Consider the following 55,292-nt stretch of genomic DNA (forward strand, 5'->3'; position numbering starts at 1 on the left):
CCGTAAGCGTGCTTATCAACGACAATTACAAGGAGGAAAAGCTGGGTCGTCGGACTGACGACAACTACCCCACCCAACCGGCCATTTTAATTGTCGCCAAGCGGCCAAAGTAGTTGACGTCGCATAGCCTACAGCGTGACCTGCCGGCGCCGGACCCGACACGGCTGCGTCGCCTGATGATGGACGAGTTCGCCCTCCACAAGGGGCACCGCTACGCCACGGTGATTGCGTGTGCCGACTCCCAGCAGGTGGTGTGGATCGGCGAAGGTCGCTCCCGGGAGGCGATCCGCCCGTTCTTCGAATGGTTGGGTGATGCGCGACAGCAGATCGAGGCCGTCGCCATGGACATGAACGCGTCTTTCGATCTCGAAGTGAAGGACCAGTGCCCCAACGCCGAGGTGGTCTACGACCGCTTCCATGTCGTGGCCAAGTACGGGCGTGAAGTGATGGACCGGGTGCGTGTCGATCAGGCCAACCAGCTGCGCGATGATAAGGCGGCCCGCAAAGTGATCAAAGGCAGCCGCTGGCTGTTGCTGCGCAATCAGGACAATCTCAAGCCTGAGCAGGCGGTGAAGCTGGAGGAGCTGCTGGCTGCCAATGCCTCACTGACCAAGGTCTACCTGCTCAAGGACCAGCTCAAGACGCTGTGGTTTGCCGATGACGAGGCAACTGCCCGCCATGGCTGGCGAGAGTGGGCCGGCATGGCGTTGAGCAGCGGCATCGACGCCTTGGTGCGTTTCACCAAGAAGCTGGAGCCTTACCTGGATGGCATCGTGTCCAGTGCTCGCCACCGGCTAAACACCAGCGTGCTGGAGGGCATGAACAACCGGATCAAGGTCATCAAGCGGATGGCCTATGGGTACCGCGACACGGAATACTTCTTCCTGAAGATCCGTGCCGCGTTTCCCGGCAAAATGCGATGAACCTGAAGTTGTCGAGGTCCAGGAACATCAGCGCGCCGAAGCGACCGTTGCGGTAGCTGTCACGCAGCACCCCCTCCAGGCGGTCCATGAGCAGGCGACGGTTGGGTAGCCCGGTCAGGGAGTCGAAGAAGGCCAGCTGGTGGATCTCCTGCTCGGCCGCCTTGCGCTCGGTGAGATCGCTGAAGGTGGCCACGTAGTGGGTCAGCTCGCCCTCGGCATTGCGCACCGCGCTGATGGTCAGCCACTCGGGGAACACCTCGCCGTTGCGCCGACGGTTCCAGATCTCGCCCTGCCAGCTGCCGTGGCGCGACACGCTGTCCCACAGCCCCGCATAGAAGGCATCGTCGTGCAGTCCGGAGCTGAGCAGTCGCGGGTTCCTGCCCAGCACCTCCTCCTCGGCATAGCCGGTGATGCGGGTAAAGGTGTCGTTGACACGCAGGATGATGCCCTCGGCATCGGTGATCAGCATCCCCAGGTGGGTCTCGAAGGCGGTGGCGGCGATGCGCAGCTGGGCCTCGGTGGCCCGCTCCTCGGAGACGTCGCGTACCACCGCCAGGGCTCCGCCGGCGTCCGGGCCGCGGGTGCCCAGGGCACTCAGCACCGAGCGAAAGTGGCGCCACTCGCCGCCGATCTCCAGCCGGTAGTCGTACTCCACAGGCCCACCGCCGTCACGCAACTCCGCGAAGGCCGCGGCAAGCTGCTCGGCGAGGTCTACCGGCAGCGCCTCGCGATAGTGGCGCCCGATGAGGTCACGCGAGTCGAGCAGCAGCTCGCTGGGGTCGGGCGCATGCACGAAGACGAAGCGCCCCGTGCCGTCGAACACGAAGATCATGTCCTGGATCGAGCCCACCAACGCCTGGAGTCGCGCCTCGCGAGACTGGCTCTCGCGGCGCGCCTGCTCCCGCTCGGCGACGCGCTGGCGCACCTCGCCCTCCAGCAGCAGCCGGTTGAGGTAGTGGCGCAGCACCAGGCCGCCGAGGCCGATCACCGTCCCGGCGATCGCCAGGCGCAGCCAGAGCCGGTGCATCCAGCCCGTCAGCACCGTCGAGACCTCCTCGCCGATCACCGCCACGAAGGGCAGCTCGCCGACACGACGCATGGTGTAGTAGCGATCCTCGCCATCCAGGGGCGAGTCGGTACGAAAGCTGTCACGCTGCTGGCCGCTGTCGATGAAGGCGCGGGTCAGGGGTTCCGAAATCTGCTCGCCCAGTACCTCGAGGGGGTCTTCCCCACCGAAGACGGGACGCCGGGCGATCAGCTGCATCTGGGTATCGATGATGGCGGTGCTCTGCCCCGCCGCCAGGCTCAGGCGATCCAGGGCATGGGAGAAGGCCGAGAGCTCGAGCTCGGCGCTGACGATGCCGCCACCGGCCAGGCGCTGGGCATGCACCACCCGGAACTCCTCGACGAAGTGCGACCAGAACAGCGGCGTGATGAGCCGTTCACCCGCCGGCGCCTGCAGCAGGTCACGGTGATAAGGTAGCCCGCCCAGCGCATAGCCCGGTGGATAGGCGTCGCGGGAGGAGACCAGGACCCGTCCCTGGCTATCCAGCACGCTGATCCTGTCGAGAAAGGGCAGTTCATCACTCAGCGCGGCCAGCCAGCCCCCCAGCTCGGCCGGGAGTTCGTTGCCCTCGATCCGCGCCGACACGCTGGCCAGCAGCGCCTCGCTGGCGGAGAAGGTGCTGGTCACCCACTCCGCCACCAGGTCGGCCCGGGCCGCGGTGCGCTCCTCGGCGGCCCGGGTATCGCGACGAAACTGTTCGAGCATCAGGGAGCCGAGCACCACCAGCATCAACAGCACACCGCCTACGTAGACGGCGACGGCACGGCGCCTGTCGCGGTGGATATCGTGCGCAGCATCGGGTAGCGCCAGGTCCGGAGAGTGCGGCATGCTGATGGCAATCCCTGCTGAGTGGGTGAATCCTGCCGTTCGTGTAGGTAGTGTAACCACTTATACAAGGCTGTGCCGGTAGAAGCATCACTACCCGCCGCCACTCGGAGCATCCTGCCCCCATGGAAGAGGTCACCCGCCATTTCATCGACGCCAACCAGCCGCTGATCCGCCTGGCGGTGGCCCTGCTGCTGGGGTCGCTGATCGGCATCGAGCGCGGCTGGGTAGCCCGCGAACAGAAGTCCGGCGAGCGCATCGCCGGCATCCGCACCCACGCCCTGGTGGGGCTGCTCGGCGGGCTGGCCGCCCTGCTCTCCACCACGGTGAGCGCCTGGGCGTTCCCGCTGGTGTTCCTGGCGGTGGCGGGCATCGCCCTGGTGGCGTGGCGGGCGCGGCTGGCCGAAGCCGAGGACTATAGCATCACCGGTCTGGTGGGACTGCTGCTGACCTTCTGCTTCGGCGCCGTGGCGGTGGAGGTGGACCCGGCCCTGGCCACCGCCTGTGCCGTGGCCACGGCGGTGATCCTCGACAACAAGCGCGAGATCCACGGCCTGCTCTACAAGCTGCAGGCCCACGAGCTCGACGCCGGCCTCAAGCTGCTGGTGATCAGTGCGGTGATGCTGCCGCTGCTGCCGGACCGTGCCATGGGCCCCGGCGGCGCGCTCAATCCCTACGAGATCTGGTGGATGGTGGTGCTGATCGCCGCGGTCTCCTTCGTCGGCTACTTCGCCATTCGCGTAGGCGGCGCCGAGAAGGGCATCCTCTTCACCGGCCTGTTCGCCGGGCTCAGCTCCTCCACCGCCCTGACCCTGCACTTCGCGCGCCAGTCGCGGCTGGCTCCGGGGCTCTCACCGATGCTGGCCGCCGGCATCCTGATCGCCTGCGGCACCATGTTCCCCCGCATCCTGCTCTACGCCGCGGTGATCAGCCCCGGCCTGATCCCGGCCCTGCTGCTGCCGATCACGCTGATGGGCCTCTCCCTCTACCTGCCGGCGCTGTACCTGTGGCGCCACCACCGCGGCGACGGTGCGATCCACCAGCCGGTGGCAGGGCAGAATCCGCTGGAGCTGCGCACGGCGCTGTTCTTCGGTGCCCTGCTGGCGGTGATCATGCTGCTGGGTGAGTGGCTGCGCGGGTGGCTAGGCGACGCCGGCATCTACCTGTTGGCCACCACTTCGGGGATCGCCGACGTCGACGCCATCACCCTGTCGCTGACCCGCATGTCGCTGGATGCCATCGCCCCGGACACCGCGGTGCTGGGGATCATCCTCGCCGCGGCCACCAACAATCTGGTCAAGGCGGGGCTGGCCGGCGCCTTCGGCACACGCCGCACCGCCTGGCGGGTAGGCGTGCCGATGCTCGCCTCCCTGGGCATCGGCCTGGCGGTCGCCTGGCTGGTCTGAGCCACCCGCTTCCCCGCCGGGAGTGGCCTTAGCCCCCCTCCACGCCGGCCAGCGCCTGGGCTGGCCGGGCACCCAGGCGGCCGACTTCGTCGCGGCCACGTAGCGTCAGGTCCGTGACGAAGCGAAACTGCTGGCGCGGGTCCACGGGGTAGGCGCGGATCTTGTAATGGGTGCCCCACGGATGCTCCTTGGCCACCACGGCGATGGGCCGGTCGAACTTGAGATAGGGGCTGGTCAGCGCCACGTCGCGCAGCGCCTCCTCCACCCGCGCGGCATCGTGATCGGGATGCAGGTAGAAGTCGGCCACGCACTGCAGGCTGTCGCCACCGTTGTTGGCATTGCTGATCGGCGCATTCCAGATCTTGAGGTGGGGGATACTGACCAGGTTGTCGTCGGGGGTGACCACTTCGATGGTGCGCATGCCCACATGGGTGACCTCGCCGTAGACCCCCTCGATCTCCACCCAGTCCCCCGGGCGATAGGGCATCTCTACCGCCGCCACCACCCCGGCGATCAGGCTACTGACGTAGTCCTTGAGGGCGAAGCCGATGGCCAGCCCCACGGCGCCGAGCAGGGCGATCATGTTCTGCAGCGAGGGATCGATGACGATGGGCACCGCCATGGAGATGGCGACGATCAGGATCGCCAGGCGCACCAGCGGCACCAGGGCAAAGACCCGGAAGCGATGCTGGCCATGCAGCCGGTTGGCGGCCCAGTTGAGCCCCTTCTGGCTCACCACGATCAGCAGGATCGCCCCCGCCGCCAGCAGCGCAAGCTCCACCAGGGCCGCCGTATCCAGCTTGTTGAACAGTTGCGAGTAGTCGTCGGCGTTATCCATCACCAGGCTCCTTACAGGGCATCCACCAGATAGGTACGCTCCTCGAGCAGGCGCCGCACGCTCATGTAGCCCAGCGGGGCCACCCGCCAGCGGCCGTCAGCGCAGCTCACCACACCGCGCCGCTGCAGCTGGCGCAGGCCGGAGAGCGCCCGGGCATGGGAGAACGGCAGCACCTCGGGCAGCAACGCCTCGTCGAGGCCACCGTGCAGCAGCAGGGCGTGGAGCAGCAGCACCGACTCCTCGCCGACCTCGCCGGGCAGGGTGGCCTCGTCGAGGGTCTCGGCCAGCCACAGGGTATCCGGGGCCTCCCCCTCCGGCGCCTCGTCGCACAGCCTGGCCCGCCAGTAGTGCCAGGCCAAGCCCAGCTGACCGCGGCAGTGGGCGGCCAGCTCGCGAAGCTCACGGCTGGTCGAGGCCTCATCACCATCAGCCAGCACCGGCTCGCCGCTGCCCACGGCGAGAATCGCCGGCGGTTCGCCTTCCGTGCGCGCCGCCGCGGCCCGGGTGGTGGCAGCCAGGTAGCGGGTGAGGCGCTCGCCGTCGAAGGCCTGCAGGGTCACCGCCGCGGACTCGGGCAGCGCCAGGGCATGCTGCAGGTAGGCCCAGGTCCAGCTGTCGCAGCCGATCACCCCGCGCCCCAGGCGCCCGGTGAGAGCAGCCTCGAGGAAGTTGCGCAGCCCGGCGAGAGATGTCGCCTGGCGCAGGAAGCCCCGCTCCAGCCGCGGTATCACCCAGGCGTGCGCCGACGGTGCCGGTGACCAGGGCATCTCGCCGGCCAGCAGTGCTCCTGCCGCCGGCTCGGGCAGCAGGCGCGCCCCATTCAATCGCGCCCAGGCCTCCACCAGCTCGGCATGGCCGTCCGCGGGGGCACCCACCAGCAGGGTGACCGGCCCCGCCGACTCGCCGGCCTCGGCAAAGTAACGGGCCAGAGCCAGGGCACCCGGCTGCCAGTCGATGGGCGGCGCCAGGTTGGCCAGGCGCACCCGGGGCAGCCGCTGGAGCTGCGCCTCATCCCGCGCCGGCTCCTCGCCCGCCTCGCTGCCCAGCGTCAGCCAGCGCCCCAGGGCCTGCCAGCGGCGCCGCGCCTGGCTGGCCTGGGACGCCCTGGGCAGCTCCCGCTGCTCGAGGGGCACCACTTCCCACAGCGGGCGCTCCCGCTCCTCGTCCTGCGCCATCGCGCGCCTTCCCCGATTCACCGTCGATGAGCTGACCATAGCACGCCCCGGGCGGGGCGCCGAGACGACGACGCCCGCCGCGGCAGGGCCGGGCGGGCGTCGTGGGCAACGATGCGGATGTCGGCTACCAGGTCAGGCAGATCTTGCCGAAGTGGCGGCCGGACTCCTGGTGGCGGAAGGCATCGGCGATCGACTCCAGCGGGAACTCGCGGTCGATCACCGGGCGCAGTTCGCTGGCGTCAAGGGCGCGGATCATCTCCCGCTGGTGGCGGCGGCTGCCGACGATCAGCCCCTGCAGCCTGGCCTGCTTGGCCATCAGCTTGGCGGTAGGGATCTCCCCCTCGCGACCGGTCAGGATGCCGATCAGGGCGATATGCCCACCGATGCGCACCGCCTCGATGGACTGCGGCAGGGTGCCGGGGCCGCCCACCTCGACCACATGGTCGACGCCCGCGCCGCCGGTCAGCGCCTTGACGGTCTTGCCCCAGGCGGGATCCTCGCGGTAGTTGATGGTGTGCTCGGCGCCCATCTCGCGCAGCCGCGCCAGTTTCTCGTCGGACGACGAGGTGGCGATCACCCGCGCGCCCATCAGGCGAGCAAACTGCAGGGCGAAGATCGACACCCCGCCGGTGCCCAGCACCAGCACCGTATCGCCGGCCTTGAGGCCGCCGTCCACCACCAGGGCGCGCCAGGCGGTGAGCCCGGCGGTGGTCAGGGTGGCCGACTCGGCGTGGGACCAGCCCGCCGGCTGGTGGGTGAAGGCACTGGCCGGCGCCACCACCCGCTCCCGGGCGTAGCCCTGCACGCCATCGCCGGGGGTGGTGGCGAAGTTGCCCAGCCGCGCCGGGCCCTCCTGCCAGGGCGGGAAGAAGGTGGAGAGCACGGCGTCGCCCGCCGCGAACTCATCGACGCCCTCGCCCACCGCCTCGACCACGCCGGCGCCGTCGGACATGGGGATGCGGCCGTCATCCACGGGGATCATCCCGGCCACCACGGCGTAGTCATGGAAGTTCAGCGAGCTGGCGTGCAGGCGCACGCGGATCTCGCCGGGGCCAGGCTCGCCCGGCGCCTCATGGTCACCAAGCTGCAGGTTATCGAGCCCACCCGGGCTCTTCAGGGTCACGACTTTCATGTTCGCTCCTCGTTGCTGGAATCGATGGCAAGCCTCGGCAGCCTGACACAGGGATGCGGGCGATGCCCGCCAAGATCAACCCGCGAGCTCGTGCAGCCGCCAGTCGTTATCGGTGAGCGCCTCGCCGCCCCGCGGGGTGACGCGCACGGTGTCGCTCAGGCCGATGCCCCACTGCCCCGGCAACCGCAGGCAGAGCGGCAGGTGGAAGACCATGTCCTCGGCGAACTCGCGGGTCTGGCCGCGGGCGATGTAGCCGGTACCCTCCACCCAGCTGGGCGGGAACTGGGCGCCCACCGCATAGCCGAACACCCCGGAGAAGAACACGCTCTCGGCATGGGGCGCCAGCACCGCCTCGGCGGCCCGGGCGGCATCATCGAAGCGGTTGCCGGGGCGCATCGCGGCGCTCAGCGCCTCGAATATCTCGCGGCACACATCGCGCAGCGCCTGCATCTCCGGCGTGGCCCGGCCGGCCACGGCGGTGCGCATCATCGGCGCGGTGTAGCGCTGGAAGGCCGCGCCGAACTCCAGGAACACCGGGTCGCCCGCTTCGATCACGCGGCGCTTGTGATTGACGTGGATGATGCTGATACGCCGCCCGCTGGTGACGATGGGTTGCAGGCTCATGAACTCGCTGCCCGCCGCCAGCAGCGCCCGGCTGCCTTCCGCGGCGACGTCGTTGTCGGTGACGCCCGGCGCGATCACCGCCTCTGCGGCGGCGAGGCCGGCCGCGGTGATCCGTGCACTCTCGCGCAGACAGTCGAGCTCCGACGGCGTCTTGACGATACGGATGGCATCGAGCAGCGCCCCGCCGTCATCGCGGAAGCACTCGGCCCCCAGCCGCGCCTGCAGTTCGCGGATGACACCGAAACGCAGCCCGGCCCCGAAGAGGTCCATGCCGATGGCGCGGTATGGCGAGAGGATCTCGGCCAGCGGCGCGATCACCTCCTCGATGCCCTCCCAGCGGTAGCCCAGGATCTCGTCCACCGCGGCGGTGACCACCGCGGGGCCGGTCTCGATGGAAGGCACCTGCAGCACCCGCCGCTCGGCGCTGACCACCAGGGCGGTGTGCACCGACACCTCGAAGGTGTGATAGCCGGTGAGGTAGAAGATATCCGCCGGGTCGGTGAGCAGCAGGGCATCGAGGCCGGCGGCCTGCATGGCGGCGTGCACCCGGGCCAGGCGGGCGGTGAACTCCGCGCGGGGGAACGGCAGCTCTCTGCCGCCCAGGGCGCCGGCCAGGGCGTGACGATAGGCGTGATGGTCCATGGGGCCTCCGGAGCCGGATGGTGACTCCCGGAGTGTAGCCATGACGGGGGTCATGCAGGACGGAAAATAGCCCTGTTCCCGCCCCCTTGGGTTTCGTAGAATCCAGCCACATCACATGTTGAACGCAACGGGACAACGATATGGGTAGGGCCTTCCAGAACCGCAAGGAATCCATGGCCAAGACGGCCGACGCCAAGACCAAGGTGTACAGCAAGTATGGCCGGGAAATCTACGTGGTCGCCAAGCAGGGCGGCACCGACCCCGCCGGCAACCTGAGCCTGCGGGGGCTGATCGAGCGCGCCAAGAAGGACCAGGTGCCCTCTCACGTCATCGACAAGGCGCTGGACAAGGCCAGCGGCGTGGGCGGTGAGGACTTCTCCCCGGCCCGCTATGAGGGCTTCGGCCCGGGCAACGTGATGGTCATCGTCGACTGCCTGACCGACAACCCCAACCGTACCTTCGGCGACGTGCGTGGCTGCTTCACCAAGACCAAGAGCAAGATCGGCACCCCAGGCAGCGTCAGCCACATGTTCGACCACTGCGCCATCCTGGCCTTCCAGTGCGGCGATGAGGAAGCGGCGCTCGAGGCGCTGATGGAGGCCGATGTCGACGTCACCGACATCGAGAACGAGGCGGGACAGATCACCGTCTTCGCCCCGCATACCGAGTACGCCAAGGCCAAGCAGGCGCTGCTCGACGCCTTCGGCGAGCTCGACTTCGAGATCGACGAGATCCAGTTCGTGCCCCAGGCCACGACCCCGCTTGAGGGCGACGACGTGGCCATGTTCGAGAAGCTGGTCGACGCCCTCAACGACTGCGACGACGTGCAGAACGTCTTCCACAGCGCCGAACTCCCCGAGGATTGAGGGGCCTGCGGGAGTCCCCTACTCCACGGTGATGGTGATGACCTCGGAGGTCACCGGCGGGTCGAAGCTCACATGCCGGTGGTCCATGAACAGCAGTTGCAGCTCATGCTCGCCCGGCTCCAGCTCCAGCATGGTCTCGGTCTGGCCGCCGCCGAAATGGCGCATGCCGTCGTTGGCCGGCAGCGGCTGGTCGAGATCCACTTCATCCAGCGGCGTGTCCACCAGCAGATGGTGGTGGCCGGTGCCCTCGGCCTGGGTGCCGGCGGGGGCCACGCCCATGCCCCTGAGCCCCATGCGCACGGTCACCGGGCCGGAGAGGGTCGCACCCTCCTCGGGCGACAGGAAGTAGACCTCGGCCCCCTCCGGGGCTGCGACGCGCTCCATCTGGGCCAGGGCCGGACCGCCCAGCAGCATGCCGCCCGCCAGGGCCAGGCCCGCTATCCACTTGCTCATTGCCGTCTCCTCGTCGTTGTCCGGGGGGGCGCCCGCGGCGGGCGACACTCGCCTACAGCGTAGTCGAGCCGGGCTCGCCGAGCGAAGCGAGTTCCAGCCTCAGCTCAGCGTCCCTTCTGGGACTCGTGCCACTCAGCGGCGGCCTCCTCAACACCGGGCTCGTCGCTACGGTTGAGGGCCGCCTGACGCTGGGCCTCCTCGTCGCGCACGTCGTCGATCACCGTCATCAGCTCGTCGACATCGACGGGGGTGGTGTCGTGCACGAAGCGGCCGGTGAGACGGCTCTCCGGATGCAGCTCACCGGCTTCATAGAGCGCCCAGATCTCCTTGCCGTAGTCCGTGGCCAGCAGCTCCGGGGCGAAGCGCCCGAAGTAGCGGCGCATGTTGTCCACGTCGCGCTCGAACATCCACTCGGCGCTGTTGTTGCCGGCGGCGTCCACCGCCTGGGGCAGGTCGATGATCACCGGGCCGTCGGCGGCCAGCAGCACGTTAAACTCGGAGAGGTCGCCGTGGATCAGGCCGGCACACAGCATCTTGACCACATCGGCCAGGATCTTGGCATAGTGCTCGCGGGCCTCCTCGGCGCTCAGGGTCACGTCGTCCAGGCGCGGGGCGGTGAGGCCCTCGGCATCGCTGATCATCTCCATCAGCAGCACGCCATCGATGAAGCCGTAGGGCCTGGGCACCCGCACATCCGCCGCGGCCAGCCGGTAGAGGGCATCCACCTCGGCGTTGAGCCAGGCCTGCTCCTGCTCCTTCTGACCGTAACGGGTCTTCTTGGCCATGGCCCGCGAGCGGCGGCTGTTGCGCCCGCGACGCCCCTCCTGATACTGCACGGCCTGCTTGAAACTGCGCTGCTTGGCCTCCTTGAAGACCTTGGCGCAGCGTCGCTCCCCATGGGAGCGCACCACGTAGACCTGGGCCTCCTTGCCGCTCATCAGCTGGCTCTCGACCGCCTCGATCAGGCCGTCGTCCACCAGCGGCTGCAAGCGCTTGGGTATCTTCATCTATCCTCCCGGTAGTGCCGAACCGTATTGCCGATTCGGTTCAGCGGCTGATGCGCCGGGCGCGAAAGCTGCGCCCCTTGATTCGGCCGTTCACCAGACGCTCCAGGGCCTGGTCGGCCACCTCGCGCCGCACGGCCACGTAGGCACTGTTGGCCAGCACCTTGATCCTGCCCACCTGGTCACCGGCCAGCCCCGCCTCGCCGGTCAGCGCACCGAGGATGTCACCGGGGCGCACCTTCTGCTTCTTGCCGCCACCGATCTGCATGGTCGTCATGGGGGCCACCACGGGCTCCCGGGAGAGCACCGAGCGCGGCGGCAGGCTGGCCTCCTCGAGGGGCTCGCCGAGGAAGTCGGTGAGGCGCGCCAGCCGGTACTCCTCGCCCTGGCCGACCAGGGTGCAGGCGATCCCCGCGCTGCCGGCCCGGCCGGTGCGCCCGACGCGGTGCACGTGCACATCCAGGTCCCGGGCGATGTGGTAGTTGAACACCGCATCCAGCTCGGCGATATCGAGCCCACGGGCGGCCACGTCGGTGGCCACCAGGATCGAGGCGCTGCGGTTGGCGAACAGCACCAGCAGCCGGTCGCGGTCGGGCTGCTCCAGGTCGCCGTGCAGCGCCAGGGCGCTGAAGCCTGCCGCATTCAGCGCCTGGGCCACCTCGTCGGTCTCGCGCTTGGTATTGCAGAACACCACGCTTGCGGCCGGGCGCAGGTGCAGCAGCAGCCGGCACAGCCCCTCCAGGCGCGCTTCGTCGCCGTCGGCGACCCGGTAGACCCGCTCGTGGATGCTGCTGGCGTCATGAGTCTCGGCCACCTCCACCGTCACCGGGTCGCGCATCAGCGCCGCGGCCACGGGGCGTACGGTGTCGGAGAAGGTAGCGCTGAACAGCAGCGTCTGACGGCGGGCAGGGGTCTCGGCGACGATCGCCTCCAGGCTCGCCTGGAAGCCCATGTCGAGCATGCGGTCGGCCTCGTCCAGCACCAGGGTCGCGAGTCCGCCAAGCGCAAGCGAGCCCTTGCGCAGATGCTCCTCCACCCGGCCCGGGGTGCCCACCACGATATGCGCACCGTGCTCCAGCGAGGCCAACTGCGGGCCGAAGGGAGCGCCGCCGCACAGGGTCAGCACCTTGACGTTGGGCAGGCTGCGCGCCAGCCGGCGCAGCTCGCCGGCCACCTGGTCGGCCAGCTCCCGCGTCGGGCAGAGCACCAGCCCCTGCACACGGAAGCTCGAGAGCTCAAGCCGCGAGAGCAGCCCCAGGCCGAAGGCGGCGGTCTTGCCGGAGCCGGTCTTCGCCTGGGCGATCACGTCGTGGCCGGCCAGGATCGGTGGCAGGCTCTCGGCCTGGATCGGCGTCATGGCGGTGAAGCCCAGCGAGGCGAGGTTGTCGAGCAGCTCCGGCGCCAGCGGCAGCGCGGCGAAGGAGGCGTCGGAAGGGGTATCGGACAAGGGAACATCCTGCAGAAAGGGGCAGCCAGGCATAGCAGGCGAGCCAGGGTCGTAAGCGAGCGACGGCGAGGGCCGAGCGGCATGCGCCGGGAAAGCGGGAGAATGGAAGGCCTGCAGGATAACAGAAAGCCGGCGGCCACGCTGCGCCGTTGTGGGAGCACGCTGTGGCGGCGTGGGAGCCTGGCGGCGTGGGAGCCCGATTTATCGGCGATAGCGGTGGCACAAGGGCGCCTACCGGCGCCATCGCGCAGTATCTGCGCTCCCACGAAGGGCGCTACGGTAACTGCGATAGCCCTTGCCAGAATCTGGGTTCCCACAAGGAGGAGTAGCAGCTCTGCTATGATGGAGCACTCCAGTGCCTAGTGCTTAATGCCCAATGCCCCGAGCGCTTCGGGGCCCAGACAAGTTGCCGTGCCATGCCAAAGCCAGTCGATGAGACCTCATCTCCCACGCCACAGCGTCGCAAGGCCACACCCAACCCGCCCTTCACGACCCCCCGTGCCAGCGGAGAGCTACGCGCCAATCTCACCTCGATCCGCGATACCTTCAGCAACCGCCACCATTCGCTGGACTTCGCCTACTCCCACGCCCACTACCTGCGCAACCGGGTGCTGGCCGTGGGCGTTATCTTCCTGCTGCTCTCCCCGCTGTGGGCCCTGGTGGATGCGGTGATGCTGCCGCGCGAACTGCTCGACACCACCCTGATGGGCCGCGGCCTGCTGCTGGTGGGGCTGGCCGGCGTGCTGCTGCTGGCCAAGCTCAGCCGCGAGCGTATCGGGCGCATTCGCCTGAGTGCCGGCCTGTTGCTGGCGCTGCCGGCGGCCTTCTATGCGCTGGTCCTGATCCTGCTGCCCGACGACGAGGTCGTACGCCTGGCAGGCTACGCCTTTATCCCCTTCCTGCTGGTGGCCGCGCTTAGCATCTTTCCCTTCACCATCGTCGAGTCGCTTGCCACCGGTATCGCCATGCTCTGGCTGCTCGCCTTCGCCCAGATGGTCGACGGCAGTTGGCTGACTGCGAAGGGACTCGAGGGCATGTGGCTGCTCGCCAGCCTGCTGGTGGTCTCCATGGCGGCCAACCATTTCCAGCTGAGCCTGCTGATGCGGGTCTACCGCCAGGCCACCCATGACCCGCTGACCGGACTGCTCAACCGCGGCGCCCTGTCGCTGCATCTGGAGAAGCTCCAGGCCTGGCGCCACGGAGAATACTCAGGGCACAACACGCTGGAGTGCGCGGTGCTGATGATGGATATCGACCACTTCAAGAAGATCAACGACACCCACGGCCACTCCGTGGGCGACATGGTGCTGGCCGAATTCGCCAGAGTGCTGACTCACGAGACCCGCCCCGAGGACTGCGTGGCCCGCTACGGTGGCGAAGAGTTCGTGGTGCTGCTGCTCAATGCCGACCGCGCCCGGGCCCACGACGTGGCAGAGCGCATTCGCCAGGCCGTCGAGCAGCACCACTTCCCGGACCATAACCATCAGCGCGTGCCGGTCACCACCAGCATCGGTGTGGCCGGCCTGCAGGATGATGAAGCGCCACAGCAGGCCCTGGAGCGCGCCGATGCCGCCCTCTATCGCGCCAAGGAGGCGGGTCGCAACCGGGTCATGGCGGCAGGTTGAGCCGACACGACTGCGGGCCTGCGTCAAGACACCGCCGTTGTGGCCACCTCGCCCTTCCCTACCCTGTGTCATAGTGAAGGAACAGAGTGAAGCAACAGATCCCTGAGCAAGGAGAGCCCGATGCAGCAACGTGAGTTCGATATCGCGATCATCGGCGCCGGCAGTGCCGGCCTAAGTGCCTGGCACGCTGCCAGCAAGCACAGCGACAGCGTGGTCCTGATCGAGGGTGGTGAGTACGGCACCACCTGCGCCCGGGTAGGCTGCATGCCCTCCAAGCTGCTGATCGCCGCCGCCGAGGCAGCCCACCAGGCCCGTGACGCCGGCGGCTTCGGCATCAAGGTGAGCGGCGTCGAGGTGGACGGCCGCGCGGTGATGGCGCGGCTCAAGCAGGAGCGCGACGGCTTCGTGGGGCGGGTGTTCAAGTCGATGCAGCGCATCCCCGAGGCCAACCGCCTGCAGGGCCACGCCCGCTTCGAGGACCCGCACACCCTGCGGGTGGGCGAGCACACCCGGGTCAAGGCCCGCAATATCGTCATCGCCACCGGCTCGCGCCCCACCTGGCCGAAGATGTTCGACGCGGCAGGCGACCGGCTGGTCATCAACGACGACGTCTTCGAGTGGGACGACCTGCCCGAGTCCATCGCGGTATTCGGCCCCGGCGTGATCGGCCTGGAACTGGGCCAGGCACTGCACCGCCTGGGAGTGCGCCTGCGGGTCTTCGGCGTGGGTGGCGCCCTGGGCCCGTTCCGCGATGCCAAGGTGCGCGAGGCAGCCGACGCCACCTTCAACGAGGAGTTCTACGTCGACCCCGACGCCCGGGTGGAGAAGATCGAGCGCGACGGCGACTCCGTGGTGATCACCTTCATCGAGCGCAACAGCGGCGAGGCCTTGACCGAGCGCTTCGACTACCTGCTGGCCGCCACAGGCCGGCGCCCCAACGTCGACCGCCTGGACCTGGAGAACGCCGGCCTCGCCCTCGACGACAAGGGCGTGCCGCACTTCAACCGCTTCACCCTGCAGTGCCGCAACGCCGACGACGGCCCCAGCCATGTGTTTATTGCCGGCGACGCCAACCAGGAGCTGCCGCTGCTCCACGAGGCCAACAGCGAGGGGCGCATCGCCGGCGACAATGCCGGGCGCTTCCCCGAGTTGCGCGCCGGCCGGCGCAACGTGCCCCTGGCCATCGTCTTCAGCGAGCCACAGATGGCCACCGTGGGCGAGGGCTATGCCGAGCTCGAGAAGCGCCTGGGGGGCTGCGACTGCCTGGCCGTGGGCGAGGCCTCCTTCGCCGACCAGGGCCGCGCCGTGGTGATGCGCCAGAACCGCGGCCTGATGCGCCTCTACGCCGAGCACGGCTCCGGCCAGTTCCTCGGCGCCGAGCTGTTCGGCCCGCGGGTGGAGCATATGGCGCATCTGCTGGCCTGGGCGCTGGAGCAGAAGCTCAGCATCAGCGAGATGCTGGCCATGCCCTGGTACCACCCGGTACTGGAGGAGGGACTGCGCGGCGCCCTGCACGACCTCAATGCGAACCTGCAGCTCGGCCCGGCGATCACCGAGCGCTGCATGGAGTGCGGCCCCGGCGACTGACCGCCTCCTCGAATGCGAAAGGCCCGGGGTAGCGCTCCGGGCCTTTCAGGTTAAAGCGGACCTGCCGGGACTCAGCCCAGCGCCGCGCGCAGCTTCTCGGCCGCCGCCGCCAGGTCGGCCGACTCAGCCATCGGCAGGTTCTCCACCTGGATATCGCTCATCGCATCCAGCGGGGTCAGGTGGACATGCACATGGGGCACCTCCAGGCCGACGATCAGCATCCCTACGCGCTGGCAGGGGAAGGCCTGCTTGATCGCCTTGGCCATGCGCCGCGACACCGTCATCAGGTGCTGATAGAGCGGCTCGGGCAGGTCATCCCAGTGGTCGACCTCCTCGCGGGGAATCACCAGCACGTGGCCGGGCTTCATCGGCTGGATGGTCATGATGACCACGCACTGGTCATCCTCATGCACGAAGTGTCCCGGAATCTCGCCCTGCATGATACGGGTAAAGATGCTGGCCATGGTGCCCTCCTGGCGATAGCGGGTAAGTGGAGACTAACGTCGACTGCAGCGACGGCGGTGATCCGGTATGCTGGTTGAGGCAGTACCGCACGACCAAGGAGCAGAATACACGATCGATCATTCAATCCAAGCCAGCACGGAGGTTCACATGAAGGTCTATAAACCTGAATGGCGGTGCACGTTTAGCGTAAACGAAGGCGCGGATGACACGGCCGGCTGGAAGCAGCGGATCGCCTGGCAGCTACGCGATTTCGCCGACCGGCTGGAAGGTGGCGGCAGGACCCTGAAGATCGACTGCGATGTGGTCCCGGCGGTGAGCCGGGAGGATGTGGATACCTGTCTGGGCAAGGGCTTCGCCGTGACCCAGGGGCTGCTCACCCAGCTCGCTCACCAGGCGGCCTGCGAGGACGTGATGCGTGATGCCAAGGCAGAGCTGTTCGAGGAGGAGGACGTCTCGCGCCATTGAGATCGCCTACCTCCTGCCACACCCCGGGCTGCCGTTCAGCTCGGGGTGTTTTCGTTCCAGGCCTCAACTCCGCCGTTGACAGCGCACGCCGGTGCGGCCTATGCATATAACAAAGGCATTCGCCTTTTCCCGGCGCTACCGGGTTCCACGTTCGCCAAGGATGCTGTCATGGACACCATGCCCAGCCACCCGCTAACGCCATCCGAACTCATCGACCAGCCGCTGCCCAGCCCGCATGTGCCCGCCGCCTGCCTTGGCTTCAATGCGGAACTCGCCCGCCGCCTGGCCCTGGCCAAGGCCCGCCTCGACCGCCTGGAGCACGACCCCGACTCCCGCGACCTGAGCGCCCTGGGGGCGGCACGCATCGAGTTCGCCCAGGCCTCCCGCGCCGTTGCCGACGAGCTGCTGGCCCGCGGCCTGGGCTGATCGCACCGGCCGAACGTTGGAGGCCGAGACCCCGGGTGCCGGGATGCGCGGCGGCTGCAGGCATGGCATCCTCGGGACCTCCATCGCCGCCGGACAGCCTCCATGTCGCTCGCCATCAGCCTGATCGCCCCCTCATCCATCACCGACGATGCCGCCGTGGCGCGCGGCATCCGGGGGCTGGAATCGCTGGGCGTCAGTGTCCACTGCCCCGAACCGCTGCAGCACCCCCGTCGCTACCTGGCCGGCTCCCGCGAGTGGCGCCTGGCCCAGCTGCATGCCGCCTACGACGACCCCGAGACCCAAGCGGTGTGGGCGATCCGCGGCGGCTACGGCGCCGCCCAGCTGCTCGACGGCATCGACTGGGCGCGGCTTGCCGCCAATCCCAAGCCGCTGGTCGGCTACTCCGACGTCACCGTGCTCCTCGACCACTGGCACCGTCACGGCCTGCCGGCCATCCACGGCCCGGTGGTCAAGGCTGCCGGCGGGCTGCTCGACGCCCATGACGAGAGCGAGGAGTACGGCGTACTTCGGCGCCAGCTCCGCGAGACCCTGGCACTGATCGACGGCCCCGCCACCCTCGACTATCCCACCATCTATCCCACCACCTATCCCATTGCCGCCTGGGGCGAGACGCCGGACACGCTCACAGGCCCCCTGGTCGGCGGCAACCTCACCACCCTGGCCAGCCTGGTGGGGACTCCCGCCGCCTTCAGCGCCCCGCAGGGGGCCCTGGTGATCCTCGAGGATGTCGGCGAGCCCTGGTATCGCCTGGAGCGCGCGCTGTGGCAGCTGGTGCAGGGCGGCGCCCTGAACCGGGCCGCCGCGGTGTGCCTGGGCACCTTCGAGGGCTGCCCTCCCTGGGGCAACGAACGGCTCGAGGCGATCCTCGCCGAGACCCTGGCACCGCTGGGCCTGCCGCTCTACCACGGCCTGCCCGTCGGCCATGGGCTGCACAACCGCCCCTGGCGCTACGGCGCCATCGGGCATATCGGCCAGGGCCGACTCGCCGTCGAGGCGTGACGCCAGGGCCACCGGAAACCGGCCCGGCACCCTGCGGAGGAGTCCTTGCATAAGTTTGTCGCGATCTAGCACCCATCGTCGCCCATCTTCGAGATCGCTTGCGTGGCCGCCGGTGAGTGGTTACTATTTGTGCAACGCAGCGGGGGAGCGCCCCGTCCTCATTGCATCGTGCAAGCACACATCGCCATAGCGAGAACCATGAGGTAACACCGATGGGAACCCGATCGCCCCTGTTCCTGACCTGCTGTCTGGCAGGCCTCCTGACCCTCGGCACTGTGACCACCGCCAGCGCCGAGACTCAGAAGGGATACGCCTCCTACTACGCCGACAAGTTCCAGGGCCGCACCACCGCCAGTGGCGCGCCCTTCGACCAGAATCAGCTCACCGCCGCCCACCGCCACCTGCCCTTCGGCACCGAGGTCGTGGTGACGCGTCCGGACACCGGCCAGGCGGTGAAGGTGGTGATCAATGATCGCGGCCCCTTCGTGAAGGGCCGCATCATCGACCTCTCCAAGCGTGCCGCCAAGAAGCTGGGCCTGCTCCACCGCGGCGTGGCCCCGGTGATGATCACCCAGATCAACTGATCCCCGCCATGGCGGGCGGCATTCCCGCACCGCTCGCCAACTGCAGCGCGATGGCGGCCATCATCACCCCGATGGCGCCATCGATGGCCCGCCACGCCGCCGGCTTCTTCAGCCACGGCGCCAGAGCCGACCCACCCCAGGCCAGCAGGCTGAACCACAGGATCGATGCCGACCCCGCCCCGGCCAGAAAGGCCGCGCTGCTGCTTTGCTGTGCCCCCACCGCCGGAATCAGCAGCAGGGTATCCAGGTAGACCTGGGGATTGAGCAGGGTCACCGCCAGGGTGGCCAAGATCACCCGACGCCGCCCCGGTGCCGCCACCGACTCGCCATCCAGCCCCTGACGCCCGGTAGCCGCCCGCCACAGTGCCTGGGCGGCCAGCCAGGTGAGGAACACCACCCCGGCCCAGCGCATCGCCTCCATGGCCTGGGGCACGGTCAGCAGCAGTGCCGAGACGCCAAGCATGCCCGCGCTGAACAGCAGCAGGTCGCTGGCCATGCATAGCCCGGCCGACCACCACTGATGCTGACGACGGATCGCCACCCCCAGCACATAGGCGTTCTGGGCGCCGATCGCCATGATGATCCCGCCGCACACCACCAGCCCGGTCAGATAGCTCTCCAGCATTGGTCCTGCTCCGTCGCGTTATCGATGGCGGCCAGCGTAGCCGATGCCGATCATACGCAAAAATCATCCTGTTAATGCAGCATCAGTTTTTCTTATGATCATGTTATAAGATCAGGGCCCAAAAGGAGACTTGGCGATGCTGGACTACAAGCTGCTGGAGGCACTGACGGCGGTGGTGGAGTGCGGCGGCTTCGAGCGCGCCGGTGAGGCACTGGGGCTGTCGCAGTCGGCGGTCTCCCAGCGTATCCGCTCGCTAGAGGTGCGCCTGGGCCAGCCAGTGCTGGTACGCACCCCGGCCCTGGCGCCCACGCCGGTAGGCCGGCGACTGCTCAACCACGCCCGGCGAGTGCAGCTGCTGGAGCGCGACCTGCGCCAGGCGCTGCCAACACTTACGAGCGAGGCCCCGCGACTGCGCATCGCGGTGAACGCCGACAGCCTGGCCACCTGGTGGGCCCAGGCCATCGGCTCGCTGTGTCGGGAGGAAGGCGTGGTGCTCGACCTGGTAGTGGAGGACCAGGACGTCGGCCTGCGCCGACTGCGCGACGGTGACGTGGCCGCCTGCCTGTGTGCCAGCCCTCAGCCCGTTGCCGGCGCCCGCGCCCTGCCGCTGGGTCGCATGAGCTACCTGCCGCTGGCCACGCCCGCCTATCGCGAACGCCACTTTCCGGAGGGCCTCATGGAGGAAGCCTTCCGGCGTGCCCCAGCTATCGTCTTCGGGCCCCACGACCAGCTCCAGCACCGTTTCCTGGCCAGCTGCGGTTACCACGGCCCCTTCCCCTACCACCTCTGCCCCGCCTCCGAGGGCTTCGTCAGGCTGGCCCTGGCCGGCATGGGCTACGGCATGATCCCGCGGATGCAGGTAGAAAGGCAGCTGGAACAGGGCGAGCTGGTCAGTATCGCCCCGGGGCAGGCACTGGAGGTCCCGCTCTACTGGCACAGCTGGCGCCACAGCGGGAAGCTGATCGAGCGGCTGACCGACGCCCTGGGCGCGGTCAGCCTCAGCTGAAGGATGCGTGGCTACTGCTCGGTACCGACCTTGTCCTGGGTCTGCGTCTCGAAATCGCTGGCGGCGTGGCGCTCGTGGAGCTGCATCTCCGGCTCGCCGAAGGTGCGGTTGACCATGCGGCCGCGCTGCACCGCCGGGCGAGCATCGATCTCCCTGGCCCAGCGCTGCACATGGGTGTACTCCTGCACCTGCAGGAACTCGCCGGCGTCGTAGAGCCGCCCCAGCACCAGTTGGCCGTACCAGGGCCAGTTGGCGATATCGGCGATGGTGTAGGTGTCACCGGCCAGGTAGCGGTTGTCGGCCAGGTGGCGATCCAGCACGTCGAGCTGGCGCTTGGTTTCCATGGCGTAGCGGTCGATGGGGTACTCGAGCTTCTCCGGCGCATAGGCGTAGAAGTGGCCGAAGCCGCCACCCACGAAGGGCGCACTGCCCATCTGCCAGAACAGCCAGTTGAGGGTCTCGGTGCGGGTGGCGTGATCGGCCGGCAGGAACTCGCCGAACTTCTCCGCCAGGTAGAGCAGGATGGCGCCGGACTCGAACACCCGGGTCGGCGGCTGGGTGGAGTGGTCCATCAGTGCAGGGATCTTGGAGTTGGGGTTCACCTCGGCGAAGCCGCTGCCGAACTGGTCGCCCTCGCCGATGCGGATCAGCCAGGCATCGTACTCGGCATCCCTGTGGCCCAGCGCCAGCAGCTCCTCGAACATCGCCGTGACCTTGACCCCGTTGGGCGTACCCATCGAGTAGAGCTGGAAGGGGTGCTCACCCACCGGGAGCGGCTTCTCGTGGGTGGCCCCGGCCACCGGGCGGTTGATGCTGGCGAAGGCGCCACCGCTCGGCTGCTCCCATTTCCACACCTTCGGCGGCACATACTGGTTCTGGTCGCTCATGCTGACTCCTGGTTGCGAAGCCGCCCCGGCTATCGGCGGCGGCGTGTGAGGCTCCGACAAACGATAGCGGGTTAAGGTTTCGGATTCGAGCCAGCGACAGTGTTCGAGGAGTCATCAACCTACGTTGTTCACGCATATGCGTGGCGGTGACTGCCTACGCGAGGTGTAGGAAAAAGCGGACAAACGGCCCCGGCGGCTTGGCTACGGTGAAAGAACCACTTCACCAACTTCGCACCAAAACAAGGAGACATCTCCGGGAGGGCCCCATGCGCCTCGCACCCCCACCCCGCCGCGGCACCCGCCGCACTCACGCCGGCCTGACGCTGATCGAGCTGATCGTGGCCATCACCGTCGCCGCCATACTCTTCACCTGGGCGATACCCAGCTTCCAGAGGTTCAGTGCCCGCAACGAGGTGGCGGCGGAGGTGATGCGGATCCGGACGGCGCTGGCGCTGGCAAGGAATACGGCGGTGACGAGGCGAACGACGATCTCGGTCTGCCCACGCCCGACGGCCAGCAGCACTAATTGTGACTTTATGAACTGGAACCATCCTCTAGTGGTGGTGGATGGCCAGGTCTCCAGCGGCGACCTGGCAGATGGCGAATTGCTCAAGGTGTTAGAGGGAAGCGGCGGCCCCAACGTTACTTTCAATCGTAGCTATCCAGTCCGTTATCAGGCCACCGGCTGGTCAAGAGGGCATAACGGTACCTTTGAGATCTGCGGACGCGACGGTGATGGGGCGAAAGTCATAGTCAATAACATGGGGCGCGTCCGGATCGGCGAAAATGCCGATGGTAAGCCGATTTGCTGATCAAACATTAGGTGTCGGGTCCCGTGTGATTGACCACCCGTTTGGTAAATAACTCAGGTCGCTTGGCCTGCCACTCCTTCATCGCCGTGATCGGTGATTGATGATGCAGCGCCTTCTGAGGGATGTGCTGATTGTACAGCCAGCGTAGCGTTTGAGCGTCTGCTCCAGGTCCTCGCCTGAGGTATAGCGCCGGGTCGCCAGCACTTCGCTGATCCGGCCGTTGAAACGCTCCACCATACCGTTCGTCTGCGGCCTTCCCGGCTTGATCAGGCGATGTTCGATACCATGGGTCTGGCACTCCTGGTCGAAGGGGTGGCGGCCGCGGGGCTTGCGCTCACCTGACCGCGTGAAGCGATCGGTGAACGACTTGCCGTTGTCAGTGAGCACCGTCAGGATCGTGAAGGAATCCTTCTCCTCCGCACGCTTCATGAAGGTCTTGGAGGACTGGCTGCACCTGCAGGTGGATGGCGAGGTGGCCGAGGGGCAGAGCCATATCGAAAAATCCATGCTCACCATCGAGCCGGTGCTGGTGCTTGTGCTGGTGCTGGTGGCCAAAGCTGCCGGCGACGAGGTCAGCGCCGGCAACGTGAACGGCAAAGGCACGCTGGTTTTCCGGGCGACCCGCGTCGGCGCCAACACCCGGTTTGGCCACATCACCGAGCAGGTGGCCGACAGGGTCTCCAGCATTTTCGTGCCCACGGTGATGATTATCGTCGTGCTCATGGCACTTGCCTGTTTCAACTTCGGCGCCGAGCCGCGGGTAATCCACATGCTGGTGACCGCCACCATGGCGCTGATCACCGCCTATCCCTACGCCCTGGAACTGGCTACGCCGATCTCCACGTAGGCAAGGCTCGCACCGTGGTTTACCTGGCCGTGGATGGGAAGCTCACCGCGCCACGACACCGTCTCGGCCATCAGGTGCTTGCAGGTCAACGAGCTCAAGGTGGTGATGCTGACCGGCGACAACGAGCACAACGCCGCCGCTATCGCCCGTGAGGTGGGCATCGAGGAGTTTCGCTCCGGGCTCTTACCCGAAGACAAGCACGCCGAGATCGAGCGGCTGCAGGCGGCCGGCGAGAAGGTGGGCATGGTGGGCGACGGCTCAACGACGCCCTGGCCCTGGCCGACGAGGGCTTCGCCATCGGCCAGGGCACCGAAGTGACGAAGAACCATCGAGAGCGCCGGCATCACCCTGATGTGCGGCTCGCTGCACGGCGTGGCCTCGGCCATCGAGATCAGCCGGGCGACGCTCTCCAACATCAAGCAGAACTTGGAGGGGGGCACTTCATCGGCTACAACACCCTGTGCATTCCCATCGCCGCGGGGGTGCTCTACCCCTTCACCGGGATGCTGCTCTCCCCAATGATCGCGGGTGCTGCCATGTCGCTCTCCTCCATCACGGTGGTGAGCAACGCCAACCGCCTGCGGCTGTTCAAGCCCCATAACGAAAAAGGCCCCGCGTAAGCGGGGCCGGAAGGAGGTAAGTCATGAGCGTTATCGTCAACTTGGCCGGGCTGGGACTGATCGGACTGATCGTGTGGTGGTTCTGGGTAGCGAAAGCCTGAGCGTCCACCTTAACGCCAGTGGCCGGCATTTCTGCCGGCCACTGAATGCTGCTTCATACTAGGTGGGTAATGAGAGCCTGTTACCGACAAGTAGTAACTAACTTATCACCTCTCAAATATCAGCAATACTCAACAAGGCGAACATCACCTATAATACTCTGACCAACTCAGTATCTTAGAAGATGTAGACTCCCCTCCGTTACCATCAACAAAAGCCTGCCCTGCCTCAGTACCTTCAATCAATGCAAATGCTGCAATCATAGAAATCGGATCAAGCTGATACCTTGCACCACCCCCACCTGAGATGGAAACACTAGCGCTGTCATGCTCCCAACCTAAGGATTCTCCAGTTTCTTCATCAAAAATCTCCACCATTGGGGAAACAACGAGAGCGCCGTTCACGCCACCACCACCACCACCGGAAAGATGATAATCGCCTAAAACAATCACCAGCCCTTCAAAATATGGCGTACCCCGCCAGTCCAGCTCACCATCGACAATCAATATACCCCTACCGCTCAAGCCTGACGGGCTAAATACTTGACCTTCCGGAACATCTATATATGTGATTTCAGAAACTGGATTTTCTTCTGAAGCCGTAGTAGTAGTGACCCCATAGTAGTCACCAACATCTGAGCCATTGGCACCATATCGCCCCGAGGCCTCAGCAAGCACCTTCATTTCGCCTATAAACTTCATGAACTTGTCCGGGTCATTTAATATAGGCGTAACAACCTCATCAGTAATGTCTCCAATATAGTTATCTGCTCGCGATGCGCTGTTACCTTGACCGCTGTTACCTTGACCGCTGTTACCTTGACCGCTGTTACCTTGACCGCTGTTACCTTGACCGCTGTTACCTTGACCGCCACCCCCAGCCTTACAAGAAGGACCGCCCCTGTTTTCGATACCATCAATTACGTAGCCCTGGGAATCTTGACTGCGAGTAGCAATTGCCACTGCATTATCACCACCCTCGATTGTTTCAGCAATACTCCCATCAACTACGCTATTAGAGTCTGCTGCCGAGAAGCAGTCGAGCTCAGCGTTTAATGAAACTGGCGGAAAGTCACCAAATGGATTTGAAAGTTCATAAAGCACCCTTACCTCTCTGGAAACTGAAGATTCAGGAACACCCCCTTCCACAGCCAAACTGAGAATTCTAGATGAGACCAAGCATGCATCATATCTAAAACTCAAGCCTGCTTGCGCATCAGGTACGTTTTGGTATTGTTCGACCCCACTTGGGTCTAACGTAACGCTAGAGCAATCAGGCAGAGAAAATACTCCAGCCATATTATTATCAAGATAGTGAGATGCCCCGTACTCTGCACTCATAAATGCAGCAACACTTTCTCTCTGATTACTAGATGCCAACTGATCGAACCTAGAAACATTCATACTGGAAAGCGCAACCACTGTTGCAGCGATAATTAGAACCAGAGTAACAAACAAAGCGAGCCCTCGCTCACCCTTTGGGATATTCATAGCTCACCTCCAGAAAACCTCAATTACTACAATCCTCAGAAACAATGCAGTTTTTGGCAGCCTCACGGTTTGCTACCATCATTTCTAGGGGTGCAGCATCCCCAGGAAAATCAATTGTCATGGAAACATCAACACTCTTCGACAAATCAGCTTGATAAAACCTTACCTCAACCCCCTTAGCAACCTCTAAACCCACTCTTTCTCCGCCGCAAACAGAAGGCTCACTCCCTTGGCTTTCCCATTCTGACTCACAAAGATATGAGACCTTGAGAGCAGGAGCAGAGCCATTTAAATCATTGAAGTACTCAATAGCAACTAGCGGATTATCGGAGCCACAATAAAGATCACTATATGACGAACTGTCACCAGCAAGAATAAAAAGGTTATCAGCCTCATCCACCCCTACGGAAACTTCATCTTCACACTTTACCGGATATGCGAGACGCGCACCTTGTATCTCCTGATAAATGACCTCGGTATAGAAATTTATAAACGACTGCCTAGTTGAGATCAACTCAACTTGCCTAGACGTCGACCCAGACAAAATATATAGCTGAAAGGCTGAAAAAATAATCAGCAATCCAATAACGATCGACACCATCAACTCCACTAGGGAGAAGCCATTTTGGCTGGGTCTTCCAAAGCTATAGTTGGAAATACACATATTTAAGGCAGCCTTGCAACATAGATCAACTCAGAAACATTCTCATCAAAAAACCTGTCCTCTTCCCAACTGATTTTTATTACAAAACCACAACCATCCGATCCAGGCGCCAAAGGTTCTGCATCAAGATTTCTAAAATATCCGGACCAGCCATCATGCCAATCTGAACCTTCACCATTAATGACTGTAAGAGCCGGGCATGTAGGGGATGAGTATGCATAGGCTACCCATAACCTTTCAGCAGCATCTTGAGCAGCCAAGCTCGCAAGCGTATGCTGGTATGACAAATGAGCACTTTGCAGCGACTTAACTTGAAGGGCGGCAACTCCGAGCAGGCCAATAGACAGAACAACTAATGCCACTAGCGCCTCTATCAGCGTAAAACCATGATGCTGTCGATTTGGACTGAGCAGTACTATTTTCACAATACTTATCTCCCACTAACAACAATTGACTCAAAGGGGGTTACAGCATTATCTCCGGCAACTAGACTACACTGGGCAACCGCAACCTGCACGCCATCAACTGCGCAAGAAGAGAGTCTTCCTGCAGAGTTGTACTCAAAAGAAATCAACTCTGCATTTCCTTCGCTGCCAACTGAAATTAGCAACTTGTTCTCCACCTCACGCTCATACCTAACCAACTCCACACCCTCTTGGAGAACAAAAACCTTAACAATCCACCCCTCCCCTTCACTACTTATTTCAACACGAGATGCGGAACGGGTCGACACAGCAGCGCTCCTAGCCGTTGCAAGCGCTGAAACCACATCATTGTAAGCGGATATACGCGAACTATTCTCAAAAAAACCTCGAAGACTGGGCACACCAAGAGTTGCAAAAACTGCAATTATGGCTATGGAAACCAAGAGTTCCACAAGGGTAAAGCCCCTTGTGCAAGAACCATGCTCACCAACAATCATTTCCGTCAGCCTCTCTCACCCCAGTGTGAGTTAAAGTAAAAACCCCACACTCTTTATCCCTGCTAGCCTGAACACCTTGAGGCTCGGCAAAAATCTTATATGAAGAAGCGCCCACATCACCATTAGGAGCGGATATTTTATAAAACTTGTTCTCAGACTCTCGACCCGAAATAGAGAGATCATTGAAGCACGCTAGATAACTGTTGACTCTAGTATAACAACGCTCTAAATCACCAGCGACCGTCAGCAGAAGGGCTTTGGCATCCGTCCGCCTTGACTCAGTGACATACCGCTGATAGCTCGGATAGGCAATCGACGCCAGAATGCCGACAATGGCTACCGCAATCATCAGTTCGATGAGCGTGAAGCCGGCGGACCGCCGGGTGCTGCCTGTGGGGCCCTGGGGCCTGCGTCGGGTGCTCGGTTGGGTCACGCCGCGCCTCTCCTGCTTTCGTTACGTTTGGTTTCAGTATGTATCAGGAACAGGGTTTTCGATAGGGCGCCGGAGCAAAAATGCCCGAATGGTAAGCGATGGCTTACAGTGTAGCCCTGTAGCTGCGGTGTGCAGGGGAAGGTAGGGCGAAAATATCAGGCGCCTGCGGCGCCTCACCGCTGCGCGGTGTTCGCCCGGGGAACCCGGGCTCCCACCAGTAGTCCTCCTGCTGGCGGTACGAGCCAGGCGCTACCTCAGTGTGATGCCTGCACCCGCCGGAACGCTTCGCCTCCCTCATCAACAACAACGCCGCCGTCACTTCCATGACGGCGGCGTTGCCGTTGGTGCACGCCTCGGGCGCGCTATTCGCTGACGATCACCCGCTCGCGCAGCTCGCGGGGCATGGAGAAGGTGATGGTCTCGGCGCGGCCGTCGAGCTCCTCCGGGGCGGCGGCGCCCAGCGCCTGCAGGCGGGCGATCACGCCCTGCACCAGCACCTCGGGGGCGCTGGCGCCGGCGGTGACGCCCACCACGCTCACCCCTTCCAGCCAGGCGGGGGCGATCTGCTCGGCGTTGTCGATCAGGTGGGCGGGGGTGCCGATCCGCTCGGAGAGCTCGCGCAGGCGATTGGAGTTGGAGCTGTTGGGGCTGCCCACCACCAGCACCAGGTCCGCACCGGCGGCCAGCTCGCGCACGGCGTCCTGGCGGTTCTGGGTGGCATAGCAGATGTCATCCTTGCGCGGCCCCTCGATCTCCGGGAACTTGGCGCGCAGGGCGTCGATCACCTTGGCGGTGTCGTCCATGGAAAGCGTCGTCTGGGTGACGAAGGCGAGCCGGCTCGGGTCCTTCACCTCGAGCCTGGCCACGTCCGTGTCGTCCTCCACCAGGTAGATGGCGCCGCCATGGGAGGTGTCGTAGCGCCCCATGGTGCCCTCCACCTCGGGGTGGCCCTCGTGGCCGATCAGCACGCACTCCTGGCCGCGGCGGGCGTAGCGCAGCACCTCCAGGTGGACCTTGGTGACCAGCGGGCAGGTGGCGTCGAACACCTTGAGGCCGCGGCGTTCGGCCTCCTCCTGGACGGCGCGGGAGACGCCATGGGCGGAGAAGATCACGATGACGTCGTCGGGCACCTCGTGGAGCTCCTCGACGAAGATGGCCCCGCGCTCGCGCAGGCTGTCCACCACGAAGCGATTGTGGACCACCTCGTGGCGCACGTAGATCGGCGGACCGAACACGTCCAGGGCGCCGTTGACGATCTCGATGGCGCGGTCGACGCCGGCGCAGAAGCCGCGGGGGTTGGCCAGCCTGATCTGCACGGAGTTAGCTTGCATGGTTGCCTTGCCTTGATGCTCGCGCATCTGCCTGTTGGTTTCGGTGGCGCCTCAATGCGTGGTGGCGGGCTTCACGTCGATCACTTCCACCTCGAAGGTCAGGGTACGCCCCGCCAGCGGGTGGTTGAAGTCCACGTCCACCTGATTGCCCTCGATGGCGCTGATCACGCCGGGCAGCTCGCCGCCGCCGGGGTCGGCGAAGGACATCACGGTGCCGATCTCCAGCGCCTCCTCGCCGAAGTCATCACGCTTGAGGCGCTGGATGTTCTGCGGGTTGTGCTGGCCGAAGGCGTGCTCCGGGGTGATCTCGAAGGTGGCGCTCTCGCCGGCGCTCATGCCCTTCATGGGGTGCTCGAAGCCGGGCGGCAGGTTGCCATCGCCCACCTGGAAGGTGGCCGGGGCCTTGTCGCGGGTGGAGTCCACCACGGTGCCGTCTTCCAGCTTGAGGGTGAAGTGCAGGGTCACTTCCATGCCCTCGTCGATGCGGTGTTGGGGGCTATTCTGGTCGGTCATGGGTCTTGGGACTCGGTAAACAGGATTTCGGTTCGGTGGTCTCGCAGGCGCCAATCGCCGATAAATCGGGCTCCTACAAGGCCGGGTGGCGCCGCAGGGGCGCCAATCGCCGATAAATCGGGCTCCTACGATGTCGATCACGGGTTATATCAGCCCCGGCGGCGGGCGCGGCGCTTCTCGCCGAACAGCGACTCCCAGATCAGCCCGATGGCGCCCAGGGTGATGCCAATGTCCGCCACGTTGAAGGCCGGGTAGTACCAGCCGGCCACGTGGAAGGAGAGGAAATCCACCACGTAGCCATGCACCAGGCGGTCGTAGAGGTTACCCAGCGCCCCGCCGATGATCATGGCGAGCGACGCAGCCAGCAGCGTCTCGTCGCGCTTGAGGCGACGCATCCAGAGCGTCAGGCCGATGCTCGCGCCCACCGCGATGGCGGCGAAGAACCAGCGCTGCCAGCCGGGGTGACCGGCCAGGAAGCTGAAGGCCGCACCGGTGTTGTGCAGCAGTGTCAGGTTGAAGAACGGCAGCACCTCCACCGGCCGGGCATAGGTGAGCCAGGCGCTGGCGGCGTACTTGGTGGCAAGATCCAGCACGATCACCGCCAGCGCCAGCCACAGCCAGCGCAGCGGCTGCTGCATGGGCGTCACCTCCACGCCCCTTGCAGCACCCTGTCCTGTGCTCTCCCTGGGCTCTTCGCCCTTGTCTTCACTGCTGGCCATGCCGGGCACCTTACGCATAGCGGCGGGTTTCGCCGGGGCCTTCCGGCAGGTTGCTGATGCAGCGGTTACAGAGGTCCGGATGCTCGGGGTGGGTGCCAACCTCCTCGCGGTGGTGCCAGCAGCGCTCGCACTTGTTGTTGGGGCTCTCGACAACCGCCACCTTGAGGCCGGCAAGCTCGGTGGCCTCGGCCTCGGCCGGTGCCTCGGCGAGCGGCTTGAGGGTCACCTCGCTGGTGAGCATCACGAAGCGCAGCTCGTCGCCCAGCTTGGCCAGGGTGGCGTGCAGCTCGTCATCCACGTGAAGGGTGACCTCGGCGGCCAGGCTGCCCTTGATCACCTTGGCGTTACGGGCGTCCTCCAGGCACTTGTTGACGGCCTGCTTGACCTCGAGCACCCGCTCCCAGAAGTCGCGGCCCATCTCGGCGTCGTCGGCCAGCGTGGCAAGCCCTGTGTAGTACTCCTCGAGCAGCACGCTCTCGCCGCGCTCGCCCGGAATGTGCTCATGGATCTCCTCGGCGGTGAAGCTGAGGATCGGCGCCACCCAGCGCGAGAGCGCCTCCACCACGTGGTAGAGCGCGGTCTGGGCGCTGCGCCGCGCCACCGAGTCGGTCTGGGTGGTGTACTGGCGATCCTTGATCACGTCCAGGTAGAAGCCGCCCAGCTCCCGGGCGCAGAAGCCGTGCACCTGCTGGTAGACGTCGAGGAAGCGGTACTCCTCATAAGCCTTCTCGATGCGCGCCTGCAGCTGGGCGGCGCGATCCACCACCCACTGGTCCAGGGCCAGCATCTCGCCGAACGGCAGCGCATCACGCTCCGGCGCGAAGCCGTTGAGGTTGGCAAGCAGGAAGCGCGAGGTGTTGCGGATGCGCCGGTAGACATCGGCGGTGCGCTTGAGGATCTCATCGGAGACCGCCATCTCGCCGGAGTAGTCGGTGGAGGCCGCCCACAGGCGCAGGATGTCGGCGCCGAGCTTGTCCATCACCTCCTGGGGTGCCACCACGTTGCCCACCGACTTGGACATCTTGCGACCCTGGGCATCTACGGTGAAGCCGTGGGTGAGCAGGCCGCGGTACGGCGGATGGCCGTCGATGGCGCAACCGGTGAGCAGCGAGGAGTGGAACCAGCCGCGGTGCTGGTCGGAGCCCTCCAGGTAGAGGTCGGCGCGCGGGCCGCTCTCGTGGCCGTGGGGGTGCGAGCCGCGCAGCACGTGCCGGTGGGTGGTGCCGGAGTCGAACCACACATCCAGGGTATCGGTGACCTTCTCGTAGTCTGCGGCCTCCTCGCCCAGCAGCTCCGCCGGGTCGAGGCGGAACCAGGCGTCTATGCCCTCGGCCTCGACGCGCTTGGCGGCCTCCTCCATCAGCGCCACGGTGCGCGGGTGCAGCTCGCCGCTGGACTTGTGCAGGAAGAAGGGGATCGGCACGCCCCAGTTGCGCTGGCGCGAGATGCACCAGTCCGGGCGGTTGGCGATCATGCTGTGCAGACGCGCCTTGCCCCAGGCCGGGGTGAAGGCGGTGGCCTCGATGCCCTCCAGGGCCTGCTCGCGCAGGGTCTTGCCGTCGCGGCCCTGCACATCCATGCCCACGAACCACTGGGCGGTGGCACGGTAGATCACCGGGGTCTTGTGGCGCCAGCAATGCATGTAGCTGTGGATGATCGGCTGGTGGGCCATCAGCGCGCCCACCTCCTCGAGCTTGGCGACGATCTGCGGGTTGGCCTTCCAGATCAGCTGGCCGCCGAAGAACGGCAGGTCATCGGCGTAGACGCCGTCGCCCTGCACCGGGTTGAGCATCTCGTCGAAGCTCATGCCGTGCTCGCGGCAGGTGACGAAGTCATCCACGCCATAGGAGGGTGCGGAGTGGACGATGCCGGTGCTGCCCACCTCACTCTCGACGTAGTCGGCGAGATACACCGGCGAGAGGCGCTCGTAGAAGGGATGGCGGAAGCGGATACCGTCGAAGGCCGTGCCCTTGGCGGTGGCGATCACCTCGCCCTCGAGGCCATAGCGCTCCAGGCAGGACTCCACCAGCTCCTCGGCCAGCACCAGCAGGCGGCTGCCGGTGTCCACCAAGGCGTAGGTGAACTCCGGGTGCATGTTGAGCGCCTGGTTGGCGGGGATGGTCCAGGGAGTGGTGGTCCAGATCACGATCACCGCCGGCTTGGGCAACTCGCTCAGGCCGAAGGCGGCGGCCAGGCGGTCGGCGTCCTCCACCGCGAAGGCCACGTCGATGGCGTCGGACTTCTTGTCCTGGTACTCCACCTCCGCCTCGGCCAGCGCCGAGCCACAGTCGAAGCACCAGTTGACGGGCTTCAGGCCCTTGAATACGTAGCCGGCCTCGACCATGTCGGCCAGGGCGCGGATCTCGCCGGCCTCGTTGGCGAAGTCCATGGAGCGGTAGGGGTTGTCCCAGTCGCCCACCACGCCCAGGCGCACGAAGTCGGTGAGCTGGCCCTGGATCTGCTCGGCGGCGTACTCGCGGCATAGCTCGCGGGCACGCTCGGGCGCCAGGTGCTTGCCGTGGGTGGTCTCCACCTTGTGCTCGATGGGCAGGCCGTGGCAGTCCCAGCCCGGCACGTAGGGGGCATCGAAGCCGGCCAGGTTCTTCGACTTGACGATGATGTCCTTGAGGATCTTGTTGACGGCGTGACCGATATGGATGCTGCCGTTGGCATAGGGAGGGCCGTCGTGCAGCACGAACAGCTCCCGGCCCCGGCGCGCCTCGCGCAGGCGGTGGTAGAGGTCCAGCTGCTGCCACTGGGCCAGCCGCTCGGGCTCGCGCTTGGGCAGCATGCCGCGCATGGGGAAGTCGGTTTCTGGCAGGTTCAGAGTGGGCTTGTAGTCGCTCATATTCTGGGGATCAGCCGTCGTCATGGTCGGCAGGCGTACCCACCGAGGAATCGAGTGTCACGGCCTCGCGCGCCAGCGGCGCCGATGCCAGAGGAAGAGAATCATCGTTATTGAGGCCGGGGCGCGGACCTGCGCCGGCTTCGGGGCGCTGCAAAGCATGCTGGGCAAAGTAGCCACGAGCCCGCTCGAGGTCGAGACCGATCTGGTGTTTCAGGGCCGCGAAGTCGTCGAACTTCACCTCGCCACGCAGCTTGGCGCAGGGAAACACCGCCAGGCGCTCGCCGTAGAGCTCGCCATCGAAGTCGAACAGGTGTACCTCGAGCACCGGGCGCGTGCTGCCCACGGTGGGGCGCCAGCCGATATTGGCCACGCCGGGCAGGCGGCGCCCGTCGGGCAGTTCCGTGATCACCGCGTAGACCCCCTGCAGCGCCAGGGAACGCACCGGCTGGGGCAGGTTGGCGGTGGGCACGCCGATGGTGCGGCCCAGCTGCTGGTCGGGCACCACTCGCCCGCCCAGGCGATAGGGGCGACCCAGCAGGGCGGCGGCAGCGGCGAAGTTGCCGCTGGCCAGCAGGGTGCGGATACGGCTGCTGGAGACCCGCTCGTCGTCGACGGTGAAGGTGCGGGTGTGCTCCACGCCGAAGCCGTTGGCCTCGCCCACCGCGGTGAGCAGGTGGAAGTCGCCGCGGCGGTCGCAGCCGAAGCGGAAGTCGTCGCCCACCACCAGGTGGCGCACGCCCAGGCCGTCGATCAGCACCCGCTCGATGAAGGCCTCGGCGGTCAGGCTGCGCAGGGCGTCGTTGAAGGGCAGGCAGAGCACGCGCTCGACCCCCGCCTCGCCCAGCAGGCGCACCTTGTCACGCAGGCGGGTGAGCCGCGGCGGGGCCTGCTCGCCGGCGAAGAACTCCCGGGGCTGGGGCTCGAACACCACCACCACCACCGGCAGATCGAGGCGCCGGGCCTGTTCGCGACACTGCTCGAGGATCGCCTGATGGCCGCGGTGCACGCCATCGAAGTTGCCGATGGTGGCCACGCAGCCGCGGTGCTCATCGCGCAGGTTGTGCAGTCCTCGAATCACTTGCATGGCGTGGTGGAGCCCCGCTCGGCGTCGAAAGGTGGTCAAAGCGTCGATTATACCGGACAGCCGGCCCCTTGACAGCCGGGGCGGCCTTGGTGCCTACCGGTACGCACTGCTATCGCCGATAAATCGGGCTCCCACAATGTAGGAGCGCAGATTCTGCGCGATGGCGCCGGCAGGCGCACTGGCAACACCGCTATCGCCGATAAATCGGGCTCCCACCAGGCGGCACCCATACCCGCTATCGCCGATACAACGGTCTCCTACAAATTCAGGTCAGCTCTTCATCCGGAAATGCCGCAGGCGCACCCCGGTGGCGGCCAGCCAGGCGAAGTAGAGCGCGGCGCCGCCGACCACCAGGGCGGCCAGCCAGGCGACGCGCTGCCAGATGCCCCAGCCGAGCCACGCCTGCCAATCGGGCGCGGCCCAGGCCAGACCCAACCCCATCACCGCGCAGCCGCCCAGCAGCTGCACCGCGTAGCGCCCCCAGCCGGGCTGGAATACCAGCACAACCTGCTTGCGCAGCAGCCAGCCCAGCAGGCCGGCGTTGAGGAACGCCGAGAGGGCAGTGGCCAGGGCCAGGCCGGCGTGGGCCAGGGGCCAGATCAGGATCAGGTTGAAGACCATGTTGGCAACCATGGCGATGATGCCGACCTTCACCGGCGTCTTGGTGTCCTGACGGGCGAAGAAGCCCGGCGCCAGCACCTTGATCAGCATGAAGGCCACCAATCCTAGCGAGTACGCACGCAGACTCATCGCCGCCATGGCGATATCGCGCTCGGTCATGGCGCCATAGTGGAACAAAGAGATCAGCAGCGGCTCGGCGAGCACCGCCAGGGCCAGGGCCGCGGGCAGGCCGAGCAGCAGCACGGCGCGGATTGCCCAGTCGAGCATGGCGCTGAAGTGCTCGCCGGACTGCGCGGCGTGGCGCTTGGAGAGCGCCGGCAGGATCACGGTGCCGATGGCGATGCCGAAGACCCCAAGCGGCAACTCCACCAGGCGGTCGGAGTAGTAGAGCCAGGAGACGCTGCCGGCGGTCAGCAGCGAGGCGAGCACGGTATCCAGCAGCAGGTTGATCTGGGACACCGAGACGCCGAACAGCGCCGGCACCATCAGGGTCATGATGCGCTTGACGCCGGGGTGGGCGAAGCTCGGCCAGGGCCGCGGCGCCAGCCCCAGACGCACCAGGAACGGCACCTGGAAGGCGAGCTGGGCACCGCCGGCGATCAGCACGCCCCAGGCCAGGGCCATGGCCGGCTGCTCGAACAACGGTGTCAGCAGCAGCGCCGCGCCGATCAACGAGAGGTTGAGCAGCACGGGGGTGAAGGCCGGCACCGCGAAACGGTTCCAGGTATTGAGCACGCTGCCGGCAAACGCCGTCAGCGAGATAAGCAGCAGGTAGGGGAAGGTCAGCCGCAGCATGTCGGCGGTGAGCGCGAGCTTGGCCGGGTCGCGGCCAAAGCCGGGGGCGAACACCCACACCAGCCAGGGAGCGGCGAACATGGCCACCGCGGTGAGCAGAAAGAGCACCGCGGCGAGGCTGCCCGAGACGGCGTCCAGCAACTCGCGCACCTCGCGCCGGCTGCCGCGGGTGGCGTACTCCGAAAGCACCGGCACGAAGGCCTGGTTGAAGGCGCCCTCGGCGAACAGCCGACGCATGAAGTTGGGAATCTTGAAGGCGACGAAGAAGGCATCCGCGCCCTGCCCCGCGCCGAACAGCGCGGCGATCACGACATCACGCGCCAGCCCCATCACCCGGGAAAGCATGGTCATCACGCTGACCACCAGTCCCGAGCGCATCAGCCCTCCACCCTTGGGGGCCACCACCTTGTCACTTTCGTCCACCGGTGCCGGTGGCGACTGCTCGCGATCCGTCACGTCCGCTCCTCGGCTTTTCATCCGCCCCATGAATGGCAGCCACAAAAAAACCGGCCGCAGCCGGTTTTTTCACGAGACGCCGGCCACGCAGGCCGCGCCTCGATGGCATCGGACCGGCTTAGGCAGCCAGGGCCTTGATGCGCTTGTTCAGGCGGCTCTTCATGCGTGCGGCACGCTTCTTGGAGAGCACATCCTTGTCGGCGATGCGGTCGATGACCGGCTGCGCCTTGTTGAAAGCCGCCATGGCCTCGGCGTGATCGCCGCTGTTGATGGCCTTGATGACGTGCTTGATATAGGTGCGGACCATGCTGCGCTGGCTGGCCTTCAGGACACGACGACCTTCGGCCTGACGGGCGCGCTTGCGAGCTTGCTTGCTGTTTGCCACTTGCTGTCTCCTTGGAGATTCATTGCCGCCCGTGTGGTGACGGCTTCATAACGTATTGATCCGGCAGGAAAGTAAAAGCCTTCCCGCCGGCTTGGCCATCTGGCCGATCGCCGAAGATCGGCGACCGTTCACGGGCCGTGTCTGAGAGGATGGCGTATCCTAGCACAGCCCGTGATCCGCTTGCCATAGCGTCTCGCCTAGAGCACCACCAGGTTGTCGCGGTGGATCAGCTCCGGAGCCTCCATGTAGCCGAGGAGCGCCTCGATCTGATGACTGGGCTGGCCGAGGATGCGCAGCGCATCGTCGATGCCGTAGTTGACCAGCCCCTTGGCCACCCGCTCGCCGGCCTCGTCGACGCAGAGCACCATGTCGCCGCGGCGGAACGCGCCGGAGGCAGCCTTCACCCCCACCGGCAGCAGGCTCGAGCCGCTGCCACGCAGCACCTTTACCGCCCCGGCATCCAGGGTCAGGGTGCCACGCACCTGCAGCTGGCCGGCGAGCCAGCGCTTGCGCGCCGCGATGGGCGCCTGGTCGGGGTAGAGCAGGGTGCCCAGTCGCTCGCCGGCCATCAGGCGCGCGAGCACCTCGGCCTGGCGACCACCGGCGATGGCGGTGACGGCCCCCGAGCGCGCCGCCAGCCGCGCGGCACGAATTTTGGTGGCCATGCCACCGCGCCCCAGGGCACCACTACCGCCGGCCACCGCCGCCAGCGCCGGGTCATCGGCGCGCCCCTCGCCGATCAACCGCGCCTCGGGGTTGCCGCGCGGATCGGCGTCGAACAACCCCTCCTGGTCGGTGAGGATTACCAGGGCATCGGCCTCCAGCAGGTTAGCCACCAGGGCGCCCAGGGTATCGTTGTCGCCGAAGCGGATCTCGTCGGTGACCACGGTGTCGTTCTCGTTGATCACCGGCACCACCCGCAGGCCCACCAGGGTGCGCAGCGCCGAGCGCGCATTGAGGTAGCGCTTGCGGTTGGAGAGGTCGTCGTGGGTCAGCAGCACTTGGGCAGTCAGCAGGCCGTGGCGGGCGAAGTGGCCCTCGTAGCACTCGGTGAGGCCGTTCTGGCCCACCGCCGCGGCGGCCTGCAGCTCGTGCACCGCCGAGGGGCGCACCTGCCAGCCGAGGCGCACCATGCCCGCGGCCACCGCCCCGGAGGAGACCAGCACCACCTCGATGCCGCTCTTGTGCAGCGCGGCGATCTGGTCCACCCAGCCGCCGATCGCCGCCTCGTCGAGGCCGCGACCGTCGTTGGTCAGCAGCGCGCTGCCGATCTTCACCACTACCCGGCGGGCACCAACCAGCGCCTCGCGGCCGGGATTCATAACCCCTTCCGTCATGTGAATTCCTGAAGTTACGTAGGAGTGACTATTGCCGATCACTCAGCTCCACCAGACACTCTCCCTTGTCCAGCAGCTTCAGAGCTGTGGGCAGCAAGCGCTGCAGCACGTCGCGCATCCGGGCATTGGTCGTGTTCCCCATGGTGACCCAGATGACACGCGGCGGCGGCCCGTGGCGCTCGAGCAGCTCGGGAAAATCCCGATCCTTGGTGAGTACCACGGCGTCCGCCTGCCTGGCCGCCGCGAAGATCTCCTCATCCGACGCATCGCGGTATCCCAGCCACCGGGCCGAATAGGCCTCTAAGCCAAGCTGCTCCGTGATCCAGGGCGCCAGATGGGGAGAGAGCTGTGCATCGACCCAGAGGATCATGCCGCCAGGACGGGGTGATCGAGACGCCGCGCGGCGAACTGAAGGCACGCAAGGATATCTTCCTGCTCCAGATCCGGCAGCTCGTCGAGCACCTCCTGAGAGGTCAATCCCTGCGCCAGCAGGTCGAGCACATCCACCACCCGGATACGCATGCCACGAACGCAGGGTCTGCCGCCACACTGCGTGGGGTCGATCGTGATACGGCGCAACATGTCACTCATCCGACACCTCCTCTCGAACCGCCACCTGTCCCTCAGTCTACTTCATCACGGCGCGTATTCGACCTCGACGTCGTAGTCGTCGTCATCGAAGTCGTCATCATCCTCGTCGGCCGTCTTGCGCTTGCGACCCAGCCGCGCCTCGGTGCGGGCCACCGCCTCGTCTTCCATGCGTGCGCGCATCTCGCGGGCACGCTCGGCGGCCTCCTCGTCCTCGTTCTCGAGCTGGCGCTGCTCGGTCAGCCAGCGGTAGGCGGCCTGCACCAGGGCATCGGTGCCGTCGGCGGAGATCGCCGAGATGCGGAACACCGGCCCATCCCAGGCCAGGCGACGCACGATCTCGTCGGCGCGCGCCTCGCGCTCCTCCTCGGGCAGCAGGTCGAGCTTGTTGAGCACCAGCCAGCGCGGCAGCTCGGCCAGGGCCGGCGAGAACTCGCCCAACTCGTGGATGATCGCCTCGGCGGCCTCCACCGGGTCGGACTCGTCGAAGGGTGCCACATCCACCACGTGGAACAGCAGCCGGGTCCGGGTCAGGTGCTTGAGGAAGCGCAGCCCCAGGCCGGCGCCGTCCGAGGCGCCCTCGATCAGCCCCGGCACGTCGGCCATCACGAAGTGCTCGTGCATGCCGAGCTTCACCACCCCCAGGTTGGGCACCAGGGTAGTGAAGGGGTAGTTGGCCACCTTGGGCTTGGCCGCGGAGACGGCGCGGATCAGCGTCGACTTGCCGGCATTGGGCATGCCCAGCAAGCCCACGTCGGCCATCACCTTCATCTCCAGGCGCAGGTTGCGACGCTCGCCCTCGGTGCCCGGCGTGGTCCGCCGCGGCGCGCGGTTGGTGGAGGACTTGAAGTGGATGTTGCCGAGTCCACGGCGGCCGCCCTGGGCCACCAGCACCACCTGGCCGATCTCGGTGACGTCGGCGATCACCTCGAGGGTGTCCTCGTCGATCACCGTGGTGCCCACCGGCACCTTGACGTGCAGGTCCTCACCGGCCCGACCGCTCATCTGCCGACCCATGCCGGGCTGGCCGTTCTGGGCCTTGTAGAAGCGCTGGTACTTGAAGTCGATGAGGGTGTTGAGGGAGTCGTCACCGATCAGGTAGACGCTGCCGCCATGGCCGCCATCGCCACCATCGGGGCCACCCTTGGGCACGTACTTCTCGCGGCGGAAGCTGAGGCAGCCATTGCCCCCCTTGCCGGCCTCCACGATGATCGAGGATTCGTCGACGAACTGCATCTGTCACTCTCCAGACGGCAATATGCCGTCATGATACAAGAAGGCCCCGCCGTGGCGGGGCCTTCTCGCGGCAAGCATCAGGCGTCTCAGGCAGAGACGACGCTGACGAACTTGCGGTTCTTCGGACCCTTGGTCTCGAACTTGACCACGCCCTCGTCCAGTGCGAACAGGGTGTGGTCACGGCCGATACCGACGCCGGTGCCGGCGTGGAACTTGGTGCCGCGCTGGCGAACGATGATGTTGCCGGCGTTCACGGCCTGGCCACCGAAGAGCTTGACGCCAAGGCGCTTGGATTCGGAATCGCGACCGTTACGGGTAGAGCCCGCTGCCTTCTTATGTGCCATGGAATAAACCTCCGTTCAGGGGGATGGACCGCTTAGGCGGAGATCCCGGTGATCTTGACTTCAGTGAACCACTGGCGGTGGCCCTGACGCTTCATGTGGTGCTTGCGGCGACGGAACTTGATGATGGTCACCTTGTCGCCACGGCCGTGGGAGACGACCTCGGCAGAGACCTTGGCACCGTCAACCAGCGGCGCGCCGACCTTGACCTCGTCCTCGCTGCCGACCAGCAGCACTTCGTCGAAGTCGATGGACTCGCCGGTGGGGACTTCGATCTTCTCGAGCTTCAGGGTCTGGCCTTCCTGAACGCGGTACTGCTTGCCACCGCTCTTGATAACTGCGTACATGCTTCTCTCTCCAGGACTCATCGGGTTGGGCTCTTCGTCGGCCTGCTTCGAGTGGCGCCCCTTTTGGCAGCCATCTGACAGGGAGCGAGATGAGTGGGTCGCGAATTATAACGACAGGCGACGCCCCAGACAACCCGCGAAACACGCCGTTCGTCCCGCCGCCCGGCAGCGCGCCTTGACGCCCCCGAGGGGGCCCCATAGCATGGCCGGCAATCCATGGCCAGAGGGGGCCACCTCGCCCCGGCCCCCAACCGACCGTCGATATCGCCTCCATGCCCACCCACGCTCCAGTTTCCGACACCGCCGCACCCTCCCCGATCCACGCCGCCGTGGCCGAGGACTTTGCCGCCGTCAATCGCACCATCATGGCCCAGCTCGGCTCGCGCATCCCGCTGGTCGAGACCATCGGTCAGTACATCATCGCCAGCGGTGGCAAGCGGCTGCGCCCGCTGCTGGTGCTGCTGGCCGCCCGGGCGCTGGGCTACCAGGGCGACCGCCACGTGACGCTGGCCACCCTGATCGAGTTCATGCACACCTCCACCCTGCTGCATGACGATGTGGTGGACGAGTCTCACCTGCGGCGCGGCAAGGCCACCGCCAACGACGCCTGGGGCAATGCCCCCTCGGTGCTGGTCGGCGACTTCCTCTACTCGCGCTCCTTCCAGATGATGGTCGAGGTGGGCTCCATGCGGATCATGGACGTGCTCTCCTCCGCCACCTGCGTGATCGCCGAGGGCGAGGTGCAGCAGCTCACCAACGTCGGCAACCCGGACATCGACGAGGCCGCCTACTTCGAGACCATCCAGGGCAAGACCGCCATGCTGTTCGAGGCGGCCAGCCATAGCGGCGCCATCCTTGCCGAGGCCACCCCGGAACAGGAGGCCGCGCTGCAGCACTACGGCCGCTACCTGGGCCTGGCCTTCCAGCTGATCGACGACCTGCTCGACTACCAGGGCGATGCCGAGGCGATGGGCAAGAATGTCGGCGACGACCTGGCCGAGGGCAAGCCCACCCTGCCGCTGATCCAGGCCATGGCCAAGGGCACCCCGGCGCAGGCCAAGGTGATCCGCCAGGCGATCCGCCAGGGTGGCCTCGACCACCTGCAGGAGGTGCTGGAGATCATCGACGCCACCGGTGCCCTGGAGTACACCCGCAGCCGCGCCGTGGAGATGGCCGACCTGGCCCTGGCCCAGCTCGAGAAGCTGCCGGCCAGCCCCTACCGCGACAGCATGGCCGAACTGGCCCACCTGGCGGTGGATCGCCAGGCGTGAAAACGCTCCGGCGGGGTTGCATTTGGCCGGCATTTGCGTAAACTACGCTGCGTCGATGAGGCGGAGCCCTCGAGAATCGACATCGGAGTATAGCTCAGCTTGGTAGAGCGCTGCCTTCGGGAGGCAGAGGTCGTAGGTTCGAATCCTGCTACTCCGACCAACGAATTCAAGGCCTTGCGATCACTCGCAAGGCCTTTTTCGTTGCTCGGCTTGCCAGCCACCGCGCGACCTCTGCCTCCCGAAGGCAGAGGTCGCGCGTTCGAGGGAGAAGCGCTCAGGTCACCGTGATCACGCTGCAACTGGCGGTGTGGCTGACCTTGTGGGAGACGCTGCCGAACATCATCCCACGCACGTCGCTGAGACCGCGGCTGCCCATCACGATGACATCGGCGGTGACCTTCTCGGCCTCCTCGTTGATCAACTCGGCAGGGCGCCCCTGGCGCACGCTCTCCTCCACCTCAAGACCGCTCAGGTCGACCGCGTCACGCGCCTGCTCGATCACCTTGTGGGCTTCCTCCTTCATGCCCGCGGCCAGCTTCTCGCGCTCCGCCTCGGAGAACGGCTCGGCGGTGCCACCGGTGAACAGCCCGATATTGTCCGGCGGAAACTCCGCCACGGTCATCAGGTGCAGCTTCGCCGTCCCGCCACGCGCCAGGGAGGCAGCAACATTCAGCGCCTTGATGGCGTGCTCGGAACCGTCGAGGGGCACCAGAATGGTCTTGAACATGAGAAGTCTCCTGCAGTGGCGGAAAGAACTGAGGGCGGTGACTCCCCCTCTCACTTCAGCATAGTGCCCGAGCGCCGCTTCGCCTTGTCCTGCGTCAAACCTCCCCCGGGCCAGGGGCCTGGGTCACGCCGCCCAGCCGAAGCCGAGCAGCGGCATCGCCAGGGCGAAGACCACCGCCACGATCACCACCAGCGCTGCCAGGCTGACCAGTGCCCCGGCGCGCACCATCTCCGCCACGCTGAGCTGGCCACTGGCGAAGACCACGGCGTTGGGCGGGGTGGCCACCGGCAGCATGAAGGCGCAGCTCGCCGCCATGGCCACCGGCACCGAGAGCAGCAGCGGGCTGTGGCCGAGGCTGACCGTCAGCGAGGCGGTGAGCGGCAGGATGGCGGCGGCCGTCGCGGTGTTGCTGGTCATATGGCTCATCGCCATCACCACCAGCGCCACCATGGCCACCAGCCCCCAGGTCGGCCAGCTTCCGAACACGGCCAGGCCCTCGGCGACTGCCGCGGCCAGACCGCTGGACTCGATGGCGGTCCCCAGGCTCAGCCCGCCACCCACCATGATCAGCACACCCCACGGCAGGTTGGCCGCGGCATCCCAGTCCATCAGGAACTGACGCTGGCGCCAGCGTGCCGGTACCACGAACAGCAGCACGGCGGCGGTAACCGCGATGCCGGCATCACTGAGCGGCACCTCCAGCCAGGCCTCGAGCAGTGGGCGAAACACCCAGGCCAGGGCGACCAGGGCGAAGATGGTCGCCACCCGCCGCTCCGGGCGCGTCATCCGCCCCAGGTCGCGGGCCTGCTCCTCGAGCATGGCGGCGACCCCGGGCAGCTCGCTGCGCCCCACCGGGTAGATCCAGCGGGTGAGCAGCCACCAGGCCAGCGCCAGCAGCAGCAGCGCGGGAGGCAGCGCCACCGCCATCCACTGGGCGAAGCCGATCTCGATGCCGTAGCTGTCGGCCATGAAGCCGGCCAGCAGGGCATTGGGTGGCGTGCCGATCAGGGTCCCCATGCCGCCGATATTGGCGCCCAGGGCGACCCCCAGCAGCAGGGTCAGCGCCATATGATGGCTGCCCCCCTCGCCACCGCGCTGCTTGAGCATCTCCAGCACCGAGAGGCCGATGGGCACCATCAGCGCCGCGGTGGCGGTGTTGCTCACCCACATGCTCAACGCGGCGGTGGCGGCCATGAAGCCGGCCACCAGGTGATCGGGGCGGCGCCCCGCCACGCGCAGCACCAGCATGGCGATACGCCGATGCAGCCCCCAGCGCTGGATCGCCTCAGCCAGCAGGAAACCACCCAGGAAGAGAAATATCAGCGGGTTGGCGTAGGGGGCGGCGACGTCCTCGATGGGCGCCACCTCGAGCAGCGGCAGCAGCACCAGCGGCAGCAGCGCCGTCACCGCGATGGGTACCGGCTCGAGCACCCACCACACGGCCATCCAGGCGGTCAGCGCCACCACCCGCCAGGCCGGTTCGGACAGCCCCTCCGGGGCACCCAGCATCAGCAGCAGCCCCGCCAGCAGAGGCCCCAGCAGCAGGCCGAGCGGCACCTTGAGCCGCGCCAGCCGGGACTCCTGCTGCGACTCAGTCGTCATCGCCGAGGCCCCGGAGCCGCGCCTTGCGTTCCCGGTTGCGCCGATACAGCCGCACCAGGGCGATCCACAACGCCGCCGCCACCATGGCGGCCAGGGTCCAGCCCTGCCAGGGGCGCGCGGCGTCCCCCATCACGGTCTCCAGGGTGATGATCAGGATGAAGCCTAGCGCCTGGCTGGCAATGGCCAGGGCACGCAGGGTGTCGAAGGCGGACTTGGCCATGGCGGCTCCCGGTAACGGATGCGTCGGATGACAGTCCCGTCCACCGGCAGTAGGCTTGGCGGGGTCCGGGATCGGCTGCGCCACAGTGTAACCGCTCGTCACTCGCTCGCCGACCCTGCCCTCAAGGAGTCACGCCCCATGGATGCCATCGCACTCGGCCCCGTCCTGCTCTCGCTGCCGCGCCTCTACGCCTTCGTCGCCGCCCTGCTGCTGCTCGCCACCAGCGCCTGGCTGCTGGGGCTGCCGCGGCGCATCCATGCCCGCTGGTTCAATGGCCTGCTGCTGGCCTGGCTGATCGGCGCCAGGGTCGGCCATGTGGCCCTGCATCTGGACGCCTATGCCGCCGCCCCGCTGGACGCCCTCAAGCTGTGGCAGCCGGGCTATCACGGGCTGTGGGGGCTGATGGCCGGGCTGATCTGGACCGGCTGGGCGCTGCGCGAGCACCTCGGCCGGCTGGTGGGGGCCATGGCCATGCTGGTAGTCGTCTCGGCTCTGTGGCTGGCCGCCGTCACCCTGGCACCCTTCGGTGGCGGCATGGTGCTCAAGCAACTGCCCGACATCGCCCTGGAGGATCTCGACGGCAATACGATCAACCTGCGCGAGCTCGAGGGCGAGCGGGTGGTGCTCAACCTGTGGGCCACCTGGTGCCCGCCCTGCCTGCGCGAGATGCCACTGTTAGCCGAGGCCGATGCCCGGGAGGACGTCACCGTGGTGGTGGCCAACCAGGGCGAGTCGTTGCTGCAGGTGGTGCGCTACCTGGACGACCAGGAACTCGACTTCCGCTATGCCCTGCTCGACCCCCACCAGGAGGTGATGGTGCTCAGCGAATCACCGGGGCTCCCCACCACGGTGCTGTTCGATGCTGAAGGCCGCGCCGTGGAGCGCCATGTCGGCGAACTCACCCGCGCCCAGCTGGATAGCTGGCTGGGCCGGGAGAAGTAGCAGGGCTATCACGGCTAATCATCCGGCAATAGCGAAAGGCGCCGGGAAAGCCTTGAGCTGCGGATAACCCTGCGAGGTAGTCCCACGCTTAAGCCGCGACGGGCTTTGCTGTAAGATACCGCGCCCTGTCCCCGGGCCGCCCCTTTCCAGCGGCCGTGAGCGCACCCTGTTACAGCATCCTCGAGGCATCATGAGCGACTTCTCCCCCGGCCAGCGCTGGATCAGCGACGGCGAGGCCGAACTGGGCCTTGGCACCATCCTCAGCTGCGACGCCCGCAGCGTCACCGTGCTGTTTGGCGCCAGCCAGGAAACCCGCACCTACAGCAGCCGCCAGGCACCGCTGACCCGCGTGGCCTTCGGCAGTGGCGACCGCATCCGCGCCGCCGAGGGCTGGACGCTGACCGTCGATGACACCAAGGAGGTCGGCGGCCTGATCGTCTACATCGGCGAGGATGACCAGGGCGAGCTGCGTGAACTGCCCGAGGCACGCCTGGCCGACAGCATGCAGTTCGACCAGGCCCGCGACCGCCTGCTCACCGGTCAGGTCAACCGCAATGACTGGTTCGACCTGCGCTTCCGCACCCTGCACCACTACCACCGCGTGGAGCAGAATCCGTCGCTGGGCCTGGCCGGCCCGCGCATCGACCTGATTCCCCACCAGCTGTATATCGCCGACGAGGTCTCCCGGCGCCACGCCCCGCGGGTGCTGCTGGCCGACGAGGTGGGGCTGGGCAAGACCATCGAGGCGGGGTTGATCCTCCACCGCCTGCTGCTCACCGGCCGCGCCGAGCGGGCGCTGATCCTGGTGCCGGCGAGCCTGACCCACCAGTGGCTGGTGGAGCTGCTGCGCCGCTTCGCCCTCGAGGTGACCCTGCTCGACGAGCAGCAGAGCCAGGCCCACGGCGACACCAACCCCTTCGAGGCTGGCCAGCTGGTGTTGGCCAGCCAGGACTGGCTGTTCGCCAATCCCCACCGCCAGTCCCAGGCAGAAGCCTGCGCCTGGGATCTGCTGATCGTCGACGAGGCCCACCACCTGGACTGGAGCGAGGAGCAGGTCGGCCCCGGCTACGCCTGCGTGGAGCGCCTGGCCGCCGAGAGCGAGGGCCTGCTGCTGCTCACCGCCACCCCGGAACAGATGGGCATGGAGAGCCACTTCGCCCGCCTGCGCCTGCTCGACCCCGACCGCTACCACAGCCTGGCCGCCTTCCGCGAGGAGGAGTCCCACTACGTGGAAGTGGCCGAGGCTATCGACGCCCTCGAGCGCCTGCCCGGTGCGGATGCGGACCGTGAACGCATCGCCGCGGTGATCGACGAGCCCGACAGCCTGGCGCTGCTCGATACCCTGGCCGACCCCGAACGCGGCGATGACCAGCACGTCGCCGCCCGCCACCAGCTGCGCGACCAGCTGCTCGACCGCCACGGCACCGGCCGGGTGATGTTCCGCAACAGTCGGCGCCACGTGGGCGGCTTCCCCGAGCGGCGCCTGCACGTCACCGAGCTTGCGCCCCCGGCCGCCTATCGCCGGGTGCTGCGCAAGCTGGGCCACGACGAGGAGTACCTCGACGACCTGCTGATCGAGACCGGGCTGGACCACCCCGAGGTGCTGATCTACCTGGACTCCATGTACCGCGCCCTGGCCGACGACCCGCTCAACGGGGAGCCCTGGTGGCAGATCGACCCGCGAGTCAGCTGGCTGCTCGAGCGACTGGCCGATGACGCCGAAGGGGGCCTGGCCGGCGACAAGGTGCTGGTGATCGCCCATAACCGCGAGACCGCCGAGGGGCTGGCCGAGGCGCTGCGCGTGCTGGGGGGCTACCATGCCCCGGTGTTCCACGAGGGGCTCTCGCTGGTGGAGCGAGACCGCGCCGCTGCCGCCTTCGCCGACGAGGAGGAGGGCTGCCAGGTGCTGGTGTGCTCTGAGATCGGCTCCGAGGGGCGCAACTTCCAGTTCTGCCGCCACCTGGTGATGTTCGACCTGCCGTTGCATCCCGACCAGCTGGAGCAGCGCATCGGTCGCCTGGACCGCATCGGCCAGCGCCACGCCATCGAGATCCACGTGCCGGTGTTCACAGCCAGCCCCGGCGCGAAGCTGCTGCGCTGGTTCCGCGACGGCATGGACGCCTTCAGCGCGCCCCACGGCATCGGCAGCGAGATCTTCGATGCCTTCGGTGATGCCCTGGCTGACGCCCTGCTCGACGACGAGGCCCTCGAGGAGGTGATCACGGAGACCCGGGCGCTGTTCGAGAGCCGCCTGGCCGAGCGCGAGGCTGGCCGCAACCGCCTGCTGGAGCTCAACGCCTGCCGGCACGAACGTGCCGAGGCGGTGGCCGCGGCGATCGGCGAACTGGACGAGGACCGTGCCCTGCCCCGCTACCTGGACCTGGCGCTGGATATCTTCGGCGTCGACAGCCAGGAGCTGGGCGGCGGCATCCAGCACCTGGTGGCCGGGCCGCAGATGCTCGACGGCCTGCCGGGGCTGGCCAAGGGAGAAGAGGGCTTCTCGGCCACCTTCTCGCGCTCACGCGCGCTGGCCCGGGACGACGTGCAGCGGCTCTCCTGGGAGCATCCGATGGTGCGCGAGATAATGGGCCGCATCCTCGACGGCAGCATGGGCAATACGGCACTCGCGCTGCTCCGGCATCCGTCGCTGCCTCCCGGGCGGGTCATGGTGGAGCTGATCTACCGCACCCACTGCCCGGCGCCCAGGAAGCTGCACCTCAACCGCTTCCTGCCACCCACCGCGGTGCGCGTGCTGCTCGACGAGTCCGGCGCCAACCTGACCGACAAGATCTCCTTCACCGGGCTCTCGAAGAACCTGCAGAAGGTCAAGAAGGCGATGGCCCGGGACCTGATCCGCAGCCGCCTGGAGCAACTGCGAGAGTTGCTCGACCGCGGCGAGGGCGAGGCGGAGCGCGAACTGCCCTCCATCGTCGAGGCGGCCCAGGGGCGTATGCGCGAGGAGCTCGATGGGGAGCTGTCGCGCCTCACCGCCCTGGCGCGGCGCAACCCGGCGGTACGCGACGACGAGCTCGAGGCGCTGCGCGCCGAGCGCGCCGCCCTGGACGAGGCCATCGAGGGCACCCGCCTGCGCCTGGACGCCGTGCGAGTCATCGTGACTGTAGGGGAAGAAACAAGGTAGACGGGGCTGTCCCCGGCGCCCCTTGGGCGCTTGGCCACTACCCCAGAATATCGGCCAGGGCGGCTTCCAGCGTCTCGTACTCGAAGCGGAAGCCCGCCTCCTGGAGTCGCTTCGGACGCATGTCGGCGCCGGTGAGCAGCAGCCGCGCCATCTCGCCGAAGGCGGTCTCCAGGGCGATGGCTGGCACCGGAAAGAGCGCCGGTCGCCCCAGCTGCTTAGCCAGGGTGCGGGTGAACTCGGCGTTGGTGACCGGGTGCGGTGCGCTGCCGTTGAAGGGCCCCTCCAGGTCGTCGCGCTCGAGCAGGAAGAGGATGGCGCGCACCAGGTCTTCCCGGTGCACCCAGGGCATGAACTGCTTGCCGCTGCCGAAGCGCCCACCCAGCCCCAGCTTGAAGGGCGGCAGCATCTTCTGAAGGCTGCCGCCGCCCTGGTCGAGCACCAGGCCGATGCGCAGCCGGACGACCCGTACACCGAAGGATTCGGTCTCCCGGGCAGCCTCCTCCCAACGCCGGCATAGACGGTGGGCGAACTCGTCGTGGGGCGGCGTCTCCTCGGTCACCTCGCGGCTCCCCTGGTCGCCGTAGTAACCCATCGCCGACGCGGAGACCAGCGCGCGGGGCAGCCGCCCGCCGGTCTGCTGCAGCTGCTCGCAGAGACCCACCAGCTCGCGGGTGGCGTTCAGCCGCGAGTCGAGCAGCTTCTCCTTCTGGTCGTCGCTCCAGCGCTTGGCGGCGATGGACTCGCCGGCCAGGTTGACCAGGGCCTCGGGCGGGGTGTCGACGAAGTCCAGCGCCGAGCGCCGCACGTCCACCGCCTCGGGGAGTCGACCCCGCGCCGCGGCGGGATCCCGCGAGACCACCTGCACCCGGTGCCCCGCCTCCACCAGCCGCTGGCACAGACGCTGGCCCACGAAACCGCTTCCTCCGGTGATCAGCACGCGCATCTGGGTCTCCTCGTATCCGTGATGAGTTATACAGCTGTTGTACACTTCTGCTAGTCTAGCGGAAAACCATCCTCGAGGGTGCCATGACTCAGCCTCAGAACAATACCGCCATCATCGGCGCCGGCATCGCCGGCCTGGCCTGTGCCCGCGCGCTGGCTGCCGCCAGCCGGCCGGTGAGCCTGTTCGACAAGGCCCGGGGCCCGGGAGGCCGCATGTCCAGCCGCCGGCTGCCGGAGGCCACCCTGGACCTGGGCGCCCAGTTCCTCAGCGTGCGCGACGCCACCTTTGCCGACGCCGTAGAGGGGTGGCAGGCGTCGGGCTGCCTGGCCGAATGGCCCACCTCGCTGTGGTCCGCCGCCGAGGATGGCTGGCACCGCCATCGGGACGATCTGCTGCGGCTATGCGGCACCCCGCGCATGAGCGCGCTCACCCGCCACCTGGCAGAGGGACTCGAGCTTCACGCCGGGACCCATATCGAGCGACTCGAAGGCGACGCCCGGTCGTGGTGGCTGGTGGACACCGAAGGCAGCCGTCACGGCCCCTTCACACAGGTAGTCGTCGCCACCCCTGCGCCCCAGGCCCGGACACTGGTGGCACCCCACGATGCGGCCCTGGCCGAGGCCTGCGCGGCGGTGATCCAACGCCCCTGCTGGGCCGCCTGGGTGCTGTTCGATGCGCCGTTGCCAGGGCTGCCCGAGGTGGACCACGACTGGCAGGCGGTGCGCCTGGCGGATCCGGCGCTACGCTTCGTGGTTCGCAACCATCTCAAGCCTGGCCGCCACGACCAGGGGGAGAGCCTGACCCTGCTGGCCAACCTCGAATGGAGCGAGGCACGCCTCGAGGATGGCCCCGAGACCATCGCCGAAGCACTGCTCGACGCCTTCCAGCGTGGCCTGCCTGGCGATGTCACCCTGCCCGAGCCCAGCGCCATGGGCGCCCACCGCTGGCGCTACGCCCAGCCCGATGTCTTCGCCACGGGCGAGGCGGTCAACCTCGACTACCGCATCTCCGGCAACGGCCTGGCGCTGTGCGGGGATGGCTGGCGCGGCCCGCGCATCGAGGACGCCTGGCTCTCCGGCCACCATCTGGGCGAGGTCCTGGCCAGCGAGCCAAACCGATCCCCTTTATCCACCCCTGATGCATCACGCCGCAAAGGACATCTTGCGCCATGACTGAGCCGACCCAGCACGGCGGCGAGACTCCGCTCTACCCCATTCGAGAGGTGTCGCGCCTCACCGGCGTCAATTCCGTGACCCTGCGCGCCTGGGAGCGCCGTTACGGGCTGATCAAGCCACGCCGCACACCCAAGGGGCATCGCCTCTATGCTCGCGAGGATATCGAGCGGGTGGAGCAGATCCTGCAGTGGCTCAACCGCGGAGTCCCGGTGAGCCAGGTACGTGAGCTGCTCGACCGTCCCGACATCGCCGAGCCCGAGGCAGCGCCCCCCGCCCCAGGCGACTGGCCCGCACAGCGCAGCCGCCTGGTCGTCGCCGTGGAGGCACTGGATATCACGCGACTCGAGACCCTCTATGCCGAGTCGCTGGCTCTCTATCCGGTGACCACCTGCGTGGTCGAGCTGTGGGCGCCGGCAATACGCGAGCTGGAGGAACGCTGGGGCGAGCGGCTGGGTGACGAGCTGCAGCGCCGCACCCTGGAGTCCTTCCTGCGCACGCGCATCGGCATGCGCCTCTATCACGGCAATGCCCTCGTCGAGGGGCCCACCCTGTTGGCCATGCCGCTGCCCGACGACCCCGGCACCCTGTGGCTGCTGCTGGCCGCGCTGGTAGCCGGCGACCGTGGCCTGAACGTGCGGCTGCTCGACGTCGCGCCACCTCTAGGCGAGCTGCCCCTGGCGGTGGAGCGCCTGAGCGCCAGCGGCGTTCTGCTGGCCGGCAGCCATGCCGGGCGCACCGACCTGATCCGCCGCCAGTTGCCGCGTCTGGCGGAACAGCTGGCGGTCCCCCTCGGGCTGTGTGGCCCGGTGGCACGCATTCGACAGGCCGACCTCGACGACAGCGGTGTGGCGGTGCTGGGAGATGACCTCGGCGAAGCGATCACCCGGCTACAGACCCTGCTTCCCATTGCCTGACAAGGACGACTGACGGAGCGACCATGACGCCGACCCTGATGTGGTTTCGCAGCGACTTGCGCCTGCATGACAACCGCGCCCTGGCAGCGGCGTCCCGGCGCGGCCCGGTAGTGGCGGTGTATCTACGCGCCCTGCCACACTGGCAGCGCCACGGCCACGGCGCCAATCAGCTCGACTTCCGCGCCCGGGGCGTGGCCGCCCTGAAGGAGGACCTCGAGGGGCTCAATATCCCGCTGCTGCATCGCGATATCGACGACTTCGCCGAGGCCCCCGAGACGCTGCTGGCCATCGCCCGGGAGACCGGCGCCAGCGGGTTGCACTTCAACCGCGAGTACCCGGTGGACGAACTCGCCCGGGACGCCGCGGTGATCGAGGCCTTCCGGGCGGCGGGACTCGAGGCCCATGGCCACCATGACGCCGTGGCCTTTGCCCCGGGGGAGCTGCTTACCGGCAAGGGGGACTACTATGGCGTCTTCACCCCCTTCGCCCGAGCCTGGCACCGCCGCCTCGACGCCGAGCGCCTGGCGCTCAGCGACACCCCTGTCCCCCAGGCACCCACCGGTATCGAGAGCGACACGCTGCCCGAACTGCCCGAACTCGCCGACACCCCCATCGACGGCCGCCAGTGGCCCGCCGGAGAGGCGCCGGCCGCCGACCGCCTGGAACGCTTCCTGCGCTTCCGTGGCCGCCATTACGCCAGCCAGCGCGACTTCCCCGCCATCCGCGGCACCAGCGAACTTTCCCCCTACCTGGCACTGGGCATGATCTCCCACCGCCAGTGCCTGCAGGCGGTGCTCGCCGAGAATGACGGCAGCCTGGGCGAGGGCGATGCGGGCCTGGTCGCCTGGGTCAACGAACTGGTGTGGCGGGAGTTCTACCGCCATGTGGCGGTGGGCTTCCCGCGGGTCTGCCGCCACCGCCCCTTCCAACGCCATACCGAGGCGCTGGCCTGGCGCGACGACGAGGCGGGCTTCGCCGCCTGGTGCGAGGGGCGCACCGGGTACCCCATCGTCGATGCCGCCATGCGCCAGCTCGTCGCCACCGGCTGGATGCACAATCGCCTGCGCATGATCACCGCCATGTTCCTGAGCAAGCACCTGCTGGTCGACTGGCGCCGCGGCGAGGCCTTCTTCCTGCGCCACCTGGTGGATGGCGAGTTCTGCGCCAACAACGGTGGCTGGCAGTGGGCCGCTTCCACCGGCACCGATGCGGCTCCCTACTTCCGCATCTTCAACCCCACCACCCAGTCTCAGCGCTTCGACCCCGAGGGCCGCTTCATCGCCGAGTGGCTGCCGGAACTCGCCGCGCTGCCCGCCAAGGCGCGCCACGCTCCGCCCCGGGACCTGCTGGGAAGCAGCGGCTATCCGCCCCCCATCGTCGATCACAAGGCGGCACGGGCCCGGGCCCAGGATGCCTTCAAGGCCCTCAAGGCCGACTGACACCACCCCGCGGAGAGATGCCATGTCGGACGATGCCCAGCTGGAAGCCTTCTGCAGTTTCTTCAATAAGCTCGACAAGAGCTGTACAGAAAGGCTCTACGAGTTCTATACTCCAGATGTCGTCTTCCAGGATGCACTGCACCGTATCGAGGGCGCGGAGTCGCTGGAACGCTACTTCGCCACCTTATACAGAAACGTTACATCGTGCCGATTCGACTTCCACGAGCGGCAACGTAGCGGTAGGGAAGCCTTCGCCACCTGGACCATGCACCTGGAGCATCCCCGGCTGGACAAGGGGCGTGTAATCGCGGTGGAGGGGTGTTCTCACCTCACTTTCGCGGAGGACGGCAGCGGCCGGATCGCCCGCCATCGCGACTACTTCGATGCCGGCGCCCTGCTCTACGAACGGCTGCCCCTGTTGGGCGGCACTATACGACTGATCAAGCGCCAACTCGACGCCTGAAGGCAGCGGCCTCGGGCGCGGTAACCACCACCCGGAGGCTCCATGTCCGACCCCCAGCGCATCTGGCTCACCGGCGCCACCTCAGGCATCGGCCGCGCCCTGGCCGAACGCCTGCTGGCCCGCGGCGACCGTGTGGCGCTCAGCGGACGCGACGCGGCGGCCCTCGACGAACTGGCCTCCGGCCACGACAACGCCCTGGCGCTGCCCCTGGACGTCACCGACCGCGTGGCGGTACGCGATGCCGGCCGGCAGCTCGAGGCGGCCTTCGGCGGACTCGACCTGGTGATCCTCAACGCCGGCACCTGCGAGTACCTCGACGCCCGCGACTTCGACACCGACCTGGTGGAGCGGGTCTTCGCCGCCAACTTTCATGGAGCGATCCACTGCATCGACGCCGCCCTGCCGCTGCTGCGCCGCGCCCGGACCCAGGGGAGCCGGCCGCTGCTCGCCGCCACCTCAAGCGCCGCGGCCTACCTGCCGCTGCCCCGGTCCGAGGCCTACGGCGCCTCCAAGGCCGCGTTGAGCCACTTCCTGGAAGCGCTGCGCCTGGACCTGGACGCCGAGGGGATCGACGTCAGCGTGATCCATCCCGGCTTCGTCAGGACTCCGCTCACCGACCGCAACGACTTCGCCATGCCGATGCGGATCGAGGTCGACCAGGCCGCCGAAGCGATCCTCGCGGGCCTGGCCCGGCACCGCCTGGACATCCACTTCCCGCGCCGCTTCACCCTGCTGGTCAAGCTGGCGGGCATCCTGCCCGCTCCCCTGCGCTATCGACTGGGGCGGCGCCTGGCGCGGCCCGAGACCGCCACAGAGACCCGCCCATGAATGCTCGCCCTCCCCATCCCATGGACAGGCGGCGCATCGCCGTGGTCGGCAGCGGCATCGCCGGCATGGCCGCCGCCTGGTACCTCTCGGGTCGCCATGAGGTGACGCTGTTCGAGGCCGATACCCGCCTGGGTGGCCATACCGCCACCGTGGATGTGGAGCTCGAGGGTCGCCACTACGCCATCGATACCGGCTTCATCGTCTTCAACGACTGGACCTATCCGCACTTCCAGCGGCTGATGCAGCGCCTCGGAGTGCTCACCCAGCCCACCGAGATGAGCTTCTCGGTGCACGAGACGAGCCGAGACTTCGAGTACAACGGCCATACCCTGACCAGCCTGTTCGCCCAGCGCCGCAACCTGCTGCGCCCCAGCTTCTACGGCCTGCTGCGCGAGATCCTGCGCTTCAATCGCGAGGCGATACGGGCCATGGATGACGGCACGCTCGACCCCGCCATGACGCTGGGTGAGTGGCTCGAGAGCAACGCCTTCGGCGAGGCCTTCCAGCGCCGCTACCTGCTGCCCATGGGGGCGGCGATCTGGTCGGCGAGCCTGAGCGACCTGCGTGACTTCCCGCTGCAGTTCTTCGTGCGCTTCTTCCGCCACCACGGCCTGCTGTCGGTCAACGACAGGCCCCAGTGGCACACCCTGGTCGGCGGTTCACGCAGCTATATCCCGCTGCTCACCGCGCCCTATGCGAGCCGCATCCGCCAGTCGACTCCGGTGCGCGGCATCCGCCGGCTGGCCGATGGCGTGGCGCTGCGCAGCGATCTGGGAGTCGAGCACTTCGACGAGGTGGTGCTGGCCTGCCACGCCGACCAGGCGCTGGCGCTGCTGGAGGACCCGAGCCCCGCCGAGCACGAGATCCTCGGCGCCCTGCCCTACCAGGACAACGAGGTGGTGTTGCATACCGACACCCGCCTGCTGCCGCGGCGGCCTCGCGCCTGGGCGAGCTGGAACTACCGCCTCGACGGCCGCGACGAGGCGGCCAGGGTCTCGGTCACCTACGACATGAACATCCTGCAGCGCCTGGAGGCGCCCCACACCTTCTGTGTCACGCTCAATGACAGCGACGCCATCGCGCCGGAGAAGGTGCTGGGCCGCTTCACCTACGCCCACCCCCAGTTCACCCTGGCCGGCGAGGCGGCCAAGGCGCGCCACGCCGAGATCTCCGGCGCCGCCTTTCGCACCCACTACTGCGGCGCCTACTGGCGCAACGGCTTCCACGAGGACGGCGTCTGGAGCGCCCTGCGCGTGGCCCATGCCCTGGGTGGTGACGAGGCGGGGCCCGAGGGCGTCGCGGAGTTGCTGAGCCCGGTGGCAAGGGAGGCCGAGCACGCATGATCGCCACGCCCCGCTCACGCATCTACCGCGGCGAACTGCGCCATCGCCGCTTCCTGCCGCGCGAGCACGCCTTCAGCTATGGGGTGTGGATGGCCTGGCTCGACCTCGACGAGCTGCCTGAACTGTTCGACGGGGTACCCGGTTTCAGTGCCCGGCGCCCCGCGCTGGCGCGTTTCCGTCGCGAGGACTACCTGGCTCCCCACGACCGGCCATTGAAGCAGGCGGTGCGCGAGGAGCTCGTGCGGCAGCTGGGCGACACCCCCGACGGCCGCATCTGCCTGCTGACCCAGCTGCGCACCCTGGGCCTGGGCTTCAATCCCATCTCGCTCTACTACGCCTTCGACGCCGCGGGCGCGTTGCGCGCGGTGCTGGGTGAGGTGAGCAACACGCCCTGGGGGGAGCGCATCCGCTACGCCTGCGCGGTAGACCCGGCCCGCCACTCCCACGGGGCCGAGTTCGCCAAGGCGATGCACGTCTCGCCCTTCAATCCCATGGACATGATCTACCGCTGGCGCTTCAACACCCCCGGCGAGCGCCTGCTGATGCATATGGAGAACTGGCGCGAGGGCGAATGCCACTTCGATGCCACCCTGACCCTGACGGCCAGTCCCGCCACCCGTCGCGTGTTGCTGGGCACCCTGGCCCGCCAGCCGTGGATGAGCGCCAAGACCCTGGCCGGTATCCACTTCGAGGCGCTGCGCCTGTGG

The 55,292-nt window shown here is 67.0% G+C and carries 53 protein-coding genes, 1 tRNA gene and 3 pseudogenes (1 of these 57 running past the window's edge); 23 read left to right on the forward strand and 34 right to left on the reverse strand.

The features are described from left to right. Positions 1-128: 128 nt before the first annotated feature. Positions 129-923 (forward strand): annotated as a pseudogene (locus LWH48_RS11065) (ISL3 family transposase); the annotation flags it as partial. On the opposite strand, the gene LWH48_RS11070 reads toward LWH48_RS11065, so the two are convergent. Continuing rightward, positions 841-2,817 (reverse strand): PAS domain S-box protein, encoded by a 1,977-nt coding sequence (locus LWH48_RS11070; protein ID WP_232912609.1) that lies wholly within the window; start codon positions 2,815-2,817, stop codon positions 841-843. The pseudogene LWH48_RS11065 and the gene LWH48_RS11070 overlap by 83 nt on opposite strands. 122 nt (positions 2,818-2,939) lie before the next feature. Between LWH48_RS11070 and LWH48_RS11075 the strand changes: the two genes are divergently transcribed. After that, positions 2,940-4,220, forward strand: coding sequence for an MgtC/SapB family protein (locus LWH48_RS11075; protein WP_232912610.1), 1,281 nt, complete (start codon positions 2,940-2,942; stop codon positions 4,218-4,220). Between the two features lie 28 nt (positions 4,221-4,248). Here LWH48_RS11075 and LWH48_RS11080 read toward each other — a convergent pair whose 3' ends face one another. The 4 genes from LWH48_RS11080 to LWH48_RS11095 form a co-directional block, all read right to left on the reverse strand. Next, entirely contained in the window at positions 4,249-5,058 is an 810-nt protein-coding gene (locus tag LWH48_RS11080; protein WP_232912611.1) for a mechanosensitive ion channel family protein, read from the reverse strand. 11 nt (positions 5,059-5,069) lie between these two features. Then, complete coding sequence (locus tag LWH48_RS11085; RefSeq protein WP_232912612.1) at positions 5,070-6,233, reverse strand: hypothetical protein; 1,164 nt, start codon at positions 6,231-6,233, stop codon at positions 5,070-5,072. Positions 6,234-6,357: 124 nt separating this feature from the next. Next, complete coding sequence (locus LWH48_RS11090; RefSeq protein ID WP_232912613.1) at positions 6,358-7,365, reverse strand: zinc-dependent alcohol dehydrogenase family protein; 1,008 nt, start codon at positions 7,363-7,365, stop codon at positions 6,358-6,360. A 75-nt stretch (positions 7,366-7,440) separates the two neighbouring features. Then, positions 7,441-8,631, reverse strand: coding sequence for a M24 family metallopeptidase (locus LWH48_RS11095; protein ID WP_232912614.1), 1,191 nt, complete (start codon positions 8,629-8,631; stop codon positions 7,441-7,443). Between the two features lie 140 nt (positions 8,632-8,771). Here LWH48_RS11095 and LWH48_RS11100 point away from each other — a divergent pair, with 140 nt between their 5' ends. Next, complete coding sequence (locus LWH48_RS11100) at positions 8,772-9,497, forward strand: YebC/PmpR family DNA-binding transcriptional regulator (RefSeq protein WP_232912615.1); 726 nt, start codon at positions 8,772-8,774, stop codon at positions 9,495-9,497. A gap of 18 nt (positions 9,498-9,515) precedes the next feature. Here the strand turns inward: LWH48_RS11100 and LWH48_RS11105 are convergent, their stop codons facing one another. From LWH48_RS11105 to dbpA, 3 genes are all read right to left on the reverse strand, one after another. Further along, entirely contained in the window at positions 9,516-9,950 is a 435-nt protein-coding gene (locus LWH48_RS11105) for a DUF4399 domain-containing protein (protein ID WP_232912616.1), read from the reverse strand. 104 nt (positions 9,951-10,054) lie between these two features. Further along, positions 10,055-10,957 (reverse strand): PA4780 family RIO1-like protein kinase, encoded by a 903-nt coding sequence (locus tag LWH48_RS11110; protein WP_232912617.1) that lies wholly within the window; start codon positions 10,955-10,957, stop codon positions 10,055-10,057. A 40-nt stretch (positions 10,958-10,997) separates the two neighbouring features. Then, positions 10,998-12,401 carry an ATP-dependent RNA helicase DbpA gene (gene dbpA / locus LWH48_RS11115; RefSeq protein ID WP_442908312.1) on the reverse strand — a complete coding sequence of 468 codons (1,404 nt, stop codon included), beginning with the start codon at positions 12,399-12,401 and terminating at the stop codon, positions 10,998-11,000. Positions 12,402-12,817: 416 nt separating this feature from the next. On the opposite strand from dbpA, the gene LWH48_RS11120 reads away from it, so the two are divergent. After that, positions 12,818-14,026 (forward strand): GGDEF domain-containing protein, encoded by a 1,209-nt coding sequence (locus tag LWH48_RS11120; RefSeq protein WP_232912619.1) that lies wholly within the window; start codon positions 12,818-12,820, stop codon positions 14,024-14,026. Positions 14,027-14,146: 120 nt separating this feature from the next. Then, the gene (locus tag LWH48_RS11125; protein ID WP_232912620.1) at positions 14,147-15,613 is read left to right on the forward strand and encodes a dihydrolipoyl dehydrogenase; all 1,467 of its coding nucleotides are present in this window, start codon (positions 14,147-14,149) and stop codon (positions 15,611-15,613) included. A gap of 71 nt (positions 15,614-15,684) precedes the next feature. Here LWH48_RS11125 and LWH48_RS11130 read toward each other — a convergent pair whose 3' ends face one another. Continuing rightward, entirely contained in the window at positions 15,685-16,077 is a 393-nt protein-coding gene (locus LWH48_RS11130) for an HIT family protein (RefSeq protein WP_161430289.1), read from the reverse strand. 148 nt (positions 16,078-16,225) lie between these two features. On the opposite strand from LWH48_RS11130, the gene LWH48_RS11135 reads away from it, so the two are divergent. The 4 genes from LWH48_RS11135 to LWH48_RS11150 all read left to right on the forward strand — a co-directional run bounded on the left by LWH48_RS11135 (position 16,226) and on the right by LWH48_RS11150 (position 18,573). Next, positions 16,226-16,543: a hypothetical protein gene (locus LWH48_RS11135; RefSeq protein ID WP_232912621.1), complete on the forward strand. Its 318-nt coding sequence runs from the start codon at positions 16,226-16,228 to the stop codon at positions 16,541-16,543. A gap of 168 nt (positions 16,544-16,711) precedes the next feature. Further along, the gene (locus LWH48_RS11140; RefSeq protein ID WP_232912622.1) at positions 16,712-16,969 is read left to right on the forward strand and encodes a hypothetical protein; all 258 of its coding nucleotides are present in this window, start codon (positions 16,712-16,714) and stop codon (positions 16,967-16,969) included. Between the two features lie 102 nt (positions 16,970-17,071). Next, positions 17,072-17,989: a S66 peptidase family protein gene (locus LWH48_RS11145; protein WP_232912623.1), complete on the forward strand. Its 918-nt coding sequence runs from the start codon at positions 17,072-17,074 to the stop codon at positions 17,987-17,989. Positions 17,990-18,201: 212 nt separating this feature from the next. Further along, positions 18,202-18,573 carry a septal ring lytic transglycosylase RlpA family protein gene (locus LWH48_RS11150; protein ID WP_232912624.1) on the forward strand — a complete coding sequence of 124 codons (372 nt, stop codon included), beginning with the start codon at positions 18,202-18,204 and terminating at the stop codon, positions 18,571-18,573. Here LWH48_RS11150 and LWH48_RS11155 read toward each other — a convergent pair. Then, positions 18,566-19,198, reverse strand: coding sequence for a LysE/ArgO family amino acid transporter (locus LWH48_RS11155; protein ID WP_232912625.1), 633 nt, complete (start codon positions 19,196-19,198; stop codon positions 18,566-18,568). The two genes, LWH48_RS11150 and LWH48_RS11155, sit on opposite strands and share 8 nt — an antisense overlap. Positions 19,199-19,334: 136 nt before the next feature. Here LWH48_RS11155 and LWH48_RS11160 point away from each other — a divergent pair, with 136 nt between their 5' ends. Beyond that, a complete protein-coding gene (locus LWH48_RS11160; protein ID WP_232912626.1) occupies positions 19,335-20,204 on the forward strand; it encodes a LysR family transcriptional regulator ArgP in 870 nt (289 codons plus the stop codon). 11 nt (positions 20,205-20,215) lie between these two features. On the opposite strand, the gene yghU is transcribed toward LWH48_RS11160, so the two are convergent. Continuing rightward, positions 20,216-21,091 (reverse strand): glutathione-dependent disulfide-bond oxidoreductase, encoded by an 876-nt coding sequence (gene yghU / locus LWH48_RS11165; protein ID WP_232912627.1) that lies wholly within the window; start codon positions 21,089-21,091, stop codon positions 20,216-20,218. A 266-nt stretch (positions 21,092-21,357) separates the two neighbouring features. Between yghU and LWH48_RS11170 the strand changes: the two genes are divergently transcribed. Continuing rightward, positions 21,358-21,903: a GspH/FimT family pseudopilin gene (locus tag LWH48_RS11170; protein WP_232912628.1), complete on the forward strand. Its 546-nt coding sequence runs from the start codon at positions 21,358-21,360 to the stop codon at positions 21,901-21,903. Positions 21,904-21,910: 7 nt separating this feature from the next. Here the strand turns inward: LWH48_RS11170 and LWH48_RS11175 are convergent. Then, positions 21,911-22,305, reverse strand: a pseudogene (locus LWH48_RS11175) (integrase core domain-containing protein); the annotation flags it as partial. A gap of 52 nt (positions 22,306-22,357) precedes the next feature. Here LWH48_RS11175 and LWH48_RS11180 point away from each other — a divergent pair. Next, positions 22,358-23,370: pseudogene (locus LWH48_RS11180) on the forward strand (HAD-IC family P-type ATPase); the annotation flags it as partial. A 245-nt stretch (positions 23,371-23,615) separates the two neighbouring features. On the opposite strand, the gene LWH48_RS11185 reads toward LWH48_RS11180, so the two are convergent. The 18 genes from LWH48_RS11185 to rplU form a co-directional block, all read right to left on the reverse strand. Then, complete coding sequence (locus LWH48_RS11185) at positions 23,616-24,959, reverse strand: pilus assembly PilX family protein (RefSeq protein WP_232912629.1); 1,344 nt, start codon at positions 24,957-24,959, stop codon at positions 23,616-23,618. Between the two features lie 19 nt (positions 24,960-24,978). Then, positions 24,979-25,623, reverse strand: coding sequence for a PilW family protein (locus LWH48_RS11190; protein WP_269816183.1), 645 nt, complete (start codon positions 25,621-25,623; stop codon positions 24,979-24,981). A 2-nt stretch (positions 25,624-25,625) separates the two neighbouring features. Beyond that, positions 25,626-26,048: a type IV pilus modification protein PilV gene (gene pilV / locus LWH48_RS11195; protein WP_232912630.1), complete on the reverse strand. Its 423-nt coding sequence runs from the start codon at positions 26,046-26,048 to the stop codon at positions 25,626-25,628. Positions 26,049-26,053: 5 nt separating this feature from the next. Further along, positions 26,054-26,545 carry a pilus assembly FimT family protein gene (locus LWH48_RS11200; RefSeq protein ID WP_232912631.1) on the reverse strand — a complete coding sequence of 164 codons (492 nt, stop codon included), beginning with the start codon at positions 26,543-26,545 and terminating at the stop codon, positions 26,054-26,056. Next, the gene (locus LWH48_RS11205) at positions 26,532-26,978 is read right to left on the reverse strand and encodes a type IV pilin protein (protein WP_332875623.1); all 447 of its coding nucleotides are present in this window, start codon (positions 26,976-26,978) and stop codon (positions 26,532-26,534) included. Before LWH48_RS11205 ends, LWH48_RS11200 begins: the two co-directional genes overlap by 14 nt. Before the next feature lie 362 nt (positions 26,979-27,340). Next, positions 27,341-28,309: a 4-hydroxy-3-methylbut-2-enyl diphosphate reductase gene (ispH, locus tag LWH48_RS11215; RefSeq protein WP_232912632.1), complete on the reverse strand. Its 969-nt coding sequence runs from the start codon at positions 28,307-28,309 to the stop codon at positions 27,341-27,343. Between the two features lie 51 nt (positions 28,310-28,360). Beyond that, complete coding sequence (fkpB, locus tag LWH48_RS11220) at positions 28,361-28,822, reverse strand: FKBP-type peptidyl-prolyl cis-trans isomerase (RefSeq protein WP_232912633.1); 462 nt, start codon at positions 28,820-28,822, stop codon at positions 28,361-28,363. A 149-nt stretch (positions 28,823-28,971) separates the two neighbouring features. Further along, a complete protein-coding gene (lspA, locus tag LWH48_RS11225) occupies positions 28,972-29,460 on the reverse strand; it encodes a signal peptidase II (protein WP_232912663.1) in 489 nt (162 codons plus the stop codon). Between the two features lie 91 nt (positions 29,461-29,551). Next, positions 29,552-32,389, reverse strand: coding sequence for an isoleucine--tRNA ligase (ileS, locus tag LWH48_RS11230; protein ID WP_232912634.1), 2,838 nt, complete (start codon positions 32,387-32,389; stop codon positions 29,552-29,554). Positions 32,390-32,399: 10 nt separating this feature from the next. Further along, positions 32,400-33,473, reverse strand: a complete 1,074-nt coding sequence (gene ribF / locus LWH48_RS11235) for a bifunctional riboflavin kinase/FAD synthetase (protein ID WP_232912635.1) — start codon at positions 33,471-33,473, stop codon at positions 32,400-32,402. Positions 33,474-33,743: 270 nt separating this feature from the next. After that, positions 33,744-35,267, reverse strand: coding sequence for a murein biosynthesis integral membrane protein MurJ (murJ, locus tag LWH48_RS11240; RefSeq protein ID WP_232912664.1), 1,524 nt, complete (start codon positions 35,265-35,267; stop codon positions 33,744-33,746). Positions 35,268-35,463: 196 nt separating this feature from the next. After that, positions 35,464-35,730: a 30S ribosomal protein S20 gene (gene rpsT, locus LWH48_RS11245; protein ID WP_161430270.1), complete on the reverse strand. Its 267-nt coding sequence runs from the start codon at positions 35,728-35,730 to the stop codon at positions 35,464-35,466. A 197-nt stretch (positions 35,731-35,927) separates the two neighbouring features. After that, the gene (proB, locus tag LWH48_RS11250; RefSeq protein ID WP_232912636.1) at positions 35,928-37,067 is read right to left on the reverse strand and encodes a glutamate 5-kinase; all 1,140 of its coding nucleotides are present in this window, start codon (positions 37,065-37,067) and stop codon (positions 35,928-35,930) included. Positions 37,068-37,095: 28 nt separating this feature from the next. Continuing rightward, entirely contained in the window at positions 37,096-37,437 is a 342-nt protein-coding gene (locus LWH48_RS11255) for a DUF5615 family PIN-like protein (protein WP_232912637.1), read from the reverse strand. Continuing rightward, on the reverse strand, positions 37,434-37,658 hold the full coding sequence (locus LWH48_RS11260; RefSeq protein ID WP_232912638.1) for a DUF433 domain-containing protein: 225 nt from the start codon (positions 37,656-37,658) through the stop codon (positions 37,434-37,436). Before LWH48_RS11260 ends, LWH48_RS11255 begins: the two co-directional genes overlap by 4 nt. A gap of 45 nt (positions 37,659-37,703) precedes the next feature. Continuing rightward, positions 37,704-38,891 carry an Obg family GTPase CgtA gene (gene cgtA / locus LWH48_RS11265; protein WP_161430268.1) on the reverse strand — a complete coding sequence of 396 codons (1,188 nt, stop codon included), beginning with the start codon at positions 38,889-38,891 and terminating at the stop codon, positions 37,704-37,706. A gap of 86 nt (positions 38,892-38,977) precedes the next feature. Continuing rightward, a complete protein-coding gene (gene rpmA, locus LWH48_RS11270; protein WP_161430267.1) occupies positions 38,978-39,235 on the reverse strand; it encodes a 50S ribosomal protein L27 in 258 nt (85 codons plus the stop codon). Positions 39,236-39,267: 32 nt separating this feature from the next. Next, positions 39,268-39,579 carry a 50S ribosomal protein L21 gene (gene rplU, locus LWH48_RS11275; RefSeq protein ID WP_161430266.1) on the reverse strand — a complete coding sequence of 104 codons (312 nt, stop codon included), beginning with the start codon at positions 39,577-39,579 and terminating at the stop codon, positions 39,268-39,270. A gap of 272 nt (positions 39,580-39,851) precedes the next feature. Between rplU and ispB the strand changes: the two genes are divergently transcribed. Both ispB and LWH48_RS11285 read left to right on the forward strand, forming a co-directional pair. Next, positions 39,852-40,850 carry an octaprenyl diphosphate synthase gene (gene ispB / locus LWH48_RS11280; RefSeq protein WP_232912639.1) on the forward strand — a complete coding sequence of 333 codons (999 nt, stop codon included), beginning with the start codon at positions 39,852-39,854 and terminating at the stop codon, positions 40,848-40,850. Between the two features lie 83 nt (positions 40,851-40,933). Next, positions 40,934-41,010, forward strand: a tRNA-Pro gene (locus LWH48_RS11285). 114 nt (positions 41,011-41,124) lie between these two features. Here LWH48_RS11285 and LWH48_RS11290 read toward each other — a convergent pair. From LWH48_RS11290 to LWH48_RS11300, 3 genes are all read right to left on the reverse strand, one after another. Then, positions 41,125-41,577, reverse strand: a complete 453-nt coding sequence (locus LWH48_RS11290; protein WP_232912640.1) for a universal stress protein — start codon at positions 41,575-41,577, stop codon at positions 41,125-41,127. A 123-nt stretch (positions 41,578-41,700) separates the two neighbouring features. After that, positions 41,701-43,179 (reverse strand): SLC13 family permease, encoded by a 1,479-nt coding sequence (locus LWH48_RS11295; RefSeq protein WP_232912641.1) that lies wholly within the window; start codon positions 43,177-43,179, stop codon positions 41,701-41,703. Further along, positions 43,169-43,399: a hypothetical protein gene (locus LWH48_RS11300; protein WP_232912642.1), complete on the reverse strand. Its 231-nt coding sequence runs from the start codon at positions 43,397-43,399 to the stop codon at positions 43,169-43,171. Before LWH48_RS11300 ends, LWH48_RS11295 begins: the two co-directional genes overlap by 11 nt. 138 nt (positions 43,400-43,537) lie before the next feature. Between LWH48_RS11300 and LWH48_RS11305 the strand changes: the two genes are divergently transcribed. Both LWH48_RS11305 and rapA read left to right on the forward strand, forming a co-directional pair. Beyond that, positions 43,538-44,341 carry a TlpA family protein disulfide reductase gene (locus tag LWH48_RS11305; RefSeq protein WP_232912643.1) on the forward strand — a complete coding sequence of 268 codons (804 nt, stop codon included), beginning with the start codon at positions 43,538-43,540 and terminating at the stop codon, positions 44,339-44,341. 190 nt (positions 44,342-44,531) lie between these two features. Beyond that, complete coding sequence (gene rapA / locus LWH48_RS11310) at positions 44,532-47,480, forward strand: RNA polymerase-associated protein RapA (RefSeq protein WP_232912644.1); 2,949 nt, start codon at positions 44,532-44,534, stop codon at positions 47,478-47,480. 37 nt (positions 47,481-47,517) lie between these two features. Here rapA and LWH48_RS11315 read toward each other — a convergent pair whose 3' ends face one another. After that, positions 47,518-48,423: a TIGR01777 family oxidoreductase gene (locus LWH48_RS11315; protein WP_232912645.1), complete on the reverse strand. Its 906-nt coding sequence runs from the start codon at positions 48,421-48,423 to the stop codon at positions 47,518-47,520. Positions 48,424-48,506: 83 nt separating this feature from the next. On the opposite strand from LWH48_RS11315, the gene LWH48_RS11320 reads away from it, so the two are divergent. The 7 genes in view from LWH48_RS11320 to LWH48_RS11350 are tightly spaced (at most 42 nt apart) and all read left to right on the forward strand, a layout consistent with a single transcriptional unit that may run on beyond the window. Next, positions 48,507-49,595, forward strand: coding sequence for an NAD(P)/FAD-dependent oxidoreductase (locus LWH48_RS11320; RefSeq protein WP_232912646.1), 1,089 nt, complete (start codon positions 48,507-48,509; stop codon positions 49,593-49,595). Continuing rightward, positions 49,592-50,512: a MerR family transcriptional regulator gene (locus LWH48_RS11325; protein WP_161430206.1), complete on the forward strand. Its 921-nt coding sequence runs from the start codon at positions 49,592-49,594 to the stop codon at positions 50,510-50,512. The genes LWH48_RS11320 and LWH48_RS11325 overlap by 4 nt, the downstream gene beginning before the upstream one ends. 23 nt (positions 50,513-50,535) lie before the next feature. Then, positions 50,536-51,951 (forward strand): deoxyribodipyrimidine photo-lyase, encoded by a 1,416-nt coding sequence (gene phrB / locus LWH48_RS11330; RefSeq protein WP_232912647.1) that lies wholly within the window; start codon positions 50,536-50,538, stop codon positions 51,949-51,951. Positions 51,952-51,973: 22 nt separating this feature from the next. Next, on the forward strand, positions 51,974-52,414 hold the full coding sequence (locus LWH48_RS11335) for a nuclear transport factor 2 family protein (protein WP_232912648.1): 441 nt from the start codon (positions 51,974-51,976) through the stop codon (positions 52,412-52,414). Between the two features lie 42 nt (positions 52,415-52,456). Beyond that, complete coding sequence (locus LWH48_RS11340) at positions 52,457-53,242, forward strand: SDR family NAD(P)-dependent oxidoreductase (protein WP_232912649.1); 786 nt, start codon at positions 52,457-52,459, stop codon at positions 53,240-53,242. Beyond that, positions 53,239-54,585, forward strand: coding sequence for an NAD(P)/FAD-dependent oxidoreductase (locus tag LWH48_RS11345; protein WP_232912650.1), 1,347 nt, complete (start codon positions 53,239-53,241; stop codon positions 54,583-54,585). Before LWH48_RS11340 ends, LWH48_RS11345 begins: the two co-directional genes overlap by 4 nt. After that, positions 54,582-55,292: the 5' portion of a DUF1365 domain-containing protein gene (locus LWH48_RS11350; RefSeq protein ID WP_232912651.1), read on the forward strand. It continues 54 nt past the right edge of the window; the window shows 711 of its 765 coding nt (coding positions 1-711); its start codon is at positions 54,582-54,584; its stop codon lies beyond the right edge, outside the window. Before LWH48_RS11345 ends, LWH48_RS11350 begins: the two co-directional genes overlap by 4 nt.

Origin of the sequence: Halomonas sp. G15 (genome assembly GCF_021282295.1) — a bacterium.
Lineage (GTDB): Bacteria > Pseudomonadota > Gammaproteobacteria > Pseudomonadales > Halomonadaceae > Halomonas > Halomonas alimentaria.

What these genes read in the sequence shown, in the direction of transcription:
- ileS (WP_232912634.1), bottom strand. Translation starts at nt 32,389, where the DNA reads ATGAGCGACTACAAGCCCACTCTGAACCTGCCAGAAACCGACTTCCCC.
- LWH48_RS11085 (WP_232912612.1), bottom strand. Translation starts at nt 6,233, where the DNA reads ATGGCGCAGGACGAGGAGCGGGAGCGCCCGCTGTGGGAAGTGGTGCCC.
- LWH48_RS11160 (WP_232912626.1), top strand. Translation starts at nt 19,335, where the DNA reads ATGCTGGACTACAAGCTGCTGGAGGCACTGACGGCGGTGGTGGAGTGC.
- rpmA (WP_161430267.1), bottom strand. Translation starts at nt 39,235, where the DNA reads ATGGCACATAAGAAGGCAGCGGGCTCTACCCGTAACGGTCGCGATTCC.
- LWH48_RS11130 (WP_161430289.1), bottom strand. Translation starts at nt 16,077, where the DNA reads ATGGCCAGCATCTTTACCCGTATCATGCAGGGCGAGATTCCGGGACAC.
- LWH48_RS11135 (WP_232912621.1), top strand. Translation starts at nt 16,226, where the DNA reads ATGAAGGTCTATAAACCTGAATGGCGGTGCACGTTTAGCGTAAACGAA.
- LWH48_RS11340 (WP_232912649.1), top strand. Translation starts at nt 52,457, where the DNA reads ATGTCCGACCCCCAGCGCATCTGGCTCACCGGCGCCACCTCAGGCATC.
- LWH48_RS11125 (WP_232912620.1), top strand. Translation starts at nt 14,147, where the DNA reads ATGCAGCAACGTGAGTTCGATATCGCGATCATCGGCGCCGGCAGTGCC.
- LWH48_RS11140 (WP_232912622.1), top strand. Translation starts at nt 16,712, where the DNA reads ATGGACACCATGCCCAGCCACCCGCTAACGCCATCCGAACTCATCGAC.
- LWH48_RS11155 (WP_232912625.1), bottom strand. Translation starts at nt 19,198, where the DNA reads ATGCTGGAGAGCTATCTGACCGGGCTGGTGGTGTGCGGCGGGATCATC.
- murJ (WP_232912664.1), bottom strand. Translation starts at nt 35,267, where the DNA reads ATGCGCTCGGGACTGGTGGTCAGCGTGATGACCATGCTTTCCCGGGTG.
- fkpB (WP_232912633.1), bottom strand. Translation starts at nt 28,822, where the DNA reads ATGACCGACCAGAATAGCCCCCAACACCGCATCGACGAGGGCATGGAA.
- LWH48_RS11260 (WP_232912638.1), bottom strand. Translation starts at nt 37,658, where the DNA reads ATGAGTGACATGTTGCGCCGTATCACGATCGACCCCACGCAGTGTGGC.
- LWH48_RS11305 (WP_232912643.1), top strand. Translation starts at nt 43,538, where the DNA reads ATGGATGCCATCGCACTCGGCCCCGTCCTGCTCTCGCTGCCGCGCCTC.
- LWH48_RS11315 (WP_232912645.1), bottom strand. Translation starts at nt 48,423, where the DNA reads ATGCGCGTGCTGATCACCGGAGGAAGCGGTTTCGTGGGCCAGCGTCTG.
- LWH48_RS11090 (WP_232912613.1), bottom strand. Translation starts at nt 7,365, where the DNA reads ATGAAAGTCGTGACCCTGAAGAGCCCGGGTGGGCTCGATAACCTGCAG.
- rplU (WP_161430266.1), bottom strand. Translation starts at nt 39,579, where the DNA reads ATGTACGCAGTTATCAAGAGCGGTGGCAAGCAGTACCGCGTTCAGGAA.
- LWH48_RS11320 (WP_232912646.1), top strand. Translation starts at nt 48,507, where the DNA reads ATGACTCAGCCTCAGAACAATACCGCCATCATCGGCGCCGGCATCGCC.
- LWH48_RS11300 (WP_232912642.1), bottom strand. Translation starts at nt 43,399, where the DNA reads ATGGCCAAGTCCGCCTTCGACACCCTGCGTGCCCTGGCCATTGCCAGC.
- LWH48_RS11170 (WP_232912628.1), top strand. Translation starts at nt 21,358, where the DNA reads ATGCGCCTCGCACCCCCACCCCGCCGCGGCACCCGCCGCACTCACGCC.
- rapA (WP_232912644.1), top strand. Translation starts at nt 44,532, where the DNA reads ATGAGCGACTTCTCCCCCGGCCAGCGCTGGATCAGCGACGGCGAGGCC.
- LWH48_RS11290 (WP_232912640.1), bottom strand. Translation starts at nt 41,577, where the DNA reads ATGTTCAAGACCATTCTGGTGCCCCTCGACGGTTCCGAGCACGCCATC.
- LWH48_RS11335 (WP_232912648.1), top strand. Translation starts at nt 51,974, where the DNA reads ATGTCGGACGATGCCCAGCTGGAAGCCTTCTGCAGTTTCTTCAATAAG.
- LWH48_RS11100 (WP_232912615.1), top strand. Translation starts at nt 8,772, where the DNA reads ATGGGTAGGGCCTTCCAGAACCGCAAGGAATCCATGGCCAAGACGGCC.
- LWH48_RS11145 (WP_232912623.1), top strand. Translation starts at nt 17,072, where the DNA reads ATGTCGCTCGCCATCAGCCTGATCGCCCCCTCATCCATCACCGACGAT.
- LWH48_RS11095 (WP_232912614.1), bottom strand. Translation starts at nt 8,631, where the DNA reads ATGGACCATCACGCCTATCGTCACGCCCTGGCCGGCGCCCTGGGCGGC.
- LWH48_RS11120 (WP_232912619.1), top strand. Translation starts at nt 12,818, where the DNA reads ATGCCAAAGCCAGTCGATGAGACCTCATCTCCCACGCCACAGCGTCGC.
- LWH48_RS11200 (WP_232912631.1), bottom strand. Translation starts at nt 26,545, where the DNA reads ATGATTGTTGGTGAGCATGGTTCTTGCACAAGGGGCTTTACCCTTGTG.
- ispH (WP_232912632.1), bottom strand. Translation starts at nt 28,309, where the DNA reads ATGCAAGCTAACTCCGTGCAGATCAGGCTGGCCAACCCCCGCGGCTTC.
- LWH48_RS11150 (WP_232912624.1), top strand. Translation starts at nt 18,202, where the DNA reads ATGGGAACCCGATCGCCCCTGTTCCTGACCTGCTGTCTGGCAGGCCTC.
- lspA (WP_232912663.1), bottom strand. Translation starts at nt 29,460, where the DNA reads ATGCAGCAGCCGCTGCGCTGGCTGTGGCTGGCGCTGGCGGTGATCGTG.
- LWH48_RS11080 (WP_232912611.1), bottom strand. Translation starts at nt 5,058, where the DNA reads ATGGATAACGCCGACGACTACTCGCAACTGTTCAACAAGCTGGATACG.
- yghU (WP_232912627.1), bottom strand. Translation starts at nt 21,091, where the DNA reads ATGAGCGACCAGAACCAGTATGTGCCGCCGAAGGTGTGGAAATGGGAG.
- LWH48_RS11105 (WP_232912616.1), bottom strand. Translation starts at nt 9,950, where the DNA reads ATGAGCAAGTGGATAGCGGGCCTGGCCCTGGCGGGCGGCATGCTGCTG.
- ispB (WP_232912639.1), top strand. Translation starts at nt 39,852, where the DNA reads ATGCCCACCCACGCTCCAGTTTCCGACACCGCCGCACCCTCCCCGATC.
- LWH48_RS11255 (WP_232912637.1), bottom strand. Translation starts at nt 37,437, where the DNA reads ATGATCCTCTGGGTCGATGCACAGCTCTCTCCCCATCTGGCGCCCTGG.
- LWH48_RS11185 (WP_232912629.1), bottom strand. Translation starts at nt 24,959, where the DNA reads ATGAATATCCCAAAGGGTGAGCGAGGGCTCGCTTTGTTTGTTACTCTG.
- LWH48_RS11070 (WP_232912609.1), bottom strand. Translation starts at nt 2,817, where the DNA reads ATGCCGCACTCTCCGGACCTGGCGCTACCCGATGCTGCGCACGATATC.
- LWH48_RS11295 (WP_232912641.1), bottom strand. Translation starts at nt 43,179, where the DNA reads ATGACGACTGAGTCGCAGCAGGAGTCCCGGCTGGCGCGGCTCAAGGTG.
- ribF (WP_232912635.1), bottom strand. Translation starts at nt 33,473, where the DNA reads ATGCAAGTGATTCGAGGACTGCACAACCTGCGCGATGAGCACCGCGGC.
- proB (WP_232912636.1), bottom strand. Translation starts at nt 37,067, where the DNA reads ATGACGGAAGGGGTTATGAATCCCGGCCGCGAGGCGCTGGTTGGTGCC.
- LWH48_RS11345 (WP_232912650.1), top strand. Translation starts at nt 53,239, where the DNA reads ATGAATGCTCGCCCTCCCCATCCCATGGACAGGCGGCGCATCGCCGTG.
- LWH48_RS11325 (WP_161430206.1), top strand. Translation starts at nt 49,592, where the DNA reads ATGACTGAGCCGACCCAGCACGGCGGCGAGACTCCGCTCTACCCCATT.
- LWH48_RS11110 (WP_232912617.1), bottom strand. Translation starts at nt 10,957, where the DNA reads ATGAAGATACCCAAGCGCTTGCAGCCGCTGGTGGACGACGGCCTGATC.
- cgtA (WP_161430268.1), bottom strand. Translation starts at nt 38,891, where the DNA reads ATGCAGTTCGTCGACGAATCCTCGATCATCGTGGAGGCCGGCAAGGGG.
- LWH48_RS11190 (WP_269816183.1), bottom strand. Translation starts at nt 25,623, where the DNA reads ATGTGTATTTCCAACTATAGCTTTGGAAGACCCAGCCAAAATGGCTTC.
- phrB (WP_232912647.1), top strand. Translation starts at nt 50,536, where the DNA reads ATGACGCCGACCCTGATGTGGTTTCGCAGCGACTTGCGCCTGCATGAC.
- LWH48_RS11075 (WP_232912610.1), top strand. Translation starts at nt 2,940, where the DNA reads ATGGAAGAGGTCACCCGCCATTTCATCGACGCCAACCAGCCGCTGATC.